This is a genomic window from Geothermobacter hydrogeniphilus, from assembly GCF_002898515.1.
Taxonomy (GTDB): Bacteria; Desulfobacterota; Desulfuromonadia; order Desulfuromonadales; family Geothermobacteraceae; genus Geothermobacter_A.
In genome coordinates, this window is record NZ_PPFX01000028.1 from 1 (window position 1) to 54,294 (window position 54,294).

General features: G+C 57.7%; 52 protein-coding genes, 2 tRNA genes and 1 pseudogene. 6 read left to right on the forward strand and 49 right to left on the reverse strand.

What is annotated here, in order from left to right; genetic code table 11:
- Window positions 1-241: 241 nt before the first annotated feature.
- From C2E25_RS11800 to C2E25_RS11825, 6 genes are all read right to left on the reverse strand, one after another.
- The gene (locus C2E25_RS11800; RefSeq protein WP_158247238.1) at window positions 242-1,513 is read right to left on the reverse strand and encodes a GGDEF domain-containing protein; all 1,272 of its coding nucleotides are present in this window, start codon (window positions 1,511-1,513) and stop codon (window positions 242-244) included.
- A gap of 112 nt (window positions 1,514-1,625) precedes the next feature.
- The gene (locus C2E25_RS11805; RefSeq protein WP_146032959.1) at window positions 1,626-2,030 is read right to left on the reverse strand and encodes a hypothetical protein; all 405 of its coding nucleotides are present in this window, start codon (window positions 2,028-2,030) and stop codon (window positions 1,626-1,628) included.
- A 71-nt stretch (window positions 2,031-2,101) separates the two neighbouring features.
- Window positions 2,102-3,100 (reverse strand): ribosome small subunit-dependent GTPase A, encoded by a 999-nt coding sequence (gene rsgA / locus C2E25_RS11810; RefSeq protein ID WP_233189417.1) that lies wholly within the window; start codon window positions 3,098-3,100, stop codon window positions 2,102-2,104.
- Entirely contained in the window at window positions 3,097-6,471 is a 3,375-nt protein-coding gene (locus tag C2E25_RS11815; RefSeq protein WP_158247239.1) for a UvrD-helicase domain-containing protein, read from the reverse strand. The genes rsgA and C2E25_RS11815 overlap by 4 nt, the downstream gene beginning before the upstream one ends.
- Window positions 6,464-9,124 carry a PD-(D/E)XK nuclease family protein gene (locus C2E25_RS11820; RefSeq protein WP_103115943.1) on the reverse strand — a complete coding sequence of 887 codons (2,661 nt, stop codon included), beginning with the start codon at window positions 9,122-9,124 and terminating at the stop codon, window positions 6,464-6,466. Before C2E25_RS11820 ends, C2E25_RS11815 begins: the two co-directional genes overlap by 8 nt.
- Window positions 9,124-9,585, reverse strand: coding sequence for a VanZ family protein (locus C2E25_RS11825; protein WP_146032960.1), 462 nt, complete (start codon window positions 9,583-9,585; stop codon window positions 9,124-9,126). The genes C2E25_RS11820 and C2E25_RS11825 overlap by 1 nt, the downstream gene beginning before the upstream one ends.
- On the opposite strand from C2E25_RS11825, the gene C2E25_RS11830 reads away from it, so the two are divergent.
- Entirely contained in the window at window positions 9,586-10,077 is a 492-nt protein-coding gene (locus tag C2E25_RS11830) for an LEA type 2 family protein (RefSeq protein ID WP_146032961.1), read from the forward strand.
- Complete coding sequence (locus C2E25_RS11835; protein ID WP_103115946.1) at window positions 10,074-12,182, forward strand: M1 family metallopeptidase; 2,109 nt, start codon at window positions 10,074-10,076, stop codon at window positions 12,180-12,182. The genes C2E25_RS11830 and C2E25_RS11835 overlap by 4 nt, the downstream gene beginning before the upstream one ends.
- A 61-nt stretch (window positions 12,183-12,243) precedes the next feature.
- Here the strand turns inward: C2E25_RS11835 and C2E25_RS11840 are convergent, their stop codons facing one another.
- The 21 genes and pseudogenes from C2E25_RS11840 to C2E25_RS11940 all read right to left on the reverse strand — a co-directional run bounded on the left by C2E25_RS11840 (window position 12,244) and on the right by C2E25_RS11940 (window position 30,010).
- Window positions 12,244-12,849, reverse strand: a complete 606-nt coding sequence (locus C2E25_RS11840; RefSeq protein ID WP_103115947.1) for a general secretion pathway protein GspB — start codon at window positions 12,847-12,849, stop codon at window positions 12,244-12,246.
- A complete protein-coding gene (locus C2E25_RS11845; protein WP_103115948.1) occupies window positions 12,846-14,543 on the reverse strand; it encodes an AAA family ATPase in 1,698 nt (565 codons plus the stop codon). Before C2E25_RS11845 ends, C2E25_RS11840 begins: the two co-directional genes overlap by 4 nt.
- 111 nt (window positions 14,544-14,654) lie before the next feature.
- Window positions 14,655-15,101, reverse strand: coding sequence for a ferritin family protein (locus C2E25_RS11850; protein WP_103115949.1), 447 nt, complete (start codon window positions 15,099-15,101; stop codon window positions 14,655-14,657).
- 124 nt (window positions 15,102-15,225) lie between these two features.
- Window positions 15,226-16,326, reverse strand: a complete 1,101-nt coding sequence (locus tag C2E25_RS11855) for an AAA family ATPase (RefSeq protein WP_103115950.1) — start codon at window positions 16,324-16,326, stop codon at window positions 15,226-15,228.
- A gap of 346 nt (window positions 16,327-16,672) precedes the next feature.
- Complete coding sequence (locus C2E25_RS11860; RefSeq protein ID WP_233189418.1) at window positions 16,673-17,233, reverse strand: YcbK family protein; 561 nt, start codon at window positions 17,231-17,233, stop codon at window positions 16,673-16,675.
- Between the two features lie 109 nt (window positions 17,234-17,342).
- Window positions 17,343-17,419 (reverse strand) — tRNA-Arg (locus C2E25_RS11865).
- Between the two features lie 9 nt (window positions 17,420-17,428).
- A complete protein-coding gene (locus C2E25_RS11870; RefSeq protein WP_103115987.1) occupies window positions 17,429-17,944 on the reverse strand; it encodes an adenine phosphoribosyltransferase in 516 nt (171 codons plus the stop codon).
- A 26-nt stretch (window positions 17,945-17,970) separates the two neighbouring features.
- On the reverse strand, window positions 17,971-18,897 hold the full coding sequence (locus C2E25_RS11875; protein ID WP_233189420.1) for a sigma-70 family RNA polymerase sigma factor: 927 nt from the start codon (window positions 18,895-18,897) through the stop codon (window positions 17,971-17,973).
- Window positions 18,898-19,010: 113 nt separating this feature from the next.
- The gene (locus C2E25_RS17885; RefSeq protein ID WP_233189419.1) at window positions 19,011-19,415 is read right to left on the reverse strand and encodes a murein hydrolase activator EnvC family protein; all 405 of its coding nucleotides are present in this window, start codon (window positions 19,413-19,415) and stop codon (window positions 19,011-19,013) included.
- A gap of 535 nt (window positions 19,416-19,950) precedes the next feature.
- Window positions 19,951-20,547, reverse strand: a complete 597-nt coding sequence (locus tag C2E25_RS11885) for a YqaA family protein (RefSeq protein WP_103115953.1) — start codon at window positions 20,545-20,547, stop codon at window positions 19,951-19,953.
- A 4-nt stretch (window positions 20,548-20,551) separates the two neighbouring features.
- Complete coding sequence (locus C2E25_RS11890) at window positions 20,552-21,199, reverse strand: protein-L-isoaspartate(D-aspartate) O-methyltransferase (protein WP_103115954.1); 648 nt, start codon at window positions 21,197-21,199, stop codon at window positions 20,552-20,554.
- Window positions 21,200-21,213: 14 nt separating this feature from the next.
- Entirely contained in the window at window positions 21,214-21,966 is a 753-nt protein-coding gene (gene surE / locus C2E25_RS11895; protein ID WP_103115955.1) for a 5'/3'-nucleotidase SurE, read from the reverse strand.
- 25 nt (window positions 21,967-21,991) lie between these two features.
- Window positions 21,992-22,360, reverse strand: coding sequence for a MerR family transcriptional regulator (locus C2E25_RS11900; protein ID WP_085008845.1), 369 nt, complete (start codon window positions 22,358-22,360; stop codon window positions 21,992-21,994).
- A 29-nt stretch (window positions 22,361-22,389) separates the two neighbouring features.
- Window positions 22,390-22,686, reverse strand: a pseudogene (locus tag C2E25_RS11905) (integration host factor subunit alpha); the annotation flags it as partial.
- A gap of 126 nt (window positions 22,687-22,812) precedes the next feature.
- The gene (gene pheT, locus C2E25_RS11910) at window positions 22,813-25,221 is read right to left on the reverse strand and encodes a phenylalanine--tRNA ligase subunit beta (RefSeq protein ID WP_103115956.1); all 2,409 of its coding nucleotides are present in this window, start codon (window positions 25,219-25,221) and stop codon (window positions 22,813-22,815) included.
- Between the two features lie 37 nt (window positions 25,222-25,258).
- A complete protein-coding gene (gene pheS, locus C2E25_RS11915) occupies window positions 25,259-26,275 on the reverse strand; it encodes a phenylalanine--tRNA ligase subunit alpha (protein ID WP_103115957.1) in 1,017 nt (338 codons plus the stop codon).
- A gap of 375 nt (window positions 26,276-26,650) precedes the next feature.
- A complete protein-coding gene (gene rplT / locus C2E25_RS11920) occupies window positions 26,651-27,007 on the reverse strand; it encodes a 50S ribosomal protein L20 (protein WP_085008828.1) in 357 nt (118 codons plus the stop codon).
- A gap of 114 nt (window positions 27,008-27,121) precedes the next feature.
- The gene (gene rpmI, locus C2E25_RS11925; RefSeq protein ID WP_103115958.1) at window positions 27,122-27,319 is read right to left on the reverse strand and encodes a 50S ribosomal protein L35; all 198 of its coding nucleotides are present in this window, start codon (window positions 27,317-27,319) and stop codon (window positions 27,122-27,124) included.
- A 50-nt stretch (window positions 27,320-27,369) separates the two neighbouring features.
- A complete protein-coding gene (gene infC, locus C2E25_RS11930) occupies window positions 27,370-27,909 on the reverse strand; it encodes a translation initiation factor IF-3 (RefSeq protein WP_103115959.1) in 540 nt (179 codons plus the stop codon).
- A 15-nt stretch (window positions 27,910-27,924) separates the two neighbouring features.
- On the reverse strand, window positions 27,925-29,841 hold the full coding sequence (thrS, locus tag C2E25_RS11935; RefSeq protein WP_103115960.1) for a threonine--tRNA ligase: 1,917 nt from the start codon (window positions 29,839-29,841) through the stop codon (window positions 27,925-27,927).
- Window positions 29,842-29,935: 94 nt separating this feature from the next.
- A tRNA-Val gene (locus C2E25_RS11940) sits at window positions 29,936-30,010 on the reverse strand.
- A 490-nt stretch (window positions 30,011-30,500) separates the two neighbouring features.
- Between C2E25_RS11940 and C2E25_RS11945 the strand changes: the two genes are divergently transcribed.
- Entirely contained in the window at window positions 30,501-32,351 is a 1,851-nt protein-coding gene (locus C2E25_RS11945) for an AMP-dependent synthetase/ligase (protein WP_103115961.1), read from the forward strand.
- Between the two features lie 81 nt (window positions 32,352-32,432).
- Here the strand turns inward: C2E25_RS11945 and C2E25_RS11950 are convergent, their stop codons facing one another.
- Window positions 32,433-33,806 (reverse strand): OmpP1/FadL family transporter, encoded by a 1,374-nt coding sequence (locus C2E25_RS11950; protein ID WP_103115962.1) that lies wholly within the window; start codon window positions 33,804-33,806, stop codon window positions 32,433-32,435.
- A 313-nt stretch (window positions 33,807-34,119) separates the two neighbouring features.
- Here C2E25_RS11950 and C2E25_RS11955 point away from each other — a divergent pair, with 313 nt between their 5' ends.
- Window positions 34,120-36,144, forward strand: coding sequence for an alpha/beta fold hydrolase (locus C2E25_RS11955; RefSeq protein ID WP_103115963.1), 2,025 nt, complete (start codon window positions 34,120-34,122; stop codon window positions 36,142-36,144).
- Between the two features lie 140 nt (window positions 36,145-36,284).
- On the opposite strand, the gene C2E25_RS11960 is transcribed toward C2E25_RS11955, so the two are convergent.
- From C2E25_RS11960 to C2E25_RS17515, 19 genes are all read right to left on the reverse strand, one after another.
- A complete protein-coding gene (locus tag C2E25_RS11960; RefSeq protein WP_103115964.1) occupies window positions 36,285-37,598 on the reverse strand; it encodes a homoserine dehydrogenase in 1,314 nt (437 codons plus the stop codon).
- Between the two features lie 102 nt (window positions 37,599-37,700).
- Window positions 37,701-38,153: a hypothetical protein gene (locus C2E25_RS11965; protein ID WP_103115965.1), complete on the reverse strand. Its 453-nt coding sequence runs from the start codon at window positions 38,151-38,153 to the stop codon at window positions 37,701-37,703.
- 1 nt (window position 38,154) lies between these two features.
- The gene (gene nusB / locus C2E25_RS11970) at window positions 38,155-38,625 is read right to left on the reverse strand and encodes a transcription antitermination factor NusB (RefSeq protein ID WP_103115966.1); all 471 of its coding nucleotides are present in this window, start codon (window positions 38,623-38,625) and stop codon (window positions 38,155-38,157) included.
- Window positions 38,626-38,627: 2 nt separating this feature from the next.
- Complete coding sequence (gene ribE, locus C2E25_RS11975; RefSeq protein WP_103115967.1) at window positions 38,628-39,092, reverse strand: 6,7-dimethyl-8-ribityllumazine synthase; 465 nt, start codon at window positions 39,090-39,092, stop codon at window positions 38,628-38,630.
- A 63-nt stretch (window positions 39,093-39,155) separates the two neighbouring features.
- Window positions 39,156-40,361, reverse strand: a complete 1,206-nt coding sequence (locus tag C2E25_RS11980) for a bifunctional 3,4-dihydroxy-2-butanone-4-phosphate synthase/GTP cyclohydrolase II (protein WP_103115968.1) — start codon at window positions 40,359-40,361, stop codon at window positions 39,156-39,158.
- 34 nt (window positions 40,362-40,395) lie between these two features.
- The gene (locus C2E25_RS11985) at window positions 40,396-41,046 is read right to left on the reverse strand and encodes a riboflavin synthase (RefSeq protein ID WP_103115969.1); all 651 of its coding nucleotides are present in this window, start codon (window positions 41,044-41,046) and stop codon (window positions 40,396-40,398) included.
- On the reverse strand, window positions 41,031-42,146 hold the full coding sequence (ribD, locus tag C2E25_RS11990) for a bifunctional diaminohydroxyphosphoribosylaminopyrimidine deaminase/5-amino-6-(5-phosphoribosylamino)uracil reductase RibD (RefSeq protein WP_103115970.1): 1,116 nt from the start codon (window positions 42,144-42,146) through the stop codon (window positions 41,031-41,033). Before ribD ends, C2E25_RS11985 begins: the two co-directional genes overlap by 16 nt.
- Window positions 42,147-42,171: 25 nt before the next feature.
- Window positions 42,172-42,651: a transcriptional regulator NrdR gene (nrdR, locus tag C2E25_RS11995; protein WP_103115971.1), complete on the reverse strand. Its 480-nt coding sequence runs from the start codon at window positions 42,649-42,651 to the stop codon at window positions 42,172-42,174.
- The gene (locus tag C2E25_RS12000; RefSeq protein WP_103115972.1) at window positions 42,648-43,121 is read right to left on the reverse strand and encodes a deoxycytidylate deaminase; all 474 of its coding nucleotides are present in this window, start codon (window positions 43,119-43,121) and stop codon (window positions 42,648-42,650) included. The genes nrdR and C2E25_RS12000 overlap by 4 nt, the downstream gene beginning before the upstream one ends.
- Before the next feature lie 3 nt (window positions 43,122-43,124).
- The gene (glyA, locus tag C2E25_RS12005) at window positions 43,125-44,375 is read right to left on the reverse strand and encodes a serine hydroxymethyltransferase (protein WP_103115973.1); all 1,251 of its coding nucleotides are present in this window, start codon (window positions 44,373-44,375) and stop codon (window positions 43,125-43,127) included.
- Between the two features lie 103 nt (window positions 44,376-44,478).
- Window positions 44,479-44,940 (reverse strand): ribose 5-phosphate isomerase B, encoded by a 462-nt coding sequence (rpiB, locus tag C2E25_RS12010; RefSeq protein WP_103115974.1) that lies wholly within the window; start codon window positions 44,938-44,940, stop codon window positions 44,479-44,481.
- The gene (gene fabF / locus C2E25_RS12015) at window positions 44,940-46,175 is read right to left on the reverse strand and encodes a beta-ketoacyl-ACP synthase II (RefSeq protein WP_103115975.1); all 1,236 of its coding nucleotides are present in this window, start codon (window positions 46,173-46,175) and stop codon (window positions 44,940-44,942) included. Before fabF ends, rpiB begins: the two co-directional genes overlap by 1 nt.
- Window positions 46,176-46,291: 116 nt before the next feature.
- A complete protein-coding gene (gene acpP / locus C2E25_RS12020) occupies window positions 46,292-46,525 on the reverse strand; it encodes an acyl carrier protein (protein WP_103115976.1) in 234 nt (77 codons plus the stop codon).
- Window positions 46,526-46,574: 49 nt separating this feature from the next.
- Window positions 46,575-47,312: a 3-oxoacyl-[acyl-carrier-protein] reductase gene (fabG, locus tag C2E25_RS12025; RefSeq protein ID WP_103115977.1), complete on the reverse strand. Its 738-nt coding sequence runs from the start codon at window positions 47,310-47,312 to the stop codon at window positions 46,575-46,577.
- A 13-nt stretch (window positions 47,313-47,325) separates the two neighbouring features.
- Window positions 47,326-48,243: an ACP S-malonyltransferase gene (fabD, locus tag C2E25_RS12030; RefSeq protein WP_103115978.1), complete on the reverse strand. Its 918-nt coding sequence runs from the start codon at window positions 48,241-48,243 to the stop codon at window positions 47,326-47,328.
- A 22-nt stretch (window positions 48,244-48,265) separates the two neighbouring features.
- A complete protein-coding gene (locus tag C2E25_RS12035) occupies window positions 48,266-49,243 on the reverse strand; it encodes a beta-ketoacyl-ACP synthase III (protein ID WP_103115979.1) in 978 nt (325 codons plus the stop codon).
- A 51-nt stretch (window positions 49,244-49,294) separates the two neighbouring features.
- Complete coding sequence (gene plsX / locus C2E25_RS12040) at window positions 49,295-50,293, reverse strand: phosphate acyltransferase PlsX (RefSeq protein WP_103115988.1); 999 nt, start codon at window positions 50,291-50,293, stop codon at window positions 49,295-49,297.
- A 24-nt stretch (window positions 50,294-50,317) separates the two neighbouring features.
- Window positions 50,318-50,497, reverse strand: coding sequence for a 50S ribosomal protein L32 (rpmF, locus tag C2E25_RS12045; RefSeq protein ID WP_085008783.1), 180 nt, complete (start codon window positions 50,495-50,497; stop codon window positions 50,318-50,320).
- 68 nt (window positions 50,498-50,565) lie between these two features.
- Entirely contained in the window at window positions 50,566-51,126 is a 561-nt protein-coding gene (locus C2E25_RS17515; RefSeq protein ID WP_158247241.1) for a YceD family protein, read from the reverse strand.
- Window positions 51,127-51,355: 229 nt separating this feature from the next.
- Between C2E25_RS17515 and mazG the strand changes: the two genes are divergently transcribed.
- Complete coding sequence (gene mazG, locus C2E25_RS12055; protein ID WP_158247242.1) at window positions 51,356-52,144, forward strand: nucleoside triphosphate pyrophosphohydrolase; 789 nt, start codon at window positions 51,356-51,358, stop codon at window positions 52,142-52,144.
- Window positions 52,145-52,413: 269 nt separating this feature from the next.
- On the forward strand, window positions 52,414-52,806 hold the full coding sequence (locus tag C2E25_RS12060; protein WP_103115982.1) for an FxsA family protein: 393 nt from the start codon (window positions 52,414-52,416) through the stop codon (window positions 52,804-52,806).
- Between the two features lie 492 nt (window positions 52,807-53,298).
- Here C2E25_RS12060 and C2E25_RS12065 read toward each other — a convergent pair whose 3' ends face one another.
- Both C2E25_RS12065 and C2E25_RS12070 read right to left on the reverse strand, forming a co-directional pair.
- On the reverse strand, window positions 53,299-53,586 hold the full coding sequence (locus tag C2E25_RS12065; RefSeq protein ID WP_103115983.1) for a hypothetical protein: 288 nt from the start codon (window positions 53,584-53,586) through the stop codon (window positions 53,299-53,301).
- A gap of 18 nt (window positions 53,587-53,604) precedes the next feature.
- Window positions 53,605-54,090, reverse strand: a complete 486-nt coding sequence (locus C2E25_RS12070) for a glycine/sarcosine/betaine reductase selenoprotein B family protein (protein ID WP_103115984.1) — start codon at window positions 54,088-54,090, stop codon at window positions 53,605-53,607.
- Window positions 54,091-54,294 lie beyond the last annotated feature (204 nt).

Here is a 54,294-nt window from a genome sequence, read left to right on the forward strand (position 1 = left end):
GTCCCTGTCATCAAGACACAAAGCCCTTGCAAAAAAGGGGGAGACCATATACGTGAGTTCCTGTTGGATGGAGAATGCAAGTGCTTGGCCTGAATGGGATTTCCAAAAATCTGAAGCGCACCCATAGGTTCGCTGGTGATTTTTGGAAATCCCAGGCAGGTCAATGACTTGTGCTGTCCGCCGACAAGGGACTCACGAATTCAGGTCTGGGACAAGCTTACCACATGTTCGCATACAATTTTCAGGCGGACATGATTCGCGCCGGATGATCCGGGGGTTCAATTGCCTCGGCCCCGACCACGCAGTTGCAGCCCTGCTGCTTGGCCCGGGCGAGAGCCTCCAGGGCCCTTTTCAGGGCCGGTTCAAAGGAAGGTTCATGCACTTTGGCAATGGCCAGGCCGATACTGACGGTGACCTCGATTTCCAGGGTGTCGACAATGAAGGGTGCGCTGCGCACCTTTTGGCAAAACCTTTCGGCAGCGGCCAGGGCCCCGCTTCGCGTACTGGCCGGCAGCACAACCAGAAATTCCTCGCCGCCATAACGACCGAGGGCATCGTAGCCGCGCAACTCACCGGCAAGCCGCTGCGACAACCCGCGCAGAACATCATCCCCCGCCGCGCGCCCATATTCCTGGTTGATCAGGTTCAGGTGATCAACATCGATGACCAGCAGTGCCAGACAGTTTTCAAGGGCCTGCTCTTCAAGGCGCTGCATGCGGGAAATCTCGATGCCGGCGCGTTGCAGAATCTCCCGACGGTTCGCCACCCCGGTCAACTCATCGAGGATCGTCGCCCGTCGTATTTCATCCTGTGCCGCCTGCAGACGTTTCGCCGCCTGGCGGAGAAAGAGGTAGGAAAGTCCGAAGACGCCGAGGAGAACCAGTAACAGCAGCAGTACCGAGGCAATGACCCCGCTCAGCAGATCCTGCCGATATCGGGTCACATCGCGATAAATCTCGAAACAGCCGATCACCTGACCGTTTCCGACCCGGATCGGAATATAGCTTTCCACCACATCGACGATCGATGGCCGCGGCTCCCCGGGCCGGGAGATCTTTTCGTGCTGCACCAGTTGCGAGTCGGGAGTTCCCTTGAGTGCCCGGTTGAGACGGTCGTTGCCGAATTCATTGGTTCCGATCAGGCTCCGGTCGCTGCTGTAGAGGACAACCCATTCGGGGGAGAAGATCGTGACCTTGACAATGTTGAACGGCTTGAGGGTTTGGCGCAGGCGCTGGTCGAATTCCGCCAACCGGTCCATGTCGACCGCCAAGTCGACCTGGCCCTGAGGTCCGGTCCGCAACAGGCTCGCCGCTTCCCGGTGAAGCAGGTCATTTCCGGCCTGGATAGCATCTTTTTCCGCGATTTGAACCAGTTGTCGTTCGAAAACCTGGTAGATTCCGCTACCGACCAGAATCAGAATGACCGAAATGGAAATCATGGCAACGATGACCATCAGCTGCAGCAGCCTGGATGGCTGACGTTGCATGGTATTTACGGACGAACTGGTTTCCATGACCGCTCCCGAAAAAATGACCTTCAGCCCGGCACCGTACCTGCGCAAGCAGGACGTGATGCATCCCAACTTAGCAAAAATCATTATTTTAATGAAGGCCTGATTCAGGTGCTCAGTTGTTCAAAGGGATGGCGTCCCAACCGGTAACGATGCCGCGTTCGTCGAAGAAAACCTTGATCAACTGCCGTCGGCTGCGCACCGGAGAATAATTCAGCGACGCCATTCCGGTTACGCTGGAGGCATAATAGCTCCAGATTTCACGCGTTCCGGGAGGATAGAGTATCTCATGGCCGGCGTAGGGCCAGAGAACCTGATCAGTATAGGAGATGGTGTTGGGTGAGCCAAAAACCTGAAACGCCTGGCCGCGTGAAGTATGCCCGGCGTGCAATGTCAGAGACGCCAGCCGTGGAGAGAGGTCCTGATTGCCGGTCCCGATATTCTGCGCGCAACCGGACAAAAGAAAAAACAGCGAACATATCACCAGCACGCGCATGGAGGCCTCCGACAAGAGTGTCATGATTCTCTCATCGGCGCGACAAAGGTCATTCTTTAACCACTGTCAACCCCGCAGGGGCACATCATAAGCTTTCAATGGTCACCATGCCGAACGAGTTCCTGCTGCAGCTTCAAAAAACTCAGGAATCGTTCTTCGGCAAGACGGCCTTCGGCCACCGCCTGTTTGACGCTGCAGTCCGGTTCTTCAAGATGACGGCAATCGCTGAAACGGCACGCGCGGGCAAGGACGAAAATATCCTCGAAAGCTTCCTCCAGGCTGGCCGTCTCTTTCCATAGCTGAAGTTCCCGCATGCCGGGATTATCCATCAGCAGAACACCACCGGGCAACCGCAGCAGCTCACGGTGGGTGGTCGTGTGGCGACCCTTGCCGTCACTCTCGCTGACGGTGGCGACCTGCTGCCGTTCTTCTCCCAGCAGACGATTGATCAGTGTCGACTTGCCGACCCCGGAGGAACCGAGCATGGCAATGGTGTCACCGGATTTCATGAAGGGTGAAAGCGCGTCCAGACCCGTCCCCTGCTCCGCACTGAGAATGACAACCGGGCAGCCGAAGGATTCCACCTGCAAACGGTACGCATCCGGATCCGAGCAGAGGTCGGCCTTGTTGAGCAGTAAAACAGCGCGGGCGCCGCTGCCGGTCACCAGCGCCAGGTAACGCTCGATCCGGCGGGGATTGAAATCCTGATCCAGCCCGGTGATGACAAAGACGGTGTCGACATTGGCGGCAATCACCTGCTCGACCAGACGCCCCCGCCGCCCGGGAGCCTGACGGGAAAGACAGGTCTGCCGCGGTAGAACCTCCTCGACGACGGCACTCCGGGAAGCACCGGCCGGTTTGAACACCACCCAGTCTCCGACCACCGGCAACAACCCGCCGACCCGTCTTTTCAAATGATGCAGGCGCCCGGGGATGCGCGCCGCAACCTGTTCATCTTCTCCGGTGAGCAAGGTGCAGAAATCACGCGTTGTCGCGATTACCCGGCCGGGCAGCAGGCCTTTTCTACCATGGCGGCGCATGGCTTCAGCCTGTATCTGCCGCCAGCCCAGTTGTATCAGGGCCTCATCGTTCATGTTTCGTCAATCCTGAGCAAGCGGTCAATCAAAGGGAAATAGAGCGCCGGGCAAAGTGGCCGCCCCGGTTCACGGGCGGCAAACAGGCGCGCGTAAAACCCGAGTTGTTCGGCATAATGATCTTTTTCCCGGGCTAGAAATGCGTCAACCGGTTCATCGGCTGCCGGGTGGCTGGTTTTGTAGTCAACGATCCAGCGCTGTCCTTCCCGGTCGATGAAGGTACGGTCAATCGCGGCATGAACCAGTCGCCCGCCGACCAGGCCGTGCAGGGCAAATTCGGTAGCAACCTCCGTCGCCTGATCAAAGAGCAGGTCGGCATGTCGGCCGTGAAATGTCTGTTCCATCGCCGTCAGGACCCGTCCGCAGCAATCCTCCAGCCGATGGGCGCCAATCCCGGCCATCAGCAGTCGTCTTTTCCAGAACGCCTTCTGTTCGCACAGAAAATCACGCGCCGGTCGTTCGGCTCCGGGCTGCCCATACTGGTCCAGTAGTTGATGGACCAGGTTGCCGACCACTCGGCCTTCATGGCTGCGTAAATTGATGCGCAACTCCGTGGTCGGTCGGCCATGTCCCGACGAAGCACTCTGGAAGCCTTCCTGCCGCGTCACAACCGTATCCGCAAGCGGCGGCCGCTGCCATGCGAGGGGAAGACGCTGCAGCCGCTGTGGAGGACGCTGCGGGACAGCGTCTGACTCACCGGCGTCGCACGGCACGGCAAACAGGCCGCCGACCTGTTCCCAGATACGACCGAGCAGCGAGGAGGAGGACGGTTCCAGCTCTCCCGAAGACCTTTGTTCCAGGTGTCCAAGCAGGTGAATCCGACGAATGGCACGGGTGACGGCAACGTAGATCAATCGATCGGTTTCGAGCTGGTTCTTCTCCTGCTGCAGATGCTGGATGGCCTGGTAGGTGGCGTCATCATTACTGCTGTCGGCTCTCCTGACCGGCGCCAGCAGCAGCGAGTATTCCGGATGGTCGATCCAGCTGAGCAGCGGGCGATCCTGGCGCGGGGCGGGACGTCCCAGTCCCGGCAGGATGACGGTGTCGAACTGCAGGCCCTTGGCCTTGTGAATGGTCATCAGCTGCAGATTGTCACCCGCCTGCGGGTCAGGAGCGGCAAACAGCTGACTGAGGCGCCGGTCCAACTGCTCAAAATCGACAAGGTCTCCACCGCAGTCGAGTTCTTCGAGCAGGCAGAAGAAACGTTCGGCGTCAGGCAGCGCCGATGGATTGCAACAGGCCGGTCCGGCCAGTGCCAGCCATGTGGTTTCGACCAGTCGCCGCAACGGAACCCGTCCGCGTGTCTGCAGGGCGGCGGCAATCGCCGGTCTGATCCGTTCCCAGCGCTGCTGACCGGCCGCGGTCAGGCGGGAAAACAGCTCGCCCCGATCGGCAGGTTCCTGCAACAGTTGCCAGAGCGGAGACTGCCGGTCGGAACCGATAAGCCGCTGCAGATCTTCGAGGGACAAACCGCACCACGGCGCCCGCAGCAGGGCCAGCCAGCTCACCCTGTCGGCCGGGTGCAGCAACGCCCTGGTCAGAGCACGCAGATCCTGGATCAGCGGCCGCATCTCAAGGCTGTCGAGATCATGGGCCAGAAAAGGCAGCCCGGCCCTTTTGAGGGCCGGGATAATTCGCTCCAGGTGGCTGCGGGCCCGGACCAGGATTGCGACACTGCCGCCTGGATGCTCACGCTGCGCAGCGCGCACCAGCTCGACCACTTTTTCGGCTTCAGCTTCATCCTGGCGACCACTGAAACTCCACCCCTGGACGGCCGGGCCGGTCAACGTTGCCCGGGTCGCGGCCGCGAACGCATAGGGAACGGCACCCCGCAACATGTCTTCATCCGCGGGGAAGATGGCGCCGAAAACAGTGTTGACCCAGTTGACGATCCCCTGTTGAGAACGGAAATTGGCTTCCAGCTTAAGTGCCGTCGGCCGGATGGCACCGATTCCATCCCTGCAGACCTGCAGGAAATAGCCGACCTCGGCCTGACGGAAACGATAGATCGACTGCATCGGGTCGCCGACCAGGAAAAGAGTCCGGCCGTCACCGGCCTGCCACCCCGCGGTCAACCGCCTGAGCAGCTCAAACTGGATATAAGAGGTGTCCTGGAATTCGTCAATCAGAATATGACGCAACCGGGCATCGAACTGCAGCAGCAGTTCTTCCGGGGCTTCCGCTGTTCCCAGGGCCCGCAGGGCCGCCCCGGCCACCTCGACAAAGTCGATTTCGCCGCATTGTCGAAAAACTTCGTTGAGTTCGGCAACCGCCAGCGGCAGCAGTTCGATCAGGGCATCGAGCAGCTGCCATTGCTGATCCCCATAGCCGGCGTCGGGGCGGCCGCGAAAGGTGTTCAGGGCTTCGAGCAGACCGGGCAGACCGGCAAACTGATCAAGAAGCAGCAGAAACTGCTGTTTTGCCTCCGCCGCGGCCTTCCCGGCCGGGAATCCCTGCCGCCGGGTAACCGTTTTGCGGATCGTCCCCTGGCCGGTCAGAACCAGCTCCAGCAGGCGGTCCCAGCAGGCCAACTCCGCTTCCAGAGAGGTCTCGCGGTTTTCCAGACACTCCTGCAGCTCCCCTTCTCCGGCTTCAGCCAGGTTCTCGGCCGCCACCTCGGCCGCCTGGAAAAGTCGCATTTCCAGATCCTGACCGAGCCGCCCTTTCAATCGCTGCAACAACTCCCGGTTGAACCCCCGCAGCCCCTCTTCCAGTTGTTCGCGAGCCTGCTGATGACGACGGTCGAGCAGACAACGCAGCCATTGATCGCGCCGTCCAAGCAGGCTGACAACCATGTCCCGCAGACGGCTGAGCTGATTATCGAGATGATCAAGCAGCAGGGCCACCGATTCCCCGCCCGGTTCACCACTTTCGAGACGGGCCAGCAGCTTCTCGCCGGCGAGACGGTAGAGTTCTCCGGCATCCTGACTGATACGGGGCGGCGCCCCGAAGCGGCTCAACCAGGGCATGCGTCGGGTCAACAGGCTGCAGAAACTGTCGATGGTCTGCAATTGCAGCCGCGCGGGATTGCGCAACAGATCCCATCCCCGGCGATCAGCATGCCGCAACGCCTTGCGGGCGAGAACCCAGGTCTGCCGGGCGTGTGGTTCATCGGGTACCGGTTTGTCCGCTGCGTCGTGCAGTGACGCCAGCAGCCGACCGCGCATTTCAGCCGCCGCTTTGCGGGTAAAGGTAATCGCAAGAATCTCTTCCGGCTCGGCAACCATACTCAGCAGCGCCAGCAGCCGTTGTGTCAACAACTCAGTTTTACCTGAACCGGCCGGAGCCTGGACAATAAAGGAACGCCCCGGATCGAGAGCCTCGCGACGAGCCTGCAGATCATTTTGCGGTGGCGCCAGGGCGTCAGTCACAGTGAACCTCCTCAACCGTCAGGTCGTATTCAAGCCGCCGGCAGAACGGAAGCAGATCGCAGTAACGACAGGCCTTGACCGCATCGACCGGGTCAACCCGAGCCTGACCGTCAACAAACTCATCAGCCAGTTGTTCGAGGGTGCCCCGCCAATGCCGCAGAACATCGTCGAAATCCTCTCGGCCGTGTTCTTCAAGCAGCCGTTCCATGGTCCTGGTCGATCGCTCATCCCAGGCGCAGTCGGCCCGCAGCAGTCCATGAAAACCATTTTCGTCAGGTCGACAATGCACCCGCGCGAAGAGGGCACCGCCGACATCGTCCGGCGGCATACTGAAACAGTAGATCGGCAGTTGAGGTTCACTGACCCGCTCATCGAGCCACTGGCTCACATCCGGTTTGCCGGTCTTGTAGTCAATAACCAGTTGCCGACCGTTTTCCAGCCGGTCGATGCGATCGATGCGGGTACGGACGGCGAGGTTGCCGATGGTCACCAGTCGACTCTGTTCGGTCGCGATGACCTCGAATGGGGGTCGATCATATTCTTTCTCAAGCCAGCTGCGGGCGACGCGCTGCAGACGCTGCAGCTCGATCCGGCGCTGACGGTTGGGCAGGTCAAGACGTTTTTCCTTCTCAAAAGCCTTCAGGGCGTCTTCGGCGGAGCGAGCCAATTCACGGGCAAGCTCCTCGTCACTGAGCGTAAGCAGTTGCCGCCTGCTGCTGACCCTGGACCAGAAGGATTCAAGCAGCCCGTGAACGAGGGTGCCGCGACTCATCGGATCAAGGCCGATGTCCGGGCATTCAAGCCCCCGCGCCAGCAGACGGTGATGCGCAAAGGCGCGAAACGGGCACAGTGCCTGGTCTTTGAGAATGCCGGTACCGCCCTTGAAGGGGATGCCGGCGGGGATACCGGGCCCCTGCGAATCCTGCCAGGTCTCAAGAACAATGGAGCCGCTGAACAATCGCCTCGGATCGTTGCTGACCACACACTCGGGCAGGATTTCCGGGAGATCCGCAAGCAGCGGGCTCGGCCGGCATTCGGCCCCGTCGACACTGCCGGGCCAGCTGACAACAACCTGGTCGGCAGCATGAAACAGACGTTGACAGGCACGTTGGGCAAACTCGAGTTCCCGCCCGGCATCGGCATGGGGCATAGCCATCTCTTTCTGCATCGCCAGGGGCAGAAAGGGGTTGGGCCGCGCCGGGATCGGAAACGCGCCGTCGTGCATTCCCAGGATCCAGAGAGCATCGAAAGACTGCCCGCTTGACTCAAGAAGGCCGAGGACCTGCAGCCGGGAGGGGACCTCCTCGACCTGGAATTCCGTTTCCCGGGCCATGCGCTGCAAAAGACTGACGGCAACATGACGTTCAACCGGGGAGGAAACCAGGTCCAGGCTGGCGAGACGGTGCAACAGGTCGAGGAATTTTTCAACCAGCTGGTACTGGCGGCTGTCGATCGTGCCTTCCCCGGGCCAGCCGACCGCTTCGAGCAGCCGCGCCATCTGTTCACTCCAGAGCCCAGGCCGTCTGAGACGACGATCGGCAACCCAGTCCCGAAGATGCTTCAGGATGGCAAGAAAGCGGGGAAGCGTCCCGAGCTTTTCGACCATGCGGATGAGCCGCGGCAACGGCACCACGCTCTGGCCGTTGTTACGCAGTTCCAGGTCAGCCAGGGCGCGGGCCCTGCCCTCCGCGACAGAGTGTCCCAGGAAGGGGGAGCGGAGCAGCAGGCCCGCTTCGGCGAGTTCAATCCGGTTGCCGCAACCGAACAGGGTGAGGGCAAGCCGCACCGGCCCCTCCTCTGCCAGGCAGGATCCGAGGGAGAACCCCGCCGGATGGGCCGTTCCGAACTGCAGGGCCTGCTGCGGACCCAATTCCGCCTGCAGCAGGTCGCGCAACAGAGAGAGGTAATCCCCCAGAGCCGGGGCGACGATGCCGATACGGGTCCGGGAGTTCCGCTCCAGCAGCCGTCGCGTCCAGCGGGCGCAGAGGCGGACCTCCTCCTGCGGATCAGTGACACAGCAACGGCTCACCGAACGGGCAGGTCTGCCGTCATCGGTTATGACTTCGACACGTGTGCCCGCTTTTTCAAGCGACCGCAACAGCTCCTCAAGACTGGGCGGGAGCAGGTCGAAACCGGCAAGGGTCAAGATTTCGGGAGCCTTGACTCTGCCCTGCGCCAGTCCGGTGGCAACCAGCCTCGGCAATTCGGCCGGAGTCAGCCAGCCCGCTTCCGCGCTGCGTTGTTCCCAGTCCCGGAGCCAGCGTCTGAACGCCGCGACATCGTCGCTCATGGGATAACAGTCAATGTTGCCGCCGTACTGCAGCAACAACTGCCGGGCGGCCGAGGCGGATTCGGCGCTGGAGGAAACCTGCAGTAATCCGGAAACGTTGTGGCGGGCGACATCCTCTTCAATAACCTCTTCCCACAGACGACGAACCTGGCCGTCGTTGAGAAGCCTGGCGGTCAGGCCGAGTTCGTCCCCGCGGGCGGTCAGCCAGGCGGACAGGGGCATGATGGCCGGTCGTTCCCAGCAGAGAATCCCATTTTCCACCTGTTGCTGATCGTAAAGGGAAAGCAGGGTGGCGGCCAGGCGATTGTTGGCCGTCAGAACCGGGCCTCGCGCGGCCAACTCCAGGATGGGGGTGTCCGTCATCAGTATCGAGTCTCCCGGCGCAGCCAGATGATGACCAGATGCATCAACACCAATCCGGTCAGGGTCCCGACCAGGTTGGCGACCAGGTCAGACCATTCAAAACAACGCCCGAGTTTCAATACACCCTGCAGAAACTCGAACATGGCACCGGTCCCCCAGGCAATCCCGGCCGCCCATAACAGGCGGACACGGTTCACCAGTCGCGGAGAGAGAACAACAAACAGGAGCGGGCCGAGAACCGCGTAGGCAAGTGCGTGCTCCAGCTTGTCCCAAGAGATGATATCGGGTGGTTGCGGCGGATTCGGCATCAACGACAACACCCCAAGCAGGACCAGATAAAGCCCGAGAATGGTTCTCAGGATCGGTCTGAGTTGAAATTTCAAAGGACGCATCGGCTCGGTCTGGTAAAATGATATGCGTTTACGGGCGGTCCGGTCGTCGGCGGCCCTGACTGCTGCCAATTGACTCTGAAGTCGGGACAGAATATGACACAAGGCAAGAACTGGTTGCTCATAATTGTTATCCTGCTGTTGTTGACGGCCTGTTCAACGGTTCGTCCTGAACCGCCGGATGTTTCTCTTCGGAGCCTGGAACTGAAGGACTTCAACCTGAGCCACGCCCTGCTTCAGGCTGAACTTGAACTTCACAATCCTAACAGTTTCAGCCTGACGATCCGACACGCGGACTACAGGTTGAAACTGAACGACATCGAAATTTCCAACGGCCGGTCGAACACGGCCGTCGACATTCCGGCCCACGGCCGTGGGATACTGACTTTGGACCTGACGGCCGCCTATTTGGACCTGATCCGTTTTCTGAACAAAAGTTCTTCGACTCAGCCCCTGGAGTATCAGTTCGACGGCACGATCGAAATCGGCGGGTTCGGAATTTTCAGTTACCCTTTCCCGATCCACGAGCAAGGCACAATCGATCTGCAGGAGTGGCTGCAATGAAGAATGCCGACCGACGGATTATAAAGGATTCTCCGCCGTTGCGCATCCTGCTTTTCCTGCTGCTGCTGTTTCCCGGGGTTGCCGTCGCCGCAGATCCGCCCTCCGCGGCCATACACCATCAACTGGATATCCGTCTCGACCCGGAGAAGGGGCTGATTGCCGGGCTCGACCGAATCTCCTACGACACCCCGCTCGGCAATCTCGATCTGCGGTTAAACACCGCAGCGACGGGGATTACGGTCCGCTCGGGCGATCGCCCGCTGCCGTTTCAGCGGCGTGGAGATCGTTTGCTGATCACGGCCGGGACGGCTATGAACATGACCGTCAAGTGGCGAATTCTTCTTGACGCCGGAAAACAAGAGAATCCCGAACACGATGAAGACCCCAGCTACGGAGTCCGGCTGGAGATGACCGCGCGCGGCGGTTTCCTGGACGCCGACACCGCCTGGTATCCGTACCGGGAGGAGCAATCCTCGACTTTCTCTATCCTGGTCAGACTCCCGGTGGGTTACTGGGCGGTGACCGCCGGGGAGATTGCCGACTGGACCGCCGGGGATAAAGAGAACCGCATCCGTTTCCGCATCGACTATCCCCTGCCCGGCCTGACCCTGGCGGTCGGTCCCTGGCGACTGCGGGAAGACCGCTCCGGCCCGATTCCTCTCTACACATTTTTCGGGCGGGACAACAACTCTCTCTCCGCCACCTATCTTTCCGCGGCGCGCTCCTTCCTGGCCCTGTATGAATCCCTGTTCGGCCCCTACCCGTTTCACAAATTCGCCATGGTGGAGAATTTCATCCCGACCGGCTACGGCTTCCCCTCGTGGACCCTGCTCGGCAGCCGTGTCATCAGACTCCCCTTCATCGTTAAAACCAGCCTGGGCCATGAAATCGCCCATTCCTGGTGGGGCAACGGCGTCCGTGTTGACGCCCGGCACGGCAACTGGTCGGAAGGGCTGACAACCTATGTTGCCGACTATCTCTACAAGGAACGTCAGGGGAAAGAAGCGGCCAAAGACTATCGACGGAAAATTCTCCGCGAATACGCAACCCTGGTTCCCGAACAGGCGATGCCCCTGAACCGCTTCCGGTCCCGATTCGACAAGGCCAGCCAGGCGATCGGCTACGGCAAGGCAGCGATGGTCTTTCACCTGATCCGGAGACGAATCGGGGACCGGGCGTTCTGGTCAGCCCTGCGCCGGCTGGCAGGAGAAAAAATGTACCGGCGGGCCGACTGGCAGGATCTGCTGGATACTTTTTCCGCTGTTTCCGGCATTCCCCTGGAAAACGAAATCCGCCCCTGGCTGGAACGGGACGACATTCCGGATCTGCAGTTGAACGAACTGCACAGAACAGCAACCGACGGCGGATGGCGGATCAAGGGAGTGCTGCGGCAACGAACCGGCCCCTACCCGCTGCGGTTGCCGGTCGTCATCCGCACCAGCACCGGTCGGAAGGAGCGGACCTTGCGTGTTACCGCAACAAGTACGGAATTCAGTTTCAACTGCGACAGGCAACCCCTGGCATTCAGCGTTGACCCCGACAACCAGGTGATGCGACGACTGACCAGGGAGGAGATTCCGCTCACGATCAACAACCTGCGGGCGGCACCCCAGTTGCGGGTTGTTGAACATCCGGGGCTCCAGGCCGGTCAGAAGCAGGCCGTCCGGCGGCTGTTGGACGGCCTGCGAAAAACCACCGCCAGAATTACAACCGGGACATCGCTGAAAGATGCCAACCCTTCAGAAACAGTTCTTTATGTTTCTTCCTTTAAGAATATACCTGAACAATGGCGACCGCCTGGATTGACATCTTCATCGACCGGCGGGTTCCAATTCAACGGTCGGGAAATAACTGCTGAAATTTCCCTGCTATGCGTCTGGCCGAAACGGAGAGGCGGGCTGCAGGCTCTGTTTGTCCCGGCTGACAGCCCGGTGGCCACAGTGGTTGCCCGCAAAATTCCCCATTACGGGCGCTACAGTTACCTGCTGTTCAGCGGCAGCCAAAATTATCTCAAGGGAACATTGAGAGCCGGGCATTCGCCGCTGAGTTTTTCCTGGCCCGATCACAACCTTGTCCCCCGGGGGAAAACGACCGCGGACAACTGACGATCTTTGTGGGCGTTACTGATCGGGACAACTCCCTGAAAAGATTTCCCTGCCCCACCGGTCAGGGCAGATCGGACAGGGGAACCGAAAACTGTTTCCCTTTGAACCGAAAAACCACCTTGTCGGGAAGAATCTCGACGACTTCGACCCCGGCCACGGTTGTGCCGGCCAGAACCGGAAGATCGTTGACAACCGCCATCCGGTTTTCGGCATTCGCCTGATAGGCGATGCCGGAAACGACCAGGCGGGGATGTTCAAAGCGATCAACCGGTTGAGACTGTACCGGTTGAGACTGTACCGGTTGAGACTGTACCGGTTGAGACTGTACCGGTTGAGACTGTACCGGTTGAGACTGTACCGGTTGAGACTGTACCGGCTGAGACTGTACCGGCTGAGACTGTACCGGCTGAGACTGTACCGGCTGAGACTGTACCGGCTGAGACTGTACCGGCTGCCGCATGGCTTCGGGAAGAAACATCCGGGCGACATACATCCCTCCCAGAGTCCCGCCCAGAACCAGCACAACCAGTATCAACGGCATGAGCCAGTTCCGTTTCCCTGATCGACCGGTGGCGCGCAGAATATCCGTGGCGATGTCAACCTTGCCCTGCTGCCGGCGATTTTTTTCTTCTTCGAGTTTTTTCAATGCCTTGAGAATAGAACTCATGCCCCTTCCTCCCGGGGAGTCGACGCCTCAAGCTCGGCCTCGAAAAAACCTGCCGCGCGGTACAGCAGGATCAGGGTCTGCGGTCCGATCCGGCCATCCTGAAGCAGGCCGGAATCCGCCTGAAAACGGGTGACAGCAGAGACTGTCAGTTGATCGAAAACTCCGGTGGGGTTGCCCCGATAATAACCGGCCTTGGCAAGCAGCTGCTGAATACGTTCGATGTCGGTTCCGCGTTGTCCCGGCTGCCCGACAGGAGAAAGTCCGGCATGATTCCGCCACAGCAGAATCGCGCGTCCGGACCAGAGGGCTTTCAACTCTTCAGTCCGGAGCCGGTCTATTCCGGCCAGCACAGGCGCATAACGATAACCGCCGCCGTCAACACCGGTCAGAGCAAGATAACGTCGGCCACGGGCACCCGGTACTGTCAGGTCGAGAATGACAGGCAGATTGAAACGTAGCAGGCCCTCCAGTCCGCCAGCGTAGGACGCCATGTCCAGTCCCTGGGTCGAGGCCGCATGGGCGATGTCGTTGACAGCAAGTCGCGCCCCGCCCTTCAGCGGGGGAAGATGCCAGATGGCGAGCAAAGCGCAGTAGGCCGCGCCGATACGTGCGGCGTCCGGCGATCGGTCAAGGGAACGCCTCAGGCGGAACAATCTTTTTTCCAACCCGGGGTTGTCCGTGGCACCGGAAACAGGCGATTCCAGGACGCTTGACGAAGGCACCGACCGATGAGGTGATTCCGCAGCGGGAAAGGGCTGTTCAACCGACAGCGATGGGCCGGACAGATTTTTTTCCTGATAGTAGAACCAGAAACCGGCCGAGAGGATGACAACCACCAGCAGGAGGGTCGCATAGAGATAGCGGCGGTCACCGCTGTCATGTCCCGTTTCGCGCCAGAGTTCTTTACGGGCCTGGCGCACATGATTGTCGGTGACCTGGCTGCCGTTTTCACTGAAACAGACCAGCAGGCAGCGGTCGCAGAGAACATTGATGAGCCGGGGATTGCCACCACTCCGTTTAAGAATAAGCTTGAGCGCGGCGGGGGTGAAAAGATCGGAACGGGACTGCCCGGCAACGGACATTCGATGCTGAATGTAACGCAGGGAGTCTTCTTCCGTCATCGTCTCAAGATGATAGCTGACGGTGATCCGTTGCCGCAGCTGACGCAGGTCGTCACGACGAAGCATCTGCCGCAGTTCCGGCTGGCCGACGAGGACAATCTGGATCAGTTTATCGGTCTCAGTTTCCAGGTTGGACAACAGCCGTATCTGTTCAAGGACCTCGGGAGAAAGATTCTGCGCCTCATCAACCACCAGCACAACGGTATGACCTGCCCGGTTCTGCTGCAGCAAAAAGTCATTCAAATAGCTCTGCAGTTCCGACAGGCTGACGGTGTCAGCGGCAATTCCGAATTCCCGGTTGATGCTCTGCAGCAGTTCGACCGCGTCGAGGCGGGGGTTGAAGATCAGGGCCAGACGATACAGATCATCATCAAGCTGCTTGAACAGGGTTCTTAAAACCGTTGTTTTGCCGGTTCCGACTTCCCCCGTCACCTCGATGAAACCGCAATGGTTCTGAATGCCGTAGAGCAGATGAGCGAAGACCTCCTTATGGGTCGCGCTCAGAAACATGAAGTCCGGGTTCGGAGTGATGTTGAACGGTTTTTTTTCAAAACCGAAATGCTTCAGATACATGGGTGCCTCGAGTACGGGTTGACAGCGGTATTAATTTTTCACAGCTGCTCTATTATTGCAAGAAAACTGACCACCCCAACGGCACCCGGCGGAGAAAGAAAAAACGAGGTGTCAGCTGCGCAGAGAGTATTCCTTGAGACGGGCGACATGGATTTCATCCGCCTTGCCCAGCCGGTTGAAGGTTTCCTGCATCGTCGGATCCAGACACTCAACAGCCAGATGGAGATGCACCCGCATGAAATCCTCTTCCAGTTTCAACAGCACCATGACCGCTTCCCGTTCACTCAAGGTTTTCATCTGCACCAGGTCGAAGGTTTCCTGAACATCCAGCAGCAGCCGGCGGGCCTCATCCTCGGCGATATGATAACCGGCGTACGTTTTGTCGGGATCAAAGCGCTGGGCGAACCGTAACAGCCGGGCATGTTCCAGTTCGTCCCGGGCCATCTCTTCCCAGATCAACCGCAGCTCACTTTCCGCCGGCAATTGTTCGGCCAGGCAAAAATAAACCCGGCTGACGGCTTCCTCAATTTCAGCGCAGATTGCGAGTTGTTTGATCATGGAGACCCTCCTGGCAGGAATAAAACCGGAAAACGATATCGGATGGAGTATAACGGACCTCGGAAAATGTACAAACATCATCAGCCACTGCAGTGGCTGAATGTTCAAACAACAGCGACAGCCATCAAATCCCGAAAAGTTCGTCGATAGCATTGAAGTCAAGCTCGGTTTCGGCCAGTTGCTGGACGAGATTGATTTTTTCCTCATCCTCGGCGGTTATCTTGGACACGTAATTTTCCAGTTGGGAAAAAATTTCCGCCGTGGTTCGTTGTTCGCAGCGCAGGTATGGAATCCTGCTGTCTTCGAGAATCTTCCGGGTGATGGCGGAAACGGGTGCAACACCGGTAATAACGATACCAGCAATCTTTTCGAAATATTCGGGCATATGATAAAGGGTCGACAGCATAACCAGCAGTTCATCGCGGCTGCTGGTCACCACCAGCAGGGTCGAAGGCAACAACAGGTCGACAACCCGCTGCGTAGACGCCGCCCCGAGCTGCACATGGTGCACAATGCGCGAAATCTGCCGGGAATCGCCCTCAAGCTCAAGGTCGAGCAGGCGGGAAACGGTCAGCAGGGTCGGATTGGCCAGGATCTGTGAATAATTGAATCCGGCCTGTACGGCAATGTCCTTCGGAATCATCGCCTGTTTCAGGTAGTGCAGCACCAGTTCGCGGTTGCGACCGCGGATCTTGTTGGGCAGCACCAGCTTGACATCCGCGCCTTCTGCTTCGAACAGCGCCAGGTTGAGGCAAATGTCATCAACCGCACTGCCGATACCGGCTCCCGAGACCATCAGCACTGGAGCTTCCACGGCACGGGCGATCCTGGCATTGCTGATGCCGGCAACCGAACCGACTCCCACATGACCGGCCCCCTCAAGGACCAGGTAATCCACTCTTTCCTCCAGCTTCCTGACCGCCTCAACGATTCTTTCCAGCAGGGCCTCGGGGCGGATATAACCATCCAGGATGCGCCGGGTGTCGCCCGCTTCCAGAACAACCGGGGACATCAGGCTGATATCAGCGGCCAGATCATAGACCCGGGCCATCAGCTTGGCGTCCATATCGACGTCCCGCCCTTCGAACCTGGCGCTTTTCGGGCCGAAGGGTTTGATAAACCCGATCCGCTCATATTTTTTGCGCGCCATGTGCAGCAGGGAAAGACTGATGGTGGTTTTGCCGCAATTCTGACCGGTGGCGGCGACGAAAATCTTCTTGGCCACTTGGTGACTCCTGGATACGTCGTAAAATCGTTCAGCGATCGTCTGAAGAAACGAACCCATGACCGGCGGACAGCACAAAGTCATTGATTCGGGGTATACCCGAATCAGTGGGTTCATGGCGGATGAAGAGTGCAGGGGCTTGACCTGAATGTGGTTTTCAAAAATCTGAGGCGCACCCAAAGGTTCGCCGGTGATTTTTGAGAAGCGCAGGCAGGTCAATGGCTTGTGCTATTCGACGGCGATGAACTCACTGATTCAGGGTATAGAATACAGGGTGGCCGGAAGGCTGAAAAGAAAAAAGGTCTGCCGTCAAGACAGACCTTCGGGTGTGGCATGAAAGCTGCGGCTACCAGTAACGCACGCGGCCGGTATCGACATGGACAAAATTCGATTTCGGGTAATAACCGACGCCACCGCCCTTGACGGCAACGGCCGCCGCACGCAAGCGGGACAGGTCGCAACCGGGCAACCGGATATCAATTGCCTTGCCCAGCATATGCAGGCTGTGTTTCGCGACTCCGCGGCTTCGCCTGCGCAAAAGTTCATTGGTGCGGGGGGAACGGTAACCTGAAATGACCTGGAATTCGGCGCAGGCACCCAAACGGTTCTGAACACCGTAGAGCAGATCGAACAATTGCGGGTCAATCTCCTTGAGTTCCCCGGTACGATAATCCCGCAACAGGTAATTCAGGGCCTCAAGAGCATCTTTCTGATATCCCTGCGGGGTTCGATAGGGGATCTCCTTCAACACCTCGCCGGTATGCAGATTGTGGAGACTGAGGCATCGTTCGGACGTCAAATCCCCGTCAGCATAAGCAAAAACCGGCAGCGGCAGCAGCAGACCAAGACCGGCGCCAACCCCCGCCTTGAGAACATCTCTTCGTGTCAACCTGTTGAAAATTTTCAAAAACAAAAAGCTCCGTGATCGTTATTTGTCCATCCGGGAACACGGCTGCGATCTCTCGCAGCAAACGTCGACTTGTCAAATGCAATATTCTTTCCAACAGATCAACAACTGGCGGCCCCGACAGGATTCGAACCTGTGACCCTTCGCTTAGGAGGCGAATGCTCTATCCAGCTGAGCTACGGGGCCAAGAGAATGTCAGAATTGAAGAAGGCTGTGGACCTTGCCCTCGGGAAGGCGTTTGCGACCTTGAAGAAATTCAAGTTCGGCCAGAAAGGCACATTCAACAATCTCTGCCTGCAGTTGCTGCACAAGGTCAACCACCGCGGCAACAGTTCCGCCGGTCGCCAGCAAATCGTCGGCGATCAGGACTTTTTCACCCGGCTCAAAAGCATCGATATGAATTTCAAGAGTGTCGGTGCCATATTCAAGTTCGTAGGTTTTCTGCAGAGTTTTCCACGGCAGTTTTCCCGGCTTGCGGACCAGGGCGATGCCGGTGCCGAGCTTGTAGGCAAGTGCCGAACCGAGGATGAAGCCACGCGCCTCGACACCGACCACTTTCTGGATCCCCTGTCCCAGATAACGATGGGCCATCAGGTCAATCATGCGATGGAAGTTGCGGCCATCCGCCAGCAATGTGGTGATGTCCTTGAAAACAATCCCTTTCTTGGGGAAATCGGGCACATCGCGAATAAATCTTTTCAACTCATCCATGATGGAGTCCTTTTCCGGGAGCGGATTCAATCTTCATCCGGGTCCTGCCCGGCGGCGCGTTTTTCGGCCATGATGCGTCTCAACTTATCGAGACTCTTGGCCTCAATCTGGCGGATGCGTTCTCGCGTTACGCCGAATTTCCGGCCGATGGTGTCCAGCGTCTGTGGTTCACGGTCATTCAGACCGAATCGCAGGCTGAGGATTTCCTGTTCACTTTCAGAAAGGGTCGACATCCACTCCGAAACATGGTTGAAACGGTCGAGATCTTCAGCCAGGGTCAGAGGATTGAGGGCCGAAGCATCCTCAATCGTATCCATCAGGCTGTAATCGTTGTTTTCTCCCATCGGATGTTCGATGGAGTAGGTTTTCTTGACCAGCACCATCAACCGGTTGACATAGGCCGGCTCAACGCCCATCGCCGAAGCGATCTCGTCCACCTTCGGCTCCCGCCGGAGTTTCGGCACCAGTTCGCGGGTGACCTTGATCAGCTTGTTGATATCGTCGGAAACATGGACAGGCAGACGAATCGTTCGGCTCTGGTTGACCAGCGCGCGTTCAATCGACTGCCTTATCCACCAGGTGGCATAGGTCGAAAAACGGCATTCTTTGCTCAGCTTGAATCGTTCGACCGCCTTGATCAACCCCATATTGCCTTCTTCGATCAGGTCAAGGAAGGGCAACCCGCGATTCATGTACCGTTTGGCGATCTTGACCACCAGGCGCAGATTGGACTCGATCATGCGATCCCGGGCCGCCATGTCGCCGGTCGAAATCCTGCGGGCCAGTTCGCGTTCTTCAGCCGCCGTAAGGAGATTGGTCTTCTGGATCTCTTTCAGATAAAGCTTGATGGCATCATCGGAATGGCTCTCATCCGACGCGGCTTTTTCCCGGCGAGCTTCTTCCTTCAACTGCGCCACCGTCGGCTCCGGGACATCTTCGACACCGGGTCGCATAACAGTCGAAGTCCCCGCTTCCAAATCAACTTCGCTCATGCCCTCAACCAACTCCTTCATTGGATACACCCTCCTCCCCTTTGCACCAGCAGAAGTCTAAGGAACGGCCTGCGTTATGGCAAGTAAAAAATCGGATTGACGGGGCGTTTCCCGTAGCGGACTTCAAAGTAAAGTCGCGGGCTTCCACCGCTGGGCGGAACCCCGGACAAAGCTATTTTCTGTCCCTTGCTGACGAAGCCGCCGGCCTCGACCAGGTTTTTACTGTTGAAACCATAAACCGTATAAAAGGAATCATCATGCTGCAGAATGATCAGGTTTCCATAACCGCTGATACCGTTGCCGCTGTAAATCACCTTGCCGGCGGCGGCGCTGTGAACCGGGCTGCCCTTGCGCACGGCAATTTCAATGCCGTTGCCGGCATTTTTCCCCTGCCCGCCGAATGGCTTGAGAATCCGACCACGCGCCGGCCACAGGAAATGTCCCTTGCGGACGGATGGCGGAGTCCCGGTCATCTTCATTTTACCGGCATCCTGTTGACTGCCGGTGGGGTGATACGACTTCGTCGCCGGCTTTCGGGATTTCACGGAGGATGGCTTTTTCCCTTGCCGTCCGGAACCGGTGCCGGTGCCGGCAGCCGGGTGTTTTCTGGTGGACTTGCCTGAAGAAACAGCTTTGCGGGACAAGGAAACCGTCGCCGGTACATGTTTCACGGACGTTGCCCCTGGGATGAAAACACGTTGGCCGACGGCCAGCCTGGTCGGGTCGGAAATCCTGTTGACACGAGCGAGGTAGGATTCTTCAACCCCGTAAGTGCGACTGATCTGGTAGAGAGTCTGGCCGGGCTGCACGGCATGATAGACCCCCCTGGGTGGCGAGCACCCCCAAAGAAATCCCAATAACAGAACTATGCAGCAACCCCTCGTCAGATTCATCGACCACGTCAGGTCAGCAATTCAATGGTTAGCGATATCAGTCGGGAACAAGGATATCGATCAAATTAACAAACGGTGAGGCAGACCGTCAATCACTCAAAATCCGACATTGATCCAGGGTTCAGTGGAAAAATCTTTTAACAGCAAGAAATCCGCCCACCAGCAGAATGACAAAGAGAATGCTGAGCAGGTTGAAATAACGGTCAATAAAGACCTTTACCGGTTCGCCGTAAAGACGAATCAACGCACCGACCAGGAAAAAACGGGCGCCGCGACTGAGAATCGAAGCGAAAACGAAAACCAGGAAATTGATTTGAAAGACCCCCGCTCCGATGGTGAAAATTTTATAGGGGATGGGGGTGAAGCCAGCGGTAAAGACCGCCCAGAAACCGTACTCGGAAAAAAGATTCTGCACCCGGGTAAAAATCTCCGGGGTGAACCCTGGAATATATTCATAAAAAAAACGACTCAGCAGATCCCAAGCTCCGACACCGAGCCAGTACCCGAGAATACCGCCGATGGTCGATCCGACCAGGCAGATGGCCGCGAAACGAAAACTGCGACGCGGTCGCGACAGACTGAGAGCGATCAGCAGGATGTCTGGAGGTACGGGAAAGCAGGAGGCTTCGACCAGCGCCAGCATAAAGAGGGCCGGTTGCCCGTAAGGCGTATCGGCCCAATGCAAAATCCAGTCGTAAAGATTGCGGAACAGTTTCATGAACCTATTCGGGCAGGTGCCATCCTTTTTCTCCAAGTAATGGAACAAAACGACAATCCAGCAGGGATTCAGTTTCGAACTGTGAACCCCGGCGGGTAATCCTCTTGAGACTTTGGGTTTCAAGATCGCCGACAGGGATAATCAACCGACCGCCATCGGCAAGCTGGTCCAGGTAGGTCCGGGGTACGTCGGGAGCCCCGGCGGTGACGACGATACCGTCGAAGGGAGCCTGCTCCTCCCAACCGAAGGTACCATCGGTAACCTTCAGATTGATGTTATGCAAATGCAGGTCGTCAAAAACCCGCCGGGCCTGGCGGGCGAGTTCGGGAATGCGTTCGACAGTAAAGACCCGTCGGCAGAGTTTCGCCAGCACCGCGGCCTGATACCCAGAACCGGTACCGATTTCAAGCACCTGTTCATCACCTTTCAGTTCCAGGGCCTGGCTCATGGTGGCAACCATGAATGGTTGAGAAATGGTCTGCTTCTGACCGATGGGCAGCGGATAATCGCTGTATGCCTGACTTTGCAGCGCCGGTTCGACAAAAAGGTGCCGCGGCATCTCCAGCATGACCTGGATGACCCGCGGGTCGGTAATGCCGCGCTGTCTCAGCTGGCGATCAACCATGCGGCGGCGAGCAATGGAAAACTGCATAAATGTGATCCCGGTCAGACGTCCAGGGCACCGAGAGGCCAGTTGTGCAGCTCCTCCATGGCGCGATAATTTGTGAGGTCCAGATGCAGAGGGGTCAGAGACGTCTTCCCTTTTTCAATAGCGTGAAAATCGGTGCCGGCCTGATCTTCAAAACCCGGCTTTCCACCGCCGATCCAATAATAGGTTCGGCCCCGGGGGTCGACATTCTCCACCACGAGATCTTCGTAGCGCCGTTTTCCCTGTCGGGTGATGACCGCCTCGCCAGGATCGCCGGGGGGGACGTTGACATTGAAAAAGGTATCGCGCGGCAGGCCGTGAGTGGCGATCAGGCGGCTCAGGCCGTGGGCGACCCTGGCGGCGGGTTTGAAGTCAGCATACCCGTAGGGCCCCTCCACCAGGGAGATGGCGAAGGCCGGGACGCCCATCAGGGTCGCTTCCATGGCCGCGGCGACGGTCCCTGAATAGGTGATATCGTCACCCAGGTTGCCGCCGCGATTGATCCCTGAGACAACCAGATCTGGAGTTCGTTTTATGAGCCCATGAATCCCGAGATTGACGCAATCCGTCGGCATCCCGTCAACGGCGTACCAGCCGGACCGTATTTCGTCGGCACGTAATGGCGCGTGCAACGTCAACGCGTGACCAACCGCGCTGCGTTCACGGTCAGGTGCGACAACAACGATTTCACCGAGAGATGAAAGTTCATCAGCCAGACAGATGATGCCAGGAGACTGAATCCCGTCATCATTGGTGATCAGGATAAACAAGTGAACCTCTGTTGCGGGATAACGTTCAAGGATCGGGTGCTTCGACCAGCCTGCGCCGCAACCGTAACAGGTCGGCTCGTACTTCTTTAAGCAGCATGGGGTCGACGGTCGGTTTCAACGGCAAAGCCAGCTGATCGTCCGGCGACGCAGCTGGCTCGCGCAATTTTCTTCTGGCACCGGCGATGGTGAACCCCTGATTGTACAGCAGATCCTTCAACCGCAACACCAGCTCAACATCCTTCTGCCGATAAAGCCGCTGATTGGATCTACTTTTCTGGGGACGAAAACCACCGAACTCCGATTCCCAGTAGCGCAATACATGGGGCTTGACGCCGGTCAGTTCAGCGACCTCACCTATTTTGAAATAGAGTTTGTCAGGGATTTCGATTGCCATGACCGCGCCCGGCCGGAAGCCCTGAACTCTCAGGACTCGCCGTTGATGGCTCCCTTGAGCACCTGACTCGGCTTGAAGGTCAGAATTTTGCGGGATGAAATTTCAATTTCCTCACCGGTCTGCGGGTTGCGTCCCCGTCGGGAAGCCTTTCCCTTGACCACAAAATTACCGAAACCGGCAATTTTGATCTTCTCCCCCTCTTCCAACGTATCCTTCATCAGGTCGAAAACCATTTCGACGATTTCAGCGGATTCCTTCTTGGAAAAGCCGGTTTTGAGATAAACTCTCTCGATCAGATCCGCCTTTGTCATAGCACCTCCATTAACAAAAAGGGCCCAGGTCCTTGAATTTACAGGTTTTTATAACACAGCCCAAAGGGCTTGACAACCGCTTTTATCAAAAAAATTAAGGGTTTAGGTAAAAAAAACGCTGAGGCCGCTATTTATCGACCTTTACCGGACCTCAGCGCCGATCTCTTTTTCCAGCAGGCGCACGATCCTAGAATGGGCCTTACTTATTTCTTCATCGGTAAAAGTCTTCTCGGAAGAGCGGTAGCGGACCCGGAAAGCGATGCTCTTCTTGCCCTCCGGCACGCCCTTGCCGCGGTAGAGATCGAACAGCCGGACCTCTTCAACAAAACGGCTGCTGCCCTTCTTGATAATCCGCAGGACATTCTCGGCCGGGACATCCTCATCGACCAGAATCGCGGTGTCGCGGAAGCTGTCGGGAAAACGGGACAGTTGTTCGAAACGAGCCTGCGGCAGATCCAGCTCCAGAAGTGTGTCGACGAAGATTTCCAGCAGAAAAACCGGGGCTTCAAAGTCATAATTTCTGGCGACCATGGGGTGCACTTCCCCCAGACGGCCAAGAAGTTTCCCCGCGGTTAATATCCGACAGGACTTGCCCGGATGAAAGTAATTTTCACCGGCATCAATCTGCCATTCGAGATCCGCATCGCCGAATCCGCGCAACACCTGTTCGGCAACACCTTTGAGATCGTAAAAATCGACATTTTCCTGGCTGTTCGCCCACCCGATCGGTTCGCGGCGCCCCGTCATGACGGCAGTGAGCATGGTGGGTTCCAGGGAACCATCCTCGGTTCGCTGGAACACCGGGCGAAGTTCAAACAACCGCTGATCGAGGGAGCGATAGGAAAAATTTCTCGCAACGGTATCCAGCACACTCGGTACCAGTGTGGTGCGCATGACCGATTGCTCCTCGGTCAGAGGATTGAGAATCTTCACCGGATGACGTCGCCGGTCGTCAGGCGACAGGGCGATTTGATCAAAAGCCGCCGGGGAGATGAAGGAATAGCTGACAATCTCGCAAAAACCGGCGGCAACCATCCGGTCCCGCAGACGACGAACCAGCAGCTGGTGTGGTTGCGGCATGGTGATCATGGCGCGACTTTCGGGCATGGTCGCGGGAATGGCGTCATAACCGTTCAGGCGCGCCACCTCCTCAACCAGGTCGATATCGCGCTCAAGGTCCGGGCGGAAACTCGGCACTCCACAGAGCAGGCCTTCACCGGTAGCGGAGGGATCGTTTTCAACGTCAATCCCGATGCCGCGCAATAATTGACCGATGGTTTCGATATCAAGGTCAATGCCGAGGGTCGCACAGGTTTTTTCCCGCGAGAGCCATATCCGGCAGGGTTTAACCGGGTTCGGATAGGCGTCAATCACGCCGGGACAGACCTGCCCGCCGGCCACTTCATTTATCAGGGCCGCCGCTCGCTCAAGAGCCACGGGCGCCATGTTGACATCCGTTCCCCGCTCGAAACGATGCGAGGATTCACTGTGAATCCCCAGGCGCTTGCTGGTACGGCGAATGGTGTTGGGAGCAAAGTAGGCACTCTCCAGCAGCACATCAACTGTATGTTCCTGGATTTCCGAATTCTGTCCCCCCATGATCCCGGCCAGGGCAACGGGACCGACGCCGTCACAAATCATCAGGTCATCAGCGGCGAGTCGGCGCTGCTGATCATCCAGGGTGGTGAAAGGATCTCCGTCTCCAGCCTTCCTGACAACAATGCGTCCCTCACGCAGCAGGTTGAAGTCGAAGGCATGCATCGGCTGACCAAGTTCCATCATCACCAAGTTGGTCACGTCGACCACATTATTGACCGATCGTTGACCGATCGCTTCGAGGCGACGCGCCAGCCAGGCAGGAGACGGCCCTATCTTGACCCCCCGAACAAGCCGCGCCAGATAGCGGGGACAATGGTCCGGCTCTTCGATGGTGACGCTGGTCTGCTCGGTAATCGGCGTTCCCGTCTCGACAACCCGCGGCTGAGGGACGCGCAGCTCACTCCCGGTCATGGCGGCGATTTCACGGGCCACGCCGAGCACGCTGAGACAATCGGGGCGATTCGGCGTCAAGCCGATTTCAAAGCGAACATCTTTGAGGTCAAGAGCTTCGAAGACCGGTGTTCCGGGAGCCAGTCCGGCAGGAAGGATCATGATGCCGTCCGACTCTTCAGACAGCCCCAGTTCTTTTTCGGAGCAGAGCATGCCCATCGAAACCAGCCCGCGGATTTTTGACTTCTTGATCTTGAAGTCGCCGGGCAACACGCTGCCGACCTGGGCGAAAGCAACCAGGTCGCCGGTCCTGTGGTTGGTGGCGCCGCAGACAACCTGAACCGTATCGCTGCCGTTATCAACCTGACAGAGAGTCAATCGATCAGCTTCAGGATGTTTTTCCACGGAAACCAGGCGTGCCACCACCACGGAATCAAGATCGGCTCCGAGGTTGTCAACAGCCTCAACTTCGAGTCCGGCCATCGTCAGACGGTGCGCGAGATCTTCAGGGGGAAGAGAAATATCGACAAACTCTTTAAGCCAGCTCAGGGTGACGATCATAATAAAGAATTTCCTTTAAATTACATCAAGCAACTTCTTAGAATTGCGACAAAAACCGAATGTCGTTTTCGAAAAAGAGACGCAGATCATTCACCCCGTATTTCAGCATCGCCAGGCGTTCAAGCCCCATGCCGAAAGCAAACCCGCTGAACGTCTCAACATCATAGTGGACGGAGCGAAAAACCTCGGGATCGATCATGCCGCTGCCAAGGATTTCCAACCAGCCGGTCTGACTGCAGACCCGGCAGCCTTTGCCGTGACAGATAACACACTCGATGTCGACTTCGGCCGAGGGTTCGGTGAAGGGAAAGAAGGAGGGACGAAACCGTACCCCGAATCCCTTGCCGAAAAACTGTTCGATGAAGGCCGTCAAGATCCCCTTGAGATCACCGAAGGTAACCCTGCGATCAACCAGAAAACCTTCAACCTGGTGAAACATCGGACTGTGAGTCAGGTCGGAGTCACGGCGGTAGACCGTGCCTGGCGCGACAACCCTGACCGGTGGTTCCAGGGCAAGCATGGTGCGGATCTGTACCGGTGAAGTATGGGTGCGCAGAACAACCTCATCGGCGATGTAAAAGGTGTCCTGCATATCCCGCGCGGGATGATCCTTGGGAATATTAAGAGCCTCGAAATTATAGAAATCCTCCTCGATTTCAGGCCCTTCAGCGACAGCAAATCCGAGAGAGGAGAAAATGGCCACGACCTCTTCGGTCACCAGGGTTATCGGGTGCCTGCTCCCCTGCCAGCCACACCTCCCCGGCAGGGTCACGTCAATCTTTTCACCGGCAATCTTTTGCGCGACCGCCTGCTCCCGCAGGAACTCCAAGCGGGCCGCGAAGGTCTCTTCGAGCCGGGTCTTCACTTCGTTCGCCAGAGCCCCCACCTGCGGACGTTCCTCAGCGGAGAGCCGGCCCATACCCTTCATGATCCGGGTCAGGGCCCCCTTCTTCCCCAGATACCTGACTCGAACATCCTGCAGGGAGGCCTCATCTGCGGCCGCAGCAGCCTGGGCAACACCTTCATCGGCAAGTTTTGCCAACTCTTCTTTCATGATCCATTTCCTTCTCTGTTCAGCCTCGAACCAGTGTTCAACTCATGCAGGACAGGACAAACACGCGATGGAACCCGGAGGGTCCCATCGCGCATATCATGTGTTTTCAACAAACCTGAATCAATTGAATGCATGTCCGGAGAACAGCTCAACTCACTGGATTCAGGTAAACCTGAATCAGTGAGCTTATCCCCGGCGAATAGCGCAACTCATTGACCTGCCTGCGCTTCCCAAAAATCACCGGCGAACCAATGGGTGCGCCTCAGATTTTTGAAAATCGCATTCAGGCCAAGCACTTGCACTCTTCATCCGGCACAAACCCACGGATTCAGGTAAAAAAAAAGATGAGGCCCGGCCTCATCTTTTTTCCGCTGCTTACTGAAGCTGGGCTCGGGCCTGTTCAACGACCGAGCTGAACCCGCTCGGGTCGGAAACAGCAAGTTCAGCGAGGATCTTGCGGTCGAGCTGAACATCAGCTTTTTTCAGACCATAGACCAGGCGACTGTAGGAAAGCCCGTTATCTCGGGCAGCCGCGTTGATGCGGGCGATCCAGAGAGCGCGAAAATCCCGCTTCCGTACCTTGCGGTCGCGGTAAGCGTAATTGAGGGCACGATCGACGGCCTCGGTTGCGCTGCGAAACAACTTGCTGCGCGCGCCGCGATAGCCCTTGGCAAGTTTAAGAATCTTGTTTCTTCTGCGTCTCGCTTTGAATCCTCTTTTGACTCTCGGCATGAAAAACTCCTTCTGTGGGTAAGATTTCGCGGATTGATTCCGCGGTGCCGGGCCGGATCTGAAGGGGGAGACAGGGGTCCCCTCAGTTCACGACCGATATCAACAACCGGTGGATCAGAGGTACGGGATCAACCGGCTGATATTTTTCGCGTCGGCGGCGGACACAAGGGCCGCCTTGCGCAGGTCACGCTTGCGCTTGGTACTCTTCTTGGTCAGGATATGGCTGGTAAAGGCCTTGTTGCGGCGGATCTTGCCGGTACCTGTTTTCCGGAACCGCTTGGCGGCGCCGCGGTTGGTTTTGATCTTGGGCATCATAAACTCCTTATAAATGGTCTTCCGCCCGCGTCGGGGCGGAAATACGGTTATTTTTTAATCGGCGCGATCACCATCGACATGAAACGCCCGGCCATGCGGGGCATCATTTCGACCTGGCCGAGATCCTTGACGTCCTGCGAAACCCGCTCCAGCAGGCGCCGCCCGAATTCGGGATGGGTCACCTCGCGGCCGCGGAACATGATGGTCACCTTGACCTTGTTGCCGGCTTCCAGGAAACGACGGGCATTTTTTACCTTGAAATTATAGTCATGCTCTTCCGTTTTCGGCCGCAGCTTGACTTCCTTGAGTTCCACCCGGGCCGTCTTCTTCTTGGCCTCGGCCGCCTTTTTGCTGGCCTGGTACTTGAACTTTCCATAGTCCATGACCCGACAGACCGGCGGATTGGAATTGGGGGACACCTCAACCAGGTCGAGACCGCGATCAGCAGCGGCCTCCAGGGCAGCACGGATGTCCAGCACGCCGAGCTGCTCGCCGTCCTCGAGCACAACGCGCACTTCGCGCGCACGAATCTGGTCATTTATGCGGGTCGTGTCCTTACTTGGGCCGTTATCTCTGAACCTGGCGATGGTGATACCTCCTGATCAATGGTATTGGCGACATTCATCATTGACGAAGTCGATAAATGCATCGGGCGTCATGGGCTCAAGACTTTTTCCGTTACGGAACCGCGGAGCAACCAGCCCGTTTTCCATTTCGCGATCTCCGACAACCAGCATGTAGGGAACCTTCTCTACCTGAGCCTCACGGATTTTAAAGCCGAGCTTTTCATTACGCAAGTCCTTTTTTACCCGAATCCCGGCATTTAACAACTGTTGATAGACCTTTTCGACATATTCGGCCTGATTGTCGGTGACATTGACGACCACAGCTTGAACAGGAGCAATCCAGAGCGGGAAATTTCCGGCATAATGTTCGATCAGCACGCCGATAAAACGTTCAATGGCGCCGAGGATGACACGGTGCACCATGACCGGGCGATGTTTTTCGCCATCTGCGCCGATATAATGCAGGTCAAACCGTTCCGGCAGGGTAAAATCACACTGAATGGTGGCACACTGCCAACGTCGGTCGAGAGCATCTTTGAGCTTGATGTCGATCTTGGGGCCGTAAAAAGCACCGTCGCCTTCGTTGATTTCGTAGGGCAGCCCGGAATCATCGAGGGCACTTATCAGGGCCGCAGTGGCAAGTTCCCAGGCCTCGTCCGAACCGATCGACTTCTCCGGGCGGGTGGAAATTTCCATCTCGTACTCGAAACCGAAAATCCCCATGACGTCACGCACGAAAGTCAGGACACCCTTGATTTCAGCATCCAGTTGCTCCGGGGTGCAGAGGATATGGGCATCATCCTGGGTAAAACCACGAACGCGCAGCAGACCATGCAGGACCCCGGACTTCTCATGCCGATGCACCAGCCCCAACTCAAAATAACGTTGGGGAAGATCCCGGTAAGAGCGGATCTTCGACTTGTAGATCAGCATGTGAGCCAGGCAGTTCATCGGCTTGATGCCGTAGCTCTGCTCATCAACCTCGGTGAAGTACATGTTTTCCCGGTAATTCTCGTAATGCCCCGAGGTCTTCCACAATTCGGTGCGCAGGATCTGCGGTCCCTGAACAATGTCATAACCACGCCGCAGATGTTCTTTGCGCTCGAAATCTTCCAGCAGGGTTCGCAGCAGCGCCCCCTTGGGGTGCCAGATCACCAGTCCGGCGCCGGCTTCCTCGCTGAAGGAGAAAAGGTCAAGTTCCCGGCCAAGCTTGCGATGATCGCGCTTGCGCGCCTCTTCGAGACGATTCAGATAGCTTCGCAGGTCTTTCTTGTTGGGAAAAGCCGTCGCGTAAAGCCGTTGCAGCATAGCGTTTTTTTCGTCGCCACGCCAATAGGCACCGGCCACGCTGGTCAGCTTGAAAGCCTTGATCAGACCGGTCGACGGCAGGTGCGGACCGCGGCAGAGATCGACAAAATCCCCCTGGCGATAAAGGGAAACGGTCGGCTGGTCCAGGTCCTCGATCAGCTGAACCTTGTAATCCTCCCCCATCGCGCGGAACAGTTCAATCGCCTCTTCACGGCTGACCACCGAACGTTCGATCGGCAGGTCCGCCCTGGCGAGTTCTTCCATCTTCTTTTCTATCAGCTCGAATTCTTCAGGCGTAAAGGTGTGCTTGTCACTGAAAAAGTCGTAATAGAAACCATTCTCGATCGCCGGGCCGATGGTCACCTGGACATCTTGTCCGAACAGCTCCTTGACCGCCTGCGCCATCAGATGAGCGGTCGAATGCCGATAAACCTCAAGCCCGTCGGCGGAATCGAGAGTCACAATCTCCAACCGGCAGTCAGCGTCGAGCGGCGTACTCAAATCGCTCAGGACTCCATCAATCCGCGCGGCAACAGATCTCCGCGCGAGACCTTCCGCAATCGAGCGGGCCACGTCCAGCGGGGTCTGCCCACGGGGTACTTCCTTGCGACTTCCATCCGGTAATTCGACCTGAACGACACTCATCTCAATTTCTCCCTTACCTGAATCCACGGATTCAGGCTATAACGAAAAAAGGCATCGAAAGATGCCTCGGTTTCGTCGGAGCCGGTGATGTAGGTGGTAGGCACGGGCGGGATTGAACCGCCGACCCCTACCGTGTCAAGGTAGTGCTCTCCCACTGAGCTACGTGCCTACATGTGCCCGTCAACGCCGGAAACTTTTAACAAATCCCGATGAAACCTGTCAAGCCTTTTCTTGTGTTTTCCATAACCGCAATCGGCGACTCAGTCCACCCCCAATTTTCTCCAGGGAATCGCCGCAGATCGCAACGGTGGCGAAAGACCGGTGATAGATTACCACAAAAGTGAACAGCCGACAGCAAATTGTCCAAGCCGACGGCTTTTACAGGTTTTTTCTTGCCAACCGACAAAGCCTTGGTTAGCTTGAACTACAACCTGAATCAGGGAACCCCTTGTCGGCGGATAGCACAAGCCATTGATCTGTCTGAGTTTCCCAATAATCACCAGCGAACCTATGGGTACGCTTCAGATTTTTGGAAACCTCATCCAGACCAAGCACTTGTACTCTCCATCCAACCGGAGCTCGCTGATTCAGGTTCAACGAAAACCAATCCCTGAATAAAGTGTGAGCCCACGGATTCAGGACGACCAAGGGAGGTTAGGGTGCAGACCATCGATCAACTGATTGCCGACAGTTGCGAGAGGCATGCCGAGCGTGTTGCTCTCCGACACAAAACAGCCGGGCAGTGGCAGTCGACCAGTTACCGCCAGCTCTGGGAGTTGGCCACCAGGGCCGCCAGCGGCCTGACAGGCAAGAAACTCAAGGTTGGCGAACACGCGGCCCTGATAGCGCCGGCGTCACCACGCTGGATCGCGGCCTATCTGGGGATCCTGCGCAGCGGCGGGGTCGCGGTGCCGATCGACAAGGAATTGAAAGCCTCGGAACTGCGCCATGTCCTCTCGGACAGTGAAGCGCGGGTGCTTTTTACCGAGCAGAGCTATCTGGAAACCATCCAGGAAATCCTCGATGACCTGCCGAAACTGGAAAAAATTATCCTGCTCGACGGCGATCCGGGAATCAGCTGCGACAACAGCCCCATTGAAGAACTGGTTGATACCTGGAAATCCCTGGTCGAACAGTTCAAGATCCCGCAAGAGGATGCTTCCCGGCTGGAAAGCATGGCCCGCAAGGCACAGCAACTGATGACCGGAGCAAGCGGCACCAGTCATCGAAGGAAAAGCGACATCGACTACTTTGCCCCGCAACGGGCCAACCTGGCCAAGCTGGTCAAATCCGGCCGCCTGATCGCTTTCGATGATCTCGAGCCCAACCGGAAACTTCCGGAGAATCCGCGTCGCGCCGAAGATACAGCTGTTATTCTCTATACCTCGGGCACCACCGGCCAATCCAAGGGGGCCATGCTCAGCCACGCCAATATAGTTTCCAACATCCAGGCAGCGGTCAAACATTTTCAGCTCGACGAAGACATGAGCACGCTCTCCTTCCTGCCCATCAACCATGTTTTCGAACAGGTCTGCGGCATTCTACTCCCCCTGTCCCTGGGCGGGCACATCTCTTTTGCTGAATCGCTCAAGAAGCTGGGAGAGAACCTGGCCGAAGTGAAACCGAGCTTCCTCCTCGGGGTGCCGGCGGTCTATCGACTGGTGCTTGATCGCATCTATCGCAAGATCAACAGCCAGCCCCTCTCGAAATTCTTGTACAGCAACACCCTGACCCGCCCCATCGTCGCCCGCAAGGTGCGCAAGTCGGTCGGCGAGAACACCACTTTCGTCAGCGGTGGTGCCGCCCTCGACCCGGACATCGCCCAGGGCTATCTCGCCCTCGGCCTTAAGCTGTTCCAGGGCTACGGCATCACCGAGACCTCCCCGGTGATCGCTGCCGAATCTCCCACGGTTCGCAAAATCGGCACCGTCGGCCATCTGTTTGAAGGCGTTCAGGTCCGTATCGATCAACCCAACTCAGAGGGTGTCGGGGAGATCGTCGTCAAGGGCCCCAATGTCATGCAGGGATATTACAAACGTCCCGAAGCTACGGCCGAAGTCCTTCAGGACGGCTGGTATCGTACCGGAGATCTCGGCAAACTCGAAGACGGCTACCTGTCGATCTGCGGCCGTTGCAAAAACCTGATCGTCACTCCGAACGGCAAAAACGTCTATCCCGAAGAAGTGGAGAACGAATTGCTGAAAAGCCCCTACATCGCCGAAGTCATGGTTTACGGGCACAAAGTCAGCCAAACCGCCGAGGAGGTTTATGCCGTCATTTTTCCTGACCAGGAACAACTTGACAACTACCAGCGGCAACAGAAGAAACCGCGCATGAGTCCTGCCGAGGTCGAAGCCCTGATCCGCGGGGAGGTTCTGAAGGCCGGGAAACAGCTGGCCGATTACAAGCGGGTGAAGAAATTCACCCTGCGGGAAGATGAATTCCCCAAGACAACAACCCGCAAAATCAAGCGCTACGTGGTTGAACCCCAGATCGAGACCAACGAATAAAAAAAACCGGACACCGCCCAAAAAACAACCCCGAGGACCAACCGGCACTCGGGGTTGTTTTTTTCTTCAGAAAGGATGGATTCAGAAACTGTAGGTCAGCTGCAAACTGGCTATATCGACCGTGTTGTCGAAGGTTCCAACCAGGTCGCCGCGGAAGAAGTTTTCACCGGTGGGATCAAGCCCGGCCCGTTTATTGATATCGGCATCCTTGACAAAAAGGTGGGTGTAGGCAAAGTCAAGCTTGAAAGCTTCATTGAGACGATAGCCGAAGCCACCTGCAAGCCAGATACGATCCTCACCCGGAATCCGCGGCGTGCGATACTCCGGGCTCGGAATCGGGGTCTGATCGTAGGCAACTCCGAAACGCAGGTCCATTTTATCATTGAGACTGTAGGTCGCGCCAAGCGACAGCCGCCAGCTGTCTTCCCAGTTTTCGGTGGTGACATTATCCTGCAGACCGTTGGCAAACACGACCCGCAACTCATCAAAGGAACTCCAGAACGTCACCGTGGCGTCGGCCATGATCGCCAACCGCGGCGTGCAGCGGTGATAGACGCTCATCGAAACGTTCGCCGGAAGACTGATGTCGGCCGAGGCATTGGTGTCGGCAAAGTTTTTCGACTTAAGCAGGGCAATCTGGGCCGCGCTCAAGTTGCCGTACTCGAACCTCGCATCCCCCTTCGCAGTGTAGTTGACCTGGGAACGGTAATGAATACCAAGGCGGGTATTTTCATCAGCCTCGTACAATATGCCGATATTGTACGTGTAGGCCCAGTCATCCGCCTCCAGAACCGAAAAACCATCATTCTGGGTCGGGATGCCGCCGGCGGCGGCCATGAGGATACTGCCGAAATCGACCGCCGAACTCAACTCGGCATCAATCTGCTGGGCACTGACGCCAAGGGCGACGCTGAAATGGTCATCAACCTTGTAGGCGACGGCAGGGTTGATATTGATGGTCTGAACATCCGATTTGACGGCGTGATAACGACCGACCCAATCCCTGTCCCACTCGGTGACCAGTCCGAAGGGAGCATTGACTCCGATACCGAAGGCCCAGGGAGTATTTTCCGGATTGTAGACATAGTACAGATTCGGGACGATGGCGTTCTCGCCGCCATCATCGGTTGAACCGGCAATGGGAACAGGCCCGGGAAGTCCGGGAATCGAGGGAAATGCCGCAGAAAAATCCGCGGTCTGTGCTTCACCGGAAAAGTCTGATCGCGGGATGATGAAATGGGTCCCGACCACCACCTGTTGTCCCTTGATGCGCGTCATCCCCGCCGGGTTGAAAAAGACCGTGGTGGCATCTTCAGCCGTGGCCGCCACACCGGCAAACGCATTACCGAGACCGGTAACACTCTGCTCAATAATCGCGAATCCGGCTGCGAAAGATGTCCCCGCTGTGATCAGGACCAGGGACAAACCCGTGATGAATACTCGCGCGAATCTCATGACACCTCCTTGGAATGAAAAAACATGGTGAGAAATCTTAGCCCTGCGGAAACTGTGTGGCAAGAATAAAAAACCGTTTTGGCTCACGATCCACCCTGAACGGGCAGATCGCGGGTCAAAGTCGCACTTGCCGCAACTCTCCCCTAAATAACGTCCTAACGTTCCTATTTTTTAACATTCTTTCCCGGAATATCAAGAAAAAGGGCAAATCATGCCATCCAGCCGCAAATCGCCGCTTGACAATGTCCTGACCGAGCGATTGAATATAAATTCTGAAACAATGTTTATTTTCCCTGAACAGAGGAGGACTAAAATGGTTGTTCACCTGAGGAACGGGTTGTTGCTGCTCGCTCTGACCCTTTCGCTGGCAGCCTGTGGCGGCGACAGCGGCAACACTCAAACCGGAAGCAATGCACTCCTGACAGAGGGCGGCACCCCGATTGTTTACGCCCAGCTTGACGCCACCACTCTCCCGCTTCCCAATGATGTCACCTGGGCCGCCGACGGCGACCCGAGGGTGGACCTGCCGCTCGCCAATGACGGCTCCGATCTCGACCAGCTCAAACAGTTGATCAATGCCCAGCCGAACCTGCTCGGCCTGTCACCCAACATGTTCCTGACCCTGCCGCTGACCGGAACGGTCGACAGTTCAACCCTCGACCTGCTGATCTTCCGCACTGACGACCCGCAACTTCCGGCCCTGCTGACCGCTTTGGCGACCGGAGATACCGCCGGCGTCGGTGCGGCACTGGCACTGATGGAGTTCCGCGACCAGACTGATTTCATCATCCAGGACGACTTCACTTCCGGCGTCATCAAGCTGTTGCCGAAGCAACCCTTCACTCCCGGTGCGGCCTACGTAGTGGTGGTCAAGAACTCACTGCTCGACAGCAACGGTTATCCGGCGGCGTCCTCCTTCACCATGACGGCGCTGAAGTCGACCACCCCGTTTGACGCCACCTCACCCTTCTTCCCCTTTGAAAACCTGCGGGCCGCCTTCAATGATGGTCCACAGCCCCTGTTCGACATCATCGCCGGGGTCACCGCCGCCAAGACCGGAGCGCCCTGGACCCGGGACGACATCCTGGTCACCTGGACCTACCACACCGCCGACTACACGCTGTCCCTCACGCCGACCACAGCCGGGGCCGAGACTGTCGATTATCCCGGCGGGGTGGCCCCCTTCTCCCAGACCACCGCTTCCCTCAAGGGGCTGAGCGCAATAACCACCAACAACAATCTGAGCTGGACCAACCCGGCGACCGGCACCGCGGAAACCGGCCCCGTCGGCATCCCGGCGGCAACCCTGCTGGCCGGCACCGGCATCCCGACCACCGACCTTGGCAACATCTACACAGGGACCTACGACAGCCCGCTGCTCGACCAGAGCGGCATGACCACCGTCACTTTCCGGCTGACGGTTCCGACAACTGCCGGCCCCTGGCCGGTGGTGCTGTTCCAGCACGGCATCACCTCCAGCAAGGACGCCGCCCTGCCGATCGCCAACAGCCTGGCCCAGGCCGGCTACGCCACCCTCGCCATTGACGCCATCTTCCACGGCGAGCGCACCACCCCGGGGGCGGCCTCGGGAGACGGATTCTTCACCACCAACCTGATCCAGGACCGGGCCAATCTCTACCAGGCGGCCATCGACCTGTGGGAAGCGGTCGATGTCATCACGGCCGGCATCGACCTGGACGGCGACACGGTTGCCGATCTGGACGCGACCAACATTCCGTTCATCGCCCATTCCCTGGGCTCAATCATCGGCTCGGTCTTCCTCTCCCAGGACACCCGGGTCAGCAAGATGGTCCTTTCCAGCCCCTCGGCCATCCTCGTCAACGTCCTGGATGAGACCTCGCTGCCGACCATGCAGGCGCTGGTCTCTTCCCTGGGGTTCACTCCCGGCACCACCGAGTACTATGTTTTCCTCGACCTGGCCCAATGGCTGCTCGATCCGACCGATGCCACCTACAACGTCATCGGCGGAAATTCAGCCGCCAACCTGATGACCCTTTACGCCTTTGGCGATCCGATTGTCTCACCGGCTTCGAGCAAGGTCTTCCTGACAAACCTCGGGCTCGATCCGGCCGCTGCCGTTATCGTCGATCCCGACTCTGTCTCCACCGGCTTTCCCGGACCGGGCGACCTTACCTCCGGAGCCTACCAGTACGGTCTGAGCGGCAAACCGGTGATTCACAGCTTCCTGCTCAGCCCGCTTTTCGATCCGGCGACCGAACCCTGGTACACCGGTTATTCCGCAACCGTCCAGGGCAACGCGACATTCGGTTCGCAGAGCCAGGTGGCCGGCTTTCTTGCCGGCGGTGGACCAGGCTAGTCATACCTGCCAGGTTCCCGAACGTTTAGCGGGAAACCTGGTTCCCTGACCTTCAAACAGGCTTTTCAGAACGACAAGGGCCCGCCATCTTCAAACGATGGCGGGCCCTTGTCGCAGACAAATGAAAGAAAAAAGATCCGTCAGTCCAGGCTGCCCTCAATCCGAATCAGGTGGCTGGGTGACTGAACGATCTGCAACTGATCGATTTCCGCCAGGGCCGCGCGCATATCCTTTTCCGCAGCTTCATGGGTCATGATGACAATCGGCACCGCGCCGTCATCACGCCGTTCGGGCTGAATCATCGAGGCGATACTGATGCGGTATTCTCCCAGCTTGCCGGAAATCGCCGCCAGCACGCCAGGTTGGTCGACCGTGGTAAATCGCAGGTAATACTGACTGCAGATATCATCCATCGATCTGAGGGGCAGATCTTGCAGCGCGTCGGGGCGACAACCATACCCATAAGAACGAGGTTCACCGTCCCCTCGTCCACTGCGGGCCAGCGACATTACATCACCGACCACGGCACTGGCGGTTGCGTTCATCCCGGCCCCGAGACCATACTGCATCACCGGACCGACAAAATCACCGGTGACCCGCACCGCGTTGAAGGCCCCGTCAACATCGGCCAGCGGATAGTGTTCCGGGATCATGGTTGGATGAACCCGTGCCTCGATGCTTCCGTTGTCATGCATCTTACCAATGGCCAGCAGCTTGATCTTATAGCCGAACTGGCGTGCGAACTGGATATCGAGACTGGATATCGAACTGATGCCCTCGGCATAAATCTGCTTGAAATCAACCCTGGTGCCGAAACAGAGACTGACCAGCAGCGCAAGTTTGTGCGCGGTGTCAATTCCTTCGATATCGAAAGTCGGATCGGCTTCAGCGTAACCGGCCTGTTGGGCATCCTTCAGAACAGCGGCAAACTCCTCCCCCTCGTTGGTCATGCGGGTCAGAATGTAGTTACAGGTGCCGTTGAGAATGCCGAAAATCGATTGAAACCGGTTGGCGCCGAGATTCTCCTTGAGCGAAGTGATAATCGGGATCCCCCCACCAACCGAAGCCTCGAACATCACCTCAACCCCTTTGTCGGCGGCCGCGGCAAAGATTTCTTCACCATGAACGGCAAGCAACGCCTTGTTTGCCGTCACCACATGCTTGCCGTTGGCAATCGCCTTGAGGACAAAACTGCGGGCGGGTTCATAACCGCCGATCAGCTCGATGACGACATCGATCTCGGGGTTGCTGAGGACCTCTTCGGCGTCCGCGGTCAACAGCCCCTCTTCGAGCTTGACACCGCGATCCGTTTCAATGTCAAGATCGGCAATTTTGAGCAGCCTGACCGGGGCTCCGAGTCGATTCCTGATCACCTCGGCGTTCTGCTGCAACAACTTGACGACACCGGTACCGATGGTGCCGAATCCGAGTAATCCTACCTTGAGTTCTTTCATTCCAGCCTCAATTGAGAGTTGTCCAAAATTCTTGCCAGGCGAACCTGGACACGTTTCAGCAAACTTGGAAAGGACGGTTTCAGGATCATCGTCCAGATCGGTTCAAAAAACCGGTCCGGTGTGATCATGCAGATAACTGTGATCGTAGGTAATCAGGCACTCCGAGACACCTGCCCCCGAAGCCGCTTCCGCCAGGGCCGGGGTCCATTGATTGCGCTTCGCCAGAGCTGCTTCCGGGGCGGCCAGGGCAATGCGTTCAAACCCGGCCCGCCGACAGACCCGCAACAATTCAGCCAGCAGCCCCCGCAAGTCCGAATCGCGCTCGGGACAACCGGCGGCCCACCCATGAAAAAGCACCCAGCGGGCGGCAACCTTGTGGTTGCTGCGCACCAGAACCGACCGGTCGATTGAAAACGAGAGGCCGTAGCCGAGCCGCCGGTTGAGCAGCCCGGCCGGACCATTTAGCATATCACGTCCGTCAAACAGGACCGCGGCCACGACATCAACCTCAAGCTGGTCAGGAGGGCAGGCAATCTCCTGGACAACGTCCGTCATATCAGATCTCGCCGGAGCGATCTTTGCCGATGCGATCAAGAATGCCGTTGATAAAACCGGGGGTTTCCCGCGTGCCGTAACGCTTACCGATTTCTATCGCTTCATTAATCGCGACACTGGTTGGAACATCAGCACAGAAAAGCAGCTCGTAGGCCCCCATGCGCAACAGGGCGAGATCGACGCGGGACATCCGGTCAAGACTCCAGTTCCGGGAACTGTCCCGTAGCCTTTCATCTATGAACGACAGCTGTTGATAGGTCCCGGAGGCGATGGCCTCGGCGAACTGGCGAACCTGTTCAGAGGGCTGCCCTTCGGCATCATCCTCGACCGTTTCCCCCAGCAAGTCGTCCCGAAATCTGAAATTGGTCCAGAACTCATCCAGAATCACGCCGATATCACGCTGCTGGTCAGGAAAACTGTAAATGATTTTGAGCGCGAGTTCCCGCCCCTGTCGCCTGATACCTTTGGTCATGGCTACAGCGACTGGCAGAGATTGACCATTTCAATGGCACAAGCCGCCGCCTCGGCACCCTTGTTTCCCGCCTTGGTCCCGGCACGTTCGACGGCCTGCTCGATGGTATCGGTCGTCAGGACGCCGAAGATGACCGGCATACCGGAATCCAGTCCGACTGAAGCGACCCCCTTGGAAACTTCGGCACTGACATAATCAAAATGAGGTGTCGCCCCCCGGATCACGGCTCCAAGGCAGACAACGGCGTCATAATGACCTGAATCGACCATTTTCCGGGCCACCAGGGGAATTTCAAAAGCACCGGGCACTTTGACAACAGTCAAATCATGCTCTTCGGCACCATGACGCCGCAGGGTGTCGACAGCGCCTTCCAGCAGGCGATCACAGATAAAACTGTTGAACCGGCTGACGATCAGACCGACCTTGATTCCCTTGGCCTGCATGGCCCCTTCAATTATTTTCGGCATAAATCCGCTCCCTCTTGATCCGACCCGGGACGCACTTCGGATCGGCGTTGGTGGGTTTCCAGTTTACAAATTTTCCAGCAGATGTCCCATCTTTTCCCGCTTGGTCTTCAGGTATCTGCGGTTGGCATCGGTGGGCTCGGCCTGGACCGGAACCCGTTCGACAATTTCAAGGCCGTAACCTTCCAGACCGACAATTTTCTTCGGATTGTTGGTCATCAGCCTGATCTTGCGGATACCGAGTTCCGACAGAATCTGCGCCCCGATGCCGTAGTCGCGCAGATCAGCCTTGAATCCCAGCTTCTCATTCGCCTCAACGGTATCGCACCCCTGGTCCTGAAGGGCGTAGGCTTTCAGCTTGTTGATCAGTCCGATGCCGCGGCCTTCCTGGCGCATGTAGAGGATGACGCCGACGCCCTCCGCATTGATCTGGCTCATGGCGGCATGCAACTGGTCCCCGCAATCACAGCGCTGGGAACCGAAAACATCTCCGGTCAGACATTCGGAATGAACCCGTACCATGATCGGTTTGTCGGGATCGATCTCCCCCTTGACCAGGGCGAGATGGTTCAGATGATCAACATCATTTTCGTAGGCAATGGCTTTGAACTCACCACCAAACGGGGTCGGCAGGACGGTTTCAGCCGCGCGGCGGACCAGCAGTTCCTTGCGCATCCGGTAGGCGACGAGGTCGGCGATGGTGACAATTTTAAGGTCGTGCTCGGCCGCGAATTCAGTCAACTGAGGCATCCGCGCCATGGAGCCGTCCTCGTTCATGATCTCACAGATGACACCGGCAGGTTTCAATCCGGCCAGGCGCGCCAGGTCCACCGAACCTTCGGTCTGTCCGGCCCGAACCAGGGTCCCGCCCTTCTTGGCGCGCAACGGGAAAATATGCCCGGGACGCGCCAGGTCACGCGGACCTGTGTCATCGGCAATCGCGACCTGAACGGTGTGGGCTCGGTCAGCGGCGGAAATGCCGGTGCTGACGCCTCGCCTCGCCTCGATCGAAATCGTGAACGCGGTACCGAAGGACGAGGTGTTTTCCTGCACCATCAGCGGGAGTTCAAGATAATCGGCACGCTCTTCGGTCAGAGAGAGACAGATCAGGCCGCGACCGAACTTGGCCATGAAATTGATCGCTTCCGGAGTCACTTTCTCGGCAGCGAGGGTCAGATCGCCTTCATTTTCGCGATCCTCGTCATCGACCAGAATCACCATTTTACCCTGACGGATATCGTCAAGGGCGGCTTCGATTTTTGCAATAGGCATAGCGTATTAATCCTTAAGGTAAAATCGAGATATTTTACATAAAGCCGTTTCTGGCAAGGAACTCCAGGCTCAGCGATTTCTTTTCCGATTGGCCGTCGCGACCGTCCAGCAGGCGCGCGACATATTTTCCGAGCAGGTCGGTTTCGATGTTAGCCACCACCCCCGGCCGACAGTCGACCAGAGTCGTGCGAGCAAGGGTATGAGGGATGATGGCCACCGCGAATCCGCTGTCGCTCACCTGGTTGACGGTCAGGCTGATGCCGTCGATGGCGACCGACCCTTTCTCGACAACAAAGCGCAGACTCGGAGATTCCATCTGCCATTGCAGAATTTCGGCGTTGCCGGAACGCTGCCTCGATTGCAGGGTGGCCGTGGCATCGATATGGCCGGAAACGATATGCCCACCGAGCCTGCCGCCAAGCTGCAGAGCCCGTTCAAGATTGACCCTCCGCCCGGGCTGAAGGTCACCGAGATTGGTCCGTTGCAGGGTTTCGGGTGACACATCGGCGGTGAAATCGGCCGTCCCGACAGCCACCACGGTCAGGCAGGCTCCATTGACGGCGACACTCTCCCCGAGGACCAGTTCGTTAACCGGCAAACCGGTGGTAATCGTCAATCGACACTCCGTCGCACCCCGCTGCAGCGAACGGACGATTCCGACATCTTCTATCAGGCCGGTGAACATCGAAGCACCTCTCCCTCGACCAGCAGGTCATCGCCCATCCCGGAAACCTTCAGTGGACCCAATTTCCGTGCTGCTGCCAGTTGCCCGATACCATGACCGCTGAAAATGTCCTTGCCGTCACTGCCGCCGAACAACATCGGGGCCACATAAAGCCGCACCCGGTCGATGATATCAGCATTGAACGCGCCCTGGTTGAGAATAGCGCCGCCCTCAAGCAACAGGTGCATAATGTCCATCTTGCCAAGATGACGCAGCAGATCCTGCAAATCAACCCCCTGCCCTTCTATCTCGTTGCAGACAAGCACCCGGGCCCCGGCATTCTCAAGTGCCCTGACGCGATCCGAATCAGCCTGTGGCGTTGTCGCGATAACAACACCACTGTCGGAGGAACGGTTGATAACCGCAGCTTCAACCGGCGTCCGCAGACGGGAGTCGACCACCACCCGCAAGGGGTCATGTCCATCACCACCCGGCAATCTGGTCGTCAGACGGGGGTTGTCACGCAGGACAGTACCGACCCCGACCATGATGGCATCGACCCGGTCGCGCAGGCGATGGACATCGGCCCGGCTCTGCTCGCCGGAAATCCATTGTGATTCACCTTGGCAGGTCGCCGTCTTACCGTCGAGAGTCACTGCGGCCTTAAGCGTAACCAGAGGGCGCCCGATTGACATGTGCATGGAAAAAGGGGCGATCAGCCAACGACAGTCATCTCCCAGCAACCCGGATTCGACCTCAACCCCGGCCGCCCGCAGCAACGCGACACCTCGTCCGTCAACCCGCGGGTTGGGATCGCCGGCCCCGATCCAGACCTTTTTCACCCCGGAGCAGATCAACGCCTCGGCGCAGGGACCGGTACGGCCGGTGTGGGAACAGGGCTCAAGAGTGACATAGACATCTGCGCCACGGGCCTCTTCCCCGGCCTGCCGGAGGGCGAAGATTTCGGCATGGGGTCTGCCGGCGGCGGGATGGAACCCCTCACCTACGATCCGCCCGTCTTTGACGATCACCGCGCCGACGGGGGGATTCGGGCGGGTCCGTCCCTCCCCTTTTTTTGCCAGGGCGAGAGCCCGCCGCATATAGTCTTCTGGCGTGTTCATGGAACGCCTGTTCTAACCGGAAATTTCAACCGGGTTGCCGGCCGCCCTTTTCGTCCTGCGCCAACAGGTCCTTCAGTTCGGCCATAAATTCATTGATATCCTTGAATTGCCGATAGACCGAGGCAAAACGCACATAGGCGACCTCATCCATGTCGTGCAGGGACGCCATCACCTCGGTACCGATCCGACTGGCATCGATTTCCTTTTCGCCGCTCTCCTGCAGACGCAACTCAAGCTGGTCGACGGCATGCTCAATGGTGGAAATGGAAACCGGACGTTTCTCACAGGCGCGCTGCATACCGGCAATAATCTTGGTCCGGTCAAAAGGCTCGCGCCGACCGTCCTTCTTGATCACCAGCGGCAGCGTTTCCTCGACCCGTTCATAGGTCGTGAACCGTTTACTGCAGTCTCCGCATTCGCGACGGCGACGGATATTATTGCCTTCTTTCCCGAGCCGTGAATCAACGACCCGGGTATCGGCAAAGCCGCAAAAAGGGCATTTCATCGCTGATCCTCCTGGTCCGGGTTATCGTTCTCAAGGATTTCGAAGCGGATGCCGGCCTCGCTCAACATGTCGAGTGAAAGCTGGTCCGGGTAACCGACCTGATAGACGATCTGACGAATCCCGGCATTGATCAGCATCTTCGAACAGATAATACACGGCGAGTGAGTGCAGTACAGAGTGGCACCGTCGATATTGATGCCATGCCTTGCGGCCTGAATGATCGCATTCTGTTCAGCATGCAGGCCGCGACAAAGTTCATGACGCTCCCCGGACGGGACCTTGAGCTGTTCCCGCAGGCAACCGGTGACCGAGCAGTGAGTAATTCCGGAGGGTGTGCCGTTGTAACCGGTGGCAAGGATATTTTTTCCCTTCACCATCACCGCCCCGACCTGGCGCCGCAGGCAGGTCGAGCGGCTGGCCACCAGGGTGGCGATGTCCATGAAATACTGATCCCAGCTCGGCCGCTGCATCGTTTATTTCAGTCGATGAGCATAGAGCGGGAACCGCTGACAGAGTTCACGAACCTGCTGCCGGATCTTGGCAAGCTTTGTCGCGTTGTCAACATTCTGCAGCGCGGCGGCGATCCACTCGCCGACCTGAACCATGTCTGCCTCTTTCAACCCGCGGGTGGTGGTCGCCGGAGTGCCGATACGGATGCCGCTGGTCACAAACGGGGACCGGGTATCGAAGGGAACCGCATTCTTGTTGACGGTGATGCCGGCTGTTTCCAGAGCCGCCTCGGCAACCTTTCCGGTAAGCTCCGTGCCGCTGAAATCGAGCAGCATCAGATGATTATCGGTGCCCCCGGACACCAGGTTGAAGCCATGCGACACCAGGGTTTCGGCCAAGACTCGGGCATTCTTCACCACCTGCACCGCGTAGTTCTTGAATTCGGGCTGCAGGGCCTCCTTGAAGGCCACCGCCTTGGCGGCGATGACATGCATCAACGGGCCGCCCTGGATCCCGGGGAAAATATTACTGTTGAGTTTTTTGCCCCATTCCTCGGTACAGAGAATCAGGCCGCCGCGCGGGCCGCGCAGAGTTTTATGGGTCGTCGACGTAACGAACTCGGCGTAAGGGACCGGGTTGGGATGCTCGCCGGCGGCAACCAGACCGGCAATATGCGCCATGTCAACCATGACAACGGCACCGACCTTGTCGGCAATGGTTCTGAAGGCCTTAAAATCGATGGTTCGCGGATAGGCACTGGCACCGACAACAATCATTTTCGGCTTGTGTTCAAGGGCCAGCTGCTCGACTTCTTCGTAGTCGATGGTCCCGGTCTCGCGTTTAACGCCGTAGGGAACGATATTGTACAGCTTGCCGGAAAAATTGACCGGTGAACCGTGGGTCAGGTGTCCGCCATGGGCCAGGTTCATCCCGAGGACCGTGTCTCCCGGCTGGCAGACCGCCATGTAGACCGCCATATTGGCCTGGGAACCGGAATGGGGCTGAACATTGGCGTGCTCGGCACCGAACAGTTCCCTGGCGCGATCAATGGCCAACTGCTCCGCAACATCGACAAATTCGCAGCCACCATAATAACGCTTGGCGGGATAGCCTTCTGCGTACTTGTTGGTCAGAACGGAACCCTGAGCTTCCAGGATATTTTCACTGACGAAGTTTTCCGAAGCGATGAATTCGAGGCTGTATTCCTGGCGCTCGGTTTCTTTGCGGATGGCTTCGGCAATTTCACTATCGAACAGATTGAGCTGATCAGACATTGTCTCTCGGTCTCCGGCTGGGCTGGATTTAATTCTGAACCAGGGAGTCGCGACTGATTCAGATTCAACAAATCGGGCAGGCGTTGCAGCCTGCCCGGGTCGGTCATTCCGGTGAAGACTCACCGCGTAAACGTTTTTCAAGCTGCGCGATCTTGTCGAGCCGGCGCTGGTGCCGACCGGCCTCGAACTTGATGTCAAGCCAGGTTTCAACCATTTCAAGGGCCTGGTCCACATCAAGGACCCTGCCTCCCATCACCAGGACATTGGCGTTATTATGTTCCTTGGCCATGCGGGCGGTAAAGTTGTCGGTTACCAGCGCGGCACGAACCCCGGGAAATTTGTTGGCGACAATCGACATCCCGATGCCGGTTCCGCAGATCAGAATCCCGCGTTGCGCCTCACCGCAACTGACCAGTGTCGCAACCTTTTCGCCAAAATCAGGATAATCAACCGACGCATCGCCATTGGTTCCGAGATCCTGAACCTCGATCCCCCGCCGCTGCAGATAATCAAAGATCGCCTGCTTCAGCTCCAGGCCGCCATGGTCACTGGCAATGACAAACATCATTCAGCCTTTTTCAGCAGCAGCGTGGCATTGGTCCCGCCAAAACCGAAGGAATTGCTCAACCCGGCCCTGACCCTGGTCTCGCGCGCCTGGTTGGGAACATAATCGAGATCACATTCCGGATCTGGCTCGTCGTAGTTGATGGTCGGCGGCACCACCCCGCGATCGATGCTGAGGGCAAGATAAACCGCTTCAAGACCGCCTGCGGCACCGAGGGCATGACCGGTCATGCTTTTGGTGGAACTGATCATAAGCTTCCGGGCATGGTCACCGAAAACAGATTTAATCGCCATGGTCTCATAGAGGTCGTTGAAATGGGTCGAGGTTCCATGGGCATTGATGTAATCAATCTCTTCGGGATTGATCCCGGAATTGCCGACCGCCATCTTCATGCAGCGCGCGGCCCCCTCACCACCGGGGGCCGGTGCCGTCAGGTGGTAAGCGTCACCGGACATGCCATAGCCGGCAACCTCGGCATAGATGTGCGCCCCTCGTTTTCTGGCCGCCTCGTACTCTTCAAGCACCAGGATCCCCGCGCCTTCCGCCATGACGAAACCATCGCGGTTCTTTTCGAACGGCCGGCTGGCGGCGGTCGGGTCATCGTTACGGGTCGACAGGGCCTTCATGACATTGAAACCGGCAATCCCCAGGGCGGAGATGGTTCCCTCGCAACCGCCGGTAATCATGGCGTCGGCGTCGCCCCGTTGAATCAGTCGGTAGGCATCGCCGATGGAGTGTGTGCCGGTAGCGCAGGCGGAGACAGTCGACAGGTTGGGTCCCTTGGCGCCGGTACGCATGGAAACAAAACCGGGGGCGAGGTTGATGATCAGCATCGGGATGAAGAAGGGGGATACTTTCCGGTAGCCTCCTTCAAGCATCGCCTTGTGATATTTTTCAATTGTCGGCAGCCCCCCCAGGCCGGCTCCGATCTGCACCCCTACCCGTTCGGCGTTATCATCGTTAATCTCCAGTCCGGAGTCGGCCACGGCCATATCGGCGGCTGCAACGGCGTACTGGATGAACAGGTCCATTTTACGCTGTTCTTTTTTTTCGATAAAGTCGCCGGGATTGAAATCCTTGACCTCACCGGCAATCCGGGTCGGCAGATTCGAAGCATCAAAATGCGTGATCGGACCGATGCCGGACACACCACGGGTTACAGCATCCCAATTGCTCTCCAAACCGGTCCCCAATGGCGAAATGATGCCCATACCGGTAATAACGACTCTACGCATAAGCTCTACAAGCCTCCAACTCAAATGGGTCAGACATTCGGCCCCCATGATGACAACCGGGCAGCCGCATGTTGCTCATGGGGGGAAGGATGACCTTCCCCCCATGTTGACTGGATTCAGGAATTCTCGCTGATATAGGTGACGGCGTCCTGAACTTTCTGAATTTTTTCGGCATCTTCGTCGGAGATCTCGATATCAAACTCCTCCTCCAGAGCCATGACCAACTCCACGGTGTCGAGGGAATCGGCCCCCAGATCATCCATGAAAGCCGCTTCCAGGGTGACCTGGGCCTCATCAACACCCAACTGCTCAGCGACAATCTGTTTAACGCGTTCTTCTACAGTAGCCATTTCTTGTCTACCTCCTTGTTTTATGTCGGTGGCCTGGCACCGAACCTGTTTACATGTACATGCCGCCGTTCACGCTCAGAACCTGGCCGGTGATATAACCGGCCGCTTCCGAGGCAAGAAAGACAACGGCATTGGCCACATCTTCCGGGTTTCCGATTCGTCCGAGAGGGATCTGCCCCACCAGTTCCTCGCGAGCCTTGTCATCAAGAACCTCCGTCATCGAGGTAACGATAAAACCGGGGGCGACGACGTTGACCGTAATATTGCGTTTCGCCAGTTCCCTGGCGTTGGATTTCGTCAGACCGATCAATCCGGCCTTGCTGGCGCAATAATTGGCCTGGCCGGGGTTCCCCATCTCGCCGACAACGGAACTGATGTTGATGATCCGGCCATAACGCTGCCGGGTCATGATCTTGGCCACAGCGCGGGTCAGCATGAAGCTGCCCTTGAGATTGGCATCCAGAACGGCGTCCCAGTCTTCATCCTTCATACGCAGTAAAAGACCGTCACGCGTCAGGCCGGCATTGTTGACCAGTATATCGAGACGTGAAAAATGTTCACGCGCTTCGTTGACCATCCGATTGACATCTTCGCCGCAACTGACGTCACCGGTCACGACAAGAACCTCTGCACCAAGTTTTTCGATCTCATCGGCAACGCCCTTGAGGGCGCTGCGATCTCGACCGGCCGCAACGATTCGGCATCCCCGGGCGGCAAGCGCCAGGCAGATGGCCCGGCCGATGCCGCGTGAAGCTCCGGTTACCAGAGCAACCTTATCAGCTGGCATGGTCCCGTCTCCCTTAATTCAACTTTTCAATATCAGCGGCCACGGCCAGATTCTGAATCCGGCTGCCCCGCGCCATGCGCTTGACCAAACCGGAAAGAACCTTGCCGGGGCCGATCTCGATAAAATGATCAACACCCGACTCAACCATCCGTGTCACGGATTCTTCCCATCGCACAGGGGCGCACACCTGCCGGACAAGAAGGTCCTTGACCCGCTCACTTTCCCGGTTGGGGAGTGCCTCTACATTGGACACCACCGGCACATTGAGTTCACCGACCTGTATGGGTTCGAGAACCCGGGCCAGCTGGTCGGCCGCCGGCTGCATCAGTGAACAGTGAAAAGGGGCGCTGACCGGCAGAGACATGGCCCGCTTGGCCCCCCCGGCCTTGGCCAGATCGGTCGCCCGGGCAACCGCCTCGGCATGTCCGGCGATAACCACCTGACCGGGGCTGTTGTAATTCGCCGGCGAGACAACGTCACCGTCGGCAGCCTGCCGGCAAACCTGCGCGAGCGACTCGGCATCGAGGCCGATAATGGCCGCCATGGCACCCTGCCCGACCGGAACCGCCTGCTGCATGAAGCGACCACGCTGCCGGACGATCTTCACGGCATCGGCGAACTGCAGCGCCCCGGAACAGACCAGGGCGGAATATTCGCCCAGGGAATGCCCGGCGGCATAATCAGGCCGCAGGTCGCTGACTTCCTGCAACACCCGCAATGCAGCGACGCTGTGAGTCAGGATAGCGGGCTGGGTATTCTCCGTCAGTTGCAGGTCCTCATCGGGGCCATTGAAGCAGAGCGCGGCCAGATCAAACCCGAGAGCATCATTGGCCTCTTCGAAAACATCCCTGGCGACCTTGAAATCAGAGGCCAGGTCCTTGCCCATGCCGGCGGCCTGAGAACCCTGACCGGGAAAAAGAAATGCGATCATCGTTCAGTCCCAAAGTAGATTGTTACCAGCGTACCACAGCCGAGCCCCAGGTGAATCCGCCACCAAAGGCATCAAACAGCAGAATGTCATTCTCTTTGATCAAACCCTTGCGGTTGGCTTCATCCAGGGCGATGGGAATCGAAGCCCCGGAGGTATTGCCGAAACGATCAACATTGACATAAACCTGATCCTCACGCATTTTCAGACGCTTGGCGGTGGCTTCAAGAATGCGCAGGTTGGCCTGATGCGGAATCATCATGTCGATCTGGTCGGCGGTCAGGCTGTTAGCCTCCAACGCCTCCTTTGCGACCTCTGTCAGGGAACGGACTGCCACCTTGAAGACTTCGTTGCCGGCCATCTTAAGATACGGGATACGATCAAGAATGCCTTGTTCGGTTGCCGGAGTACGGGTTCCGAACCCGGGCTGATGCAGAAGTTCCCAATAACTGCCGTCGGAATGAAGATGGGTTGACAGCACACCATGATCACCGTCCTGCCCTTCAAGCACCACGGCCCCGGCCCCGTCACCGAAAAGAATACAGGTATTGCGATCCTGCCAGTCGATAATCCGCGACAGACATTCAGCTCCGATGACCAGCGCCTTGCGGACATGGCCCGATTCGATCTGCTGAACAGCGGCATCCAGGGCAAAAACAAACCCGCTGCAGGCCGCCGAGACATCATAGGCAAAAGCATTTTTCAGCCCGAGCCCCTCCTGCACCAGGCAGGCCGTGGCAGGCCAGGGAAGATCACCGGTAATTGTCCCGACAACCAGGAAATCAATCTCCTCGGCGGACACTCCCGCCATCTCCATCGCCTTGCGGGCGGCCTTGACGGCGAGATCGGATGTCTGTTCGTCATCAGCGGCGATGCGTCGCTCACGGATGCCGGTACGGGCACGGATCCACTCGTCCGAGGTATCGACCATCTGCTCAATATCTTTATTGGTGCGGATGGTTTCCGGCAGGTAGGAGCCTGTCCCAATAATACGAGCTTTCATTACAAATCCTTCCTCACCCTCCGGTTGAACATGGCCGGCAGACCTGGCGGATCATCCGCGGGATGGGCCCTGCAATGCCGCTACCATGTTTTCGTTGACCCGCCTGACAACAGACTCTCTCGCCAAGCGGATACCGTTCATCACCGCCTTGGCATTCGACCCGCCATGACAGATCATCCCGGTACCGGCAATGCCGAGCAGGGGGGCCCCACCATACTCGGCGTAATCAATCTTCTTGCGCAGACGGCGAAATGCGGGCCTGGCGAGAAGATAGCCGAGTTTGGCCCGCAGACTGCTTTTCAGCTCCTGCTTCAGCATAGTTCCGATGGCATCGGCAAGTCCCTCAGAAGCCTTGAGGACGACATTGCCGACAAACCCGTCACAGACGACAACGTCGACGCTGCCGTTGTAGATATCGCGCCCCTCAACATAGCCGACATAATTGAAACCGGCCTTTTTGAGCAGGTTGTGAGCTCCACGGGTCAGGTCGGTTCCCTTGCTTTCTTCCTCACCATTCGACAGCAGTCCGACCCGTGGCTGTCGTTTGCCGAGAATGTGCCGGGAATAAACCGCGCCCATCAGGGCAAACTGGGCGAGATGCTGCGGACGGCAATCGACATTGCCCCCGGCGTCGAGCACCAGCGTCTGGTCAAGCAGGTTGGGCATGACCGTGGCGATGGCCGGCCGGTCAATTCCCTTGATCCGCTTCAGAACGAACATTGCCGCCGCCATGGTCGCCCCGGAATTGCCGGCGCTGACAACGGCATGAGCATCGCCGTTTTTGACCAGGTCGAACGCCACCCGCACGGAAGAGTCCTTCTTCTTCCGGACCACATCCGATGGCGAATCGTGCATGCCGACAACCTCACTGGCATGCCGGATCGATATATCGAGACCCTCGACCCGGTGCCGGCTGAGTTCAGCCGAGACACGCTCGGAGTTACCCACCAGAATGACGGGGATATCCCAACGCCGCGCGGCCTCAACAGCTCCGGCGACTTCGACCACGGGCGCGTTGTCCCCCCCCATGGCATCAACCGCGACTACAATTCTCTCGCTCAAGCGAAGACCTCCCTAGTCTTCGCTGCCGAGGACGTCCTTACCTTTATAAACGCCGCAATTGGGGCAGGCTCGATGCGGCTGTTTCGGCTCATTGCATTGCGGGCAGAGAGAAAGCGCGGGCGCGGAAAGAGAATCGTGGGAACGACGCATATCACGTTTGGACTTGGATGTTTTTTTCTTCGGTACAGCCATGAACTTGACTCCTTGTGCGGGGGCGGGCCCCGTTTTCTATAATAGGACATAATGCCCGGGTCGGCGCATCATTCCTTATCGAGTTTCAGGTTTTTCAGTGCCGCAAACCTGTTATTGAAATCATCATTCCGGCAACCGCAGTCGCCCCGGTTCAGGTCCTGTCCGCAACGGGCGCAGAGCCCGGCGCAAGCAGCATCGCACAACGGCTTCGCCGGCAGGGCGAGAATCAACTGTTCCGCGAAAATATCATGTAGCTCGATGACATCCCCGGGAGCGTGAACCAGTCCGAGGTCATCGGCGGTGAGTTCAACCCCCTCACCCTCCTCATCCTCGGCCATACTGATCTCGGGCAGCTGACGGGCAAAGGTCAGATCGAACCCCCCGTCAAGATGCTGGTCGAACTCTTTCAGACAACGACTACAGGAAAGAACAGCGTCACAACTGACATGACCGCTCACCTGCAACAGGTCGGAAATCCAGCGAACCTCAAGACTGACCGCGATCGGGGTGACGAACCGACAGGCACCCTGGTCCTGCAGAGCAGCCAGAACGACGAGATCTTCCGCTGCCACATCGGCAGCGGCCGACAACCCCTGCTCCGGTATCTTTTCCCAGTTGATCGTGAACAAAAACAGCCTCATCGGAACGAAAGCGGGTAGTATAAGACCTGCCCCGTCCATGTCAAGGAAAATCCCTGAAAACAGGCGCCCCGGCGCGGGTTTTTCTATTAGCCTATTCCTGACTATTTTGCAAGCGGTTTCCAGCCCGCGAGGGCTATTGACTTGGCCCGTCAAGGTGATTAGCCTGACGGGAAACGACCCTTCACGAGTGGGCCACTTAACGTCAAAGGAAACCTTCTTGCAGAAAGACCCCACCAACAACGCCTGCGAAAGCACCTCGCCGACAACCGCCATAGAGCGACTGCTCCGCATCATGGCCGCCCTGCGGGCTCCCGGAGGCTGCCCCTGGGATGTTCGCCAGTCTCCGGAAAGCCTGCGGCCCTACATTCTTGAAGAAGCCTACGAAGCCGTGGAAGCAATCTCCTCGGGCGATATGCATAACATACGTGATGAACTGGGCGACCTACTGCTCCAGGTCGTTTTTCAGGCACAGATTTTCGCCGAAAAGGGAGAATTCAATTTCAACGATATCGCCGACACGATCAGCAACAAGCTGATCCGGCGCCATCCTCATGTTTTCGCCGACGCCACATTTCAGAGCGAGGAAGAACTTCATCGTCAATGGGATGCCATCAAGCGTCAGGAACGGGGCGGCAACTCCGGCAGTTCATGTTATCTTGATGACATCACGACCAATCTTCCGGCCCTGATGAAGGCCCAGAAACTGGTCAACCGGATGGCAAAGGGCAATGCCCCGCTTCCACAGGACATTACGTCACTGGTGCCGGCGTTGTCGCCTCGGGATAACGGATCGGATATCCACCGCCGGATCGGCGACCTGCTGTTCAGCGTCGTCACGCTGGCCGGAAAACACGGATGCGATGCTGAAACAGCCCTGCTCGACGCCTGCAGAAGAGTGGATGCGACGATTCACGGCGGAGAATCACGGCATGAAAATCAGCCACCGACAGCGGACGGCACCAGGGATGAGCCGCAACCTTCCACAGCACCGAAATCGAACCGTTGAGGTCGCCATTACCGCTGTCTCGACAAAAAACCGTGCCGTTTCAGGGCTCTTTCACCGTTTTCCACACCTGTTGTTGAAAAGCTGTGTAAAAGGCTGTGAACAACTACCACCCGTGGTGACAACTTGGCGCACCTGGCACATTGCACATTTTTTAGTCAGCAAAAATAACCCCTTTAAAACATGACGTTAGCAGCATTTTCGCAGATATGGTAGACACCTAATGAAGCTTAAACCGATATGTTAGTTTTTCATATCAGAGAGAGGTTGTCGTGTTCATAACCCTGATAGTCATCTTCATTCTGGTTCCGATTCTCGAAGTCTACACCCTGATTCAGGCGGGAGCCCTGATCGGTGTCGGACCGACCATCGCGCTGATCCTGCTGACCGGCATCGCCGGCGCCTGGCTGGCCAGATCGCAGGGGCTGGAACTGGTCCAGCGCATTCAGAGCGAACTGGCCGCGGGGCGCATGCCGACCGAAGAACTGATCGACGGCGCGATGGTTCTGGTCGGGGGGGTGGTACTGCTGACGCCGGGGTTCTGGACCGACCTGTGCGGCTTCATCTGTCTGGTTCCCGGCACTCGTAACCTGGTCAAAAAATTGCTGCGGCGCTGGTTCGAAAACCAGCGCCGCAAAGGGACCATTCAGTTTCGGCGGTTTTGAGGATTCCTGTAAGGTTTTTCGTCACTGATCATCATCCGCGCCGCCCCACCTGCCGGACCATGGCCATACGCGTGGTAGCCATCTTTCGGTATGGTCAGGCAAATCCCCCATAGGAATCCAAACCCTCCTGTTGACAACAAATCAAAACCCCGAAACAGTGGGCAACTCACTGTAGAACTACATTACCGAGGGCACTTAGCCAATCCATGTGGATGGTAACTGTAGCTGGCGGTGCCGGCGGGCGGCCGAACGACCTGGTCGTCAAGACGATATTCTGCGCTGATGAAATTCATGAGCGACCTTCTCGTGCAACGATTAAACAACGTCCCAACGTCCCGCACAGGGGATCATTGGCCGAGGTGAAGCCGACCAGCGGTTCTCGAAGTACGGGGTGACGCCGTCCTCCTGAAGGATGGCGGGGCTTTCCCGGACGAACCTTCTGATTTCGTAGACAACTTCATTTTTCATCGGTATGGGCTCCCTTATTGAAAACTAATGCGCCTCCTTGCGCAGCTGCCGTTCGCGCAGGTCATCCTTGGCCCAGACATAGGGGAGCTCGATAATTGCCCCCGGCGGCGACAATTCCTCGGCATGGCGCAGGCAGTCGCGGAGGACCGCCTCGTGGGTCGCTGTATCGCCCACATCCCCGAGGGTCAGACCGAAGGGATGCTGTACATACAGGGCCTTGGAAGGCTTGACAAGCTGAGTCATCTCCTTGACCAAGCTCAGGGAGACGGTGGCCATTCCCATCTGGTCCAACACGCGCTGAATCAGTCCCACGGACTGACTGCACACCGGTCACGACGGCACCAACAGGGCCAGGTCCACCTGATCCCGCTGGAGTTCGACTCCGACTTGGGGGGCGATATCCGCAAGCAGCCGCTCGGTTTGGGGGATAAAGCCCATGAAGGAAAAATGCCTGGGAGCGGTGGCGCCTATCTCCTCGTGCCGCTGAAGACGGTTCAGCAAGGACAGCGGAAATACGCAGTCGAGATCCTGTAGGGCTCGCCGGGTGTTGTACCCCGGGTGAGCCAGGGCAATCGCCTCGATGGGGGTCTCATTGGGGATGATGCGGAAGGAGTCGTCGCCCGTGGGGCTTTTGGTGGTGAACGGCTGCTGTTTTTCGCGCAAGTAGGCCCCCGAGGTGGTTACCAGGGCCACCCGGCACTGCTGTACAGGCTTTTTGAGTGGGACCGGATGCGTCGGCTGGTCAAAACGGGTCCAGTCGAAATCGGGCAACACCTTTTGGCGGATGAACTCTTTTTCAATCGCGGTGAAATCCATGCATTACCTCCGGGCAGAAAGGAGCAGAGAAAGAAATCAAGGGACAACACAGCGGATGCCTCCCTCCTTGAGGCCAGGGCGGAAGCAGCCGTTACAGGAGATGCCAAGCACTTTCATCTTCATGCCTCCTTTCTTAAACTACGGACTTTTAGTAATGACAACCTAAAATTGACCACCTGTGCTAACCGAAAATTGACCACCCCG

Excerpts from the sequence above, each read along its gene's own strand:
- C2E25_RS11800 (WP_158247238.1), bottom strand. The coding sequence starts at position 1,513 with ATGGAAACCAGTTCGTCCGTAAATACCATGCAACGTCAGCCATCCAGG.
- C2E25_RS11805 (WP_146032959.1), bottom strand. The coding sequence starts at position 2,030 with ATGACACTCTTGTCGGAGGCCTCCATGCGCGTGCTGGTGATATGTTCG.
- rsgA (WP_233189417.1), bottom strand. The coding sequence starts at position 3,100 with ATGAACGATGAGGCCCTGATACAACTGGGCTGGCGGCAGATACAGGCT.
- C2E25_RS11820 (WP_103115943.1), bottom strand. The coding sequence starts at position 9,124 with ATGACGGACACCCCCATCCTGGAGTTGGCCGCGCGAGGCCCGGTTCTG.
- C2E25_RS11835 (WP_103115946.1), top strand. The coding sequence starts at position 10,074 with ATGAAGAATGCCGACCGACGGATTATAAAGGATTCTCCGCCGTTGCGC.
- C2E25_RS11840 (WP_103115947.1), bottom strand. The coding sequence starts at position 12,849 with ATGAGTTCTATTCTCAAGGCATTGAAAAAACTCGAAGAAGAAAAAAAT.
- C2E25_RS11845 (WP_103115948.1), bottom strand. The coding sequence starts at position 14,543 with ATGTATCTGAAGCATTTCGGTTTTGAAAAAAAACCGTTCAACATCACT.
- C2E25_RS11850 (WP_103115949.1), bottom strand. The coding sequence starts at position 15,101 with ATGATCAAACAACTCGCAATCTGCGCTGAAATTGAGGAAGCCGTCAGC.
- C2E25_RS11870 (WP_103115987.1), bottom strand. The coding sequence starts at position 17,944 with ATGGATGAGTTGAAAAGATTTATTCGCGATGTGCCCGATTTCCCCAAG.
- C2E25_RS11875 (WP_233189420.1), bottom strand. The coding sequence starts at position 18,897 with ATGCGACCCGGTGTCGAAGATGTCCCGGAGCCGACGGTGGCGCAGTTG.
- C2E25_RS17885 (WP_233189419.1), bottom strand. The coding sequence starts at position 19,415 with ATGAAGATGACCGGGACTCCGCCATCCGTCCGCAAGGGACATTTCCTG.
- C2E25_RS11885 (WP_103115953.1), bottom strand. The coding sequence starts at position 20,547 with ATGAAACTGTTCCGCAATCTTTACGACTGGATTTTGCATTGGGCCGAT.
- C2E25_RS11890 (WP_103115954.1), bottom strand. The coding sequence starts at position 21,199 with ATGCAGTTTTCCATTGCTCGCCGCCGCATGGTTGATCGCCAGCTGAGA.
- C2E25_RS11900 (WP_085008845.1), bottom strand. The coding sequence starts at position 22,360 with ATGGCAATCGAAATCCCTGACAAACTCTATTTCAAAATAGGTGAGGTC.
- pheT (WP_103115956.1), bottom strand. The coding sequence starts at position 25,221 with ATGATCGTCACCCTGAGCTGGCTTAAAGAGTTTGTCGATATTTCTCTT.
- pheS (WP_103115957.1), bottom strand. The coding sequence starts at position 26,275 with ATGAAAGAAGAGTTGGCAAAACTTGCCGATGAAGGTGTTGCCCAGGCT.
- rplT (WP_085008828.1), bottom strand. The coding sequence starts at position 27,007 with ATGCCGAGAGTCAAAAGAGGATTCAAAGCGAGACGCAGAAGAAACAAG.
- rpmI (WP_103115958.1), bottom strand. The coding sequence starts at position 27,319 with ATGCCCAAGATCAAAACCAACCGCGGCGCCGCCAAGCGGTTCCGGAAA.
- thrS (WP_103115960.1), bottom strand. The coding sequence starts at position 29,841 with ATGAGTGTCGTTCAGGTCGAATTACCGGATGGAAGTCGCAAGGAAGTA.
- C2E25_RS11950 (WP_103115962.1), bottom strand. The coding sequence starts at position 33,806 with ATGAGATTCGCGCGAGTATTCATCACGGGTTTGTCCCTGGTCCTGATC.
- C2E25_RS11955 (WP_103115963.1), top strand. The coding sequence starts at position 34,120 with ATGGTTGTTCACCTGAGGAACGGGTTGTTGCTGCTCGCTCTGACCCTT.
- C2E25_RS11960 (WP_103115964.1), bottom strand. The coding sequence starts at position 37,598 with ATGAAAGAACTCAAGGTAGGATTACTCGGATTCGGCACCATCGGTACC.
- C2E25_RS11965 (WP_103115965.1), bottom strand. The coding sequence starts at position 38,153 with ATGACGGACGTTGTCCAGGAGATTGCCTGCCCTCCTGACCAGCTTGAG.
- nusB (WP_103115966.1), bottom strand. The coding sequence starts at position 38,625 with ATGACCAAAGGTATCAGGCGACAGGGGCGGGAACTCGCGCTCAAAATC.
- ribE (WP_103115967.1), bottom strand. The coding sequence starts at position 39,092 with ATGCCGAAAATAATTGAAGGGGCCATGCAGGCCAAGGGAATCAAGGTC.
- C2E25_RS11980 (WP_103115968.1), bottom strand. The coding sequence starts at position 40,361 with ATGCCTATTGCAAAAATCGAAGCCGCCCTTGACGATATCCGTCAGGGT.
- C2E25_RS11985 (WP_103115969.1), bottom strand. The coding sequence starts at position 41,046 with ATGTTCACCGGCCTGATAGAAGATGTCGGAATCGTCCGTTCGCTGCAG.
- ribD (WP_103115970.1), bottom strand. The coding sequence starts at position 42,146 with ATGAACACGCCAGAAGACTATATGCGGCGGGCTCTCGCCCTGGCAAAA.
- nrdR (WP_103115971.1), bottom strand. The coding sequence starts at position 42,651 with ATGAAATGCCCTTTTTGCGGCTTTGCCGATACCCGGGTCGTTGATTCA.
- C2E25_RS12000 (WP_103115972.1), bottom strand. The coding sequence starts at position 43,121 with ATGCAGCGGCCGAGCTGGGATCAGTATTTCATGGACATCGCCACCCTG.
- glyA (WP_103115973.1), bottom strand. The coding sequence starts at position 44,375 with ATGTCTGATCAGCTCAATCTGTTCGATAGTGAAATTGCCGAAGCCATC.
- rpiB (WP_103115974.1), bottom strand. The coding sequence starts at position 44,940 with ATGTTTGTCATTGCCAGTGACCATGGCGGCCTGGAGCTGAAGCAGGCG.
- fabF (WP_103115975.1), bottom strand. The coding sequence starts at position 46,175 with ATGCGTAGAGTCGTTATTACCGGTATGGGCATCATTTCGCCATTGGGG.
- acpP (WP_103115976.1), bottom strand. The coding sequence starts at position 46,525 with ATGGCTACTGTAGAAGAACGCGTTAAACAGATTGTCGCTGAGCAGTTG.
- fabG (WP_103115977.1), bottom strand. The coding sequence starts at position 47,312 with ATGCCAGCTGATAAGGTTGCTCTGGTAACCGGAGCTTCACGCGGCATC.
- fabD (WP_103115978.1), bottom strand. The coding sequence starts at position 48,243 with ATGATCGCATTTCTTTTTCCCGGTCAGGGTTCTCAGGCCGCCGGCATG.
- C2E25_RS12035 (WP_103115979.1), bottom strand. The coding sequence starts at position 49,243 with ATGAAAGCTCGTATTATTGGGACAGGCTCCTACCTGCCGGAAACCATC.
- rpmF (WP_085008783.1), bottom strand. The coding sequence starts at position 50,497 with ATGGCTGTACCGAAGAAAAAAACATCCAAGTCCAAACGTGATATGCGT.
- C2E25_RS12070 (WP_103115984.1), bottom strand. The coding sequence starts at position 54,090 with ATGGATTTCACCGCGATTGAAAAAGAGTTCATCCGCCAAAAGGTGTTG.